The organism is Paenibacillus sp. 32352 (genome assembly GCF_002042965.1).
Classification (GTDB): domain Bacteria; phylum Bacillota; class Bacilli; order Paenibacillales; family NBRC-103111; genus Paenibacillus_S; species Paenibacillus_S vulneris.
On record NZ_MZNT01000017.1, the window covers coordinates 1 to 57,671 of the forward strand.

The 57,671-nt window shown below is 49.6% G+C and carries 62 protein-coding genes, 2 tRNA genes, 2 rRNA genes and 1 riboswitch (1 of these 67 running past the window's edge); of the genes, 63 read left to right on the forward strand and 3 right to left on the reverse strand.

Annotated elements, in window-relative coordinates:
• The 13 genes from B1728_RS30355 to B1728_RS30420 form a co-directional block, all read left to right on the forward strand.
• A 23S ribosomal RNA gene (locus tag B1728_RS30355) occupies nt 1–82 on the forward strand; the annotation flags it as partial.
• 199 nt (nt 83–281) lie between these two features.
• Nucleotides 282–398 (forward strand): 5S ribosomal RNA (gene rrf / locus B1728_RS30360).
• A 360-nt stretch (nt 399–758) separates the two neighbouring features.
• Nucleotides 759–2,216 (forward strand): IMP dehydrogenase, encoded by a 1,458-nt coding sequence (guaB, locus tag B1728_RS30365; RefSeq protein ID WP_079914183.1) that lies wholly within the window; start codon nt 759–761, stop codon nt 2,214–2,216.
• 103 nt (nt 2,217–2,319) lie between these two features.
• Complete coding sequence (locus tag B1728_RS30370) at nt 2,320–3,618, forward strand: D-alanyl-D-alanine carboxypeptidase family protein (protein WP_256865583.1); 1,299 nt, start codon at nt 2,320–2,322, stop codon at nt 3,616–3,618.
• A gap of 117 nt (nt 3,619–3,735) precedes the next feature.
• Nucleotides 3,736–4,617, forward strand: a complete 882-nt coding sequence (gene pdxS / locus B1728_RS30375) for a pyridoxal 5'-phosphate synthase lyase subunit PdxS (protein WP_079914184.1) — start codon at nt 3,736–3,738, stop codon at nt 4,615–4,617.
• A gap of 25 nt (nt 4,618–4,642) precedes the next feature.
• The gene (pdxT, locus tag B1728_RS30380; protein WP_079914185.1) at nt 4,643–5,215 is read left to right on the forward strand and encodes a pyridoxal 5'-phosphate synthase glutaminase subunit PdxT; all 573 of its coding nucleotides are present in this window, start codon (nt 4,643–4,645) and stop codon (nt 5,213–5,215) included.
• Between the two features lie 11 nt (nt 5,216–5,226).
• Entirely contained in the window at nt 5,227–6,513 is a 1,287-nt protein-coding gene (serS, locus tag B1728_RS30385; RefSeq protein ID WP_079914186.1) for a serine--tRNA ligase, read from the forward strand.
• A 47-nt stretch (nt 6,514–6,560) separates the two neighbouring features.
• Nucleotides 6,561–6,650: transfer RNA gene (locus B1728_RS30390), tRNA-Ser, on the forward strand.
• Nucleotides 6,651–6,814: 164 nt separating this feature from the next.
• Nucleotides 6,815–7,159, forward strand: a complete 345-nt coding sequence (locus B1728_RS30395; RefSeq protein ID WP_079914187.1) for a hypothetical protein — start codon at nt 6,815–6,817, stop codon at nt 7,157–7,159.
• 22 nt (nt 7,160–7,181) lie between these two features.
• The gene (locus B1728_RS30400) at nt 7,182–7,370 is read left to right on the forward strand and encodes a hypothetical protein (protein ID WP_079914188.1); all 189 of its coding nucleotides are present in this window, start codon (nt 7,182–7,184) and stop codon (nt 7,368–7,370) included.
• A 29-nt stretch (nt 7,371–7,399) separates the two neighbouring features.
• Nucleotides 7,400–7,543 carry a small acid-soluble spore protein P gene (locus tag B1728_RS30405; RefSeq protein WP_079914189.1) on the forward strand — a complete coding sequence of 48 codons (144 nt, stop codon included), beginning with the start codon at nt 7,400–7,402 and terminating at the stop codon, nt 7,541–7,543.
• A 446-nt stretch (nt 7,544–7,989) separates the two neighbouring features.
• The gene (gene map / locus B1728_RS30415) at nt 7,990–8,736 is read left to right on the forward strand and encodes a type I methionyl aminopeptidase (RefSeq protein ID WP_079914190.1); all 747 of its coding nucleotides are present in this window, start codon (nt 7,990–7,992) and stop codon (nt 8,734–8,736) included.
• Between the two features lie 66 nt (nt 8,737–8,802).
• A tRNA-Arg gene (locus tag B1728_RS30420) sits at nt 8,803–8,879 on the forward strand.
• 131 nt (nt 8,880–9,010) lie between these two features.
• Here B1728_RS30420 and B1728_RS30425 read toward each other — a convergent pair.
• Nucleotides 9,011–9,874, reverse strand: coding sequence for an aminotransferase class I/II-fold pyridoxal phosphate-dependent enzyme (locus tag B1728_RS30425; RefSeq protein ID WP_079914191.1), 864 nt, complete (start codon nt 9,872–9,874; stop codon nt 9,011–9,013).
• Nucleotides 9,875–10,164: 290 nt separating this feature from the next.
• On the opposite strand from B1728_RS30425, the gene B1728_RS30430 reads away from it, so the two are divergent.
• The 5 genes from B1728_RS30430 to B1728_RS30450 all read left to right on the forward strand — a co-directional run bounded on the left by B1728_RS30430 (nt 10,165) and on the right by B1728_RS30450 (nt 13,825).
• Entirely contained in the window at nt 10,165–10,767 is a 603-nt protein-coding gene (locus B1728_RS30430; protein WP_079914192.1) for a DJ-1/PfpI family protein, read from the forward strand.
• 171 nt (nt 10,768–10,938) lie between these two features.
• On the forward strand, nt 10,939–11,544 hold the full coding sequence (locus B1728_RS30435) for an RNA polymerase sigma factor (RefSeq protein WP_256865584.1): 606 nt from the start codon (nt 10,939–10,941) through the stop codon (nt 11,542–11,544).
• Nucleotides 11,541–12,068 (forward strand): anti-sigma factor family protein, encoded by a 528-nt coding sequence (locus B1728_RS30440; protein WP_079914193.1) that lies wholly within the window; start codon nt 11,541–11,543, stop codon nt 12,066–12,068. Before B1728_RS30435 ends, B1728_RS30440 begins: the two co-directional genes overlap by 4 nt.
• Nucleotides 12,068–13,159: a hypothetical protein gene (locus B1728_RS30445; RefSeq protein WP_079914194.1), complete on the forward strand. Its 1,092-nt coding sequence runs from the start codon at nt 12,068–12,070 to the stop codon at nt 13,157–13,159. Before B1728_RS30440 ends, B1728_RS30445 begins: the two co-directional genes overlap by 1 nt.
• A 3-nt stretch (nt 13,160–13,162) precedes the next feature.
• Nucleotides 13,163–13,825, forward strand: coding sequence for a LiaF transmembrane domain-containing protein (locus B1728_RS30450; protein ID WP_079914195.1), 663 nt, complete (start codon nt 13,163–13,165; stop codon nt 13,823–13,825).
• Between the two features lie 140 nt (nt 13,826–13,965).
• Here the strand turns inward: B1728_RS30450 and tadA are convergent, their stop codons facing one another.
• Together tadA and B1728_RS30460 are read right to left on the reverse strand one after the other, a co-directional pair.
• Nucleotides 13,966–14,424 carry a tRNA adenosine(34) deaminase TadA gene (gene tadA, locus B1728_RS30455; RefSeq protein ID WP_256865585.1) on the reverse strand — a complete coding sequence of 153 codons (459 nt, stop codon included), beginning with the start codon at nt 14,422–14,424 and terminating at the stop codon, nt 13,966–13,968.
• Nucleotides 14,425–14,638: 214 nt separating this feature from the next.
• A complete protein-coding gene (locus B1728_RS30460) occupies nt 14,639–15,076 on the reverse strand; it encodes a thiol-disulfide oxidoreductase DCC family protein (RefSeq protein ID WP_079914196.1) in 438 nt (145 codons plus the stop codon).
• A gap of 236 nt (nt 15,077–15,312) precedes the next feature.
• Here B1728_RS30460 and ychF point away from each other — a divergent pair, with 236 nt between their 5' ends.
• The 45 genes from ychF to B1728_RS30685 form a co-directional block, all read left to right on the forward strand.
• The gene (gene ychF, locus B1728_RS30465) at nt 15,313–16,413 is read left to right on the forward strand and encodes a redox-regulated ATPase YchF (RefSeq protein WP_079914197.1); all 1,101 of its coding nucleotides are present in this window, start codon (nt 15,313–15,315) and stop codon (nt 16,411–16,413) included.
• A gap of 39 nt (nt 16,414–16,452) precedes the next feature.
• Nucleotides 16,453–17,526 (forward strand): peptide chain release factor 1, encoded by a 1,074-nt coding sequence (gene prfA, locus B1728_RS30470; protein ID WP_079914319.1) that lies wholly within the window; start codon nt 16,453–16,455, stop codon nt 17,524–17,526.
• Nucleotides 17,527–17,530: 4 nt separating this feature from the next.
• The gene (prmC, locus tag B1728_RS30475) at nt 17,531–18,421 is read left to right on the forward strand and encodes a peptide chain release factor N(5)-glutamine methyltransferase (protein ID WP_079914198.1); all 891 of its coding nucleotides are present in this window, start codon (nt 17,531–17,533) and stop codon (nt 18,419–18,421) included.
• A gap of 157 nt (nt 18,422–18,578) precedes the next feature.
• The gene (gene spoIIR, locus B1728_RS30480) at nt 18,579–19,376 is read left to right on the forward strand and encodes a stage II sporulation protein R (protein ID WP_079914199.1); all 798 of its coding nucleotides are present in this window, start codon (nt 18,579–18,581) and stop codon (nt 19,374–19,376) included.
• Between the two features lie 109 nt (nt 19,377–19,485).
• Complete coding sequence (locus tag B1728_RS30485; protein WP_079914200.1) at nt 19,486–20,559, forward strand: L-threonylcarbamoyladenylate synthase; 1,074 nt, start codon at nt 19,486–19,488, stop codon at nt 20,557–20,559.
• A 259-nt stretch (nt 20,560–20,818) separates the two neighbouring features.
• On the forward strand, nt 20,819–21,382 hold the full coding sequence (locus tag B1728_RS30490; RefSeq protein ID WP_079914201.1) for a manganese efflux pump MntP: 564 nt from the start codon (nt 20,819–20,821) through the stop codon (nt 21,380–21,382).
• 118 nt (nt 21,383–21,500) lie between these two features.
• Nucleotides 21,501–22,085, forward strand: a complete 585-nt coding sequence (locus B1728_RS30495; RefSeq protein WP_079914202.1) for a low molecular weight protein arginine phosphatase — start codon at nt 21,501–21,503, stop codon at nt 22,083–22,085.
• A 101-nt stretch (nt 22,086–22,186) separates the two neighbouring features.
• Nucleotides 22,187–22,267: riboswitch (ZMP/ZTP riboswitch) on the forward strand.
• A 99-nt stretch (nt 22,268–22,366) separates the two neighbouring features.
• Entirely contained in the window at nt 22,367–22,825 is a 459-nt protein-coding gene (rpiB, locus tag B1728_RS30500) for a ribose 5-phosphate isomerase B (RefSeq protein WP_079914203.1), read from the forward strand.
• A 31-nt stretch (nt 22,826–22,856) separates the two neighbouring features.
• Complete coding sequence (locus B1728_RS30505; RefSeq protein ID WP_079914320.1) at nt 22,857–23,486, forward strand: TIGR01440 family protein; 630 nt, start codon at nt 22,857–22,859, stop codon at nt 23,484–23,486.
• An 84-nt stretch (nt 23,487–23,570) separates the two neighbouring features.
• Nucleotides 23,571–24,818 (forward strand): serine hydroxymethyltransferase, encoded by a 1,248-nt coding sequence (gene glyA / locus B1728_RS30510; protein WP_079914204.1) that lies wholly within the window; start codon nt 23,571–23,573, stop codon nt 24,816–24,818.
• 180 nt (nt 24,819–24,998) lie between these two features.
• Nucleotides 24,999–26,162, forward strand: coding sequence for a tryptophan synthase subunit beta (gene trpB, locus B1728_RS30515; RefSeq protein ID WP_079914205.1), 1,164 nt, complete (start codon nt 24,999–25,001; stop codon nt 26,160–26,162).
• Between the two features lie 331 nt (nt 26,163–26,493).
• Nucleotides 26,494–27,123 (forward strand): uracil phosphoribosyltransferase, encoded by a 630-nt coding sequence (gene upp, locus B1728_RS30520; RefSeq protein WP_079914206.1) that lies wholly within the window; start codon nt 26,494–26,496, stop codon nt 27,121–27,123.
• 48 nt (nt 27,124–27,171) lie between these two features.
• Nucleotides 27,172–28,314, forward strand: a complete 1,143-nt coding sequence (wecB, locus tag B1728_RS30525; RefSeq protein WP_079914207.1) for a non-hydrolyzing UDP-N-acetylglucosamine 2-epimerase — start codon at nt 27,172–27,174, stop codon at nt 28,312–28,314.
• Nucleotides 28,315–28,488: 174 nt separating this feature from the next.
• Complete coding sequence (locus B1728_RS30530) at nt 28,489–28,710, forward strand: AtpZ/AtpI family protein (protein WP_079914208.1); 222 nt, start codon at nt 28,489–28,491, stop codon at nt 28,708–28,710.
• Nucleotides 28,710–29,105: an ATP synthase subunit I gene (locus B1728_RS30535; RefSeq protein WP_079914209.1), complete on the forward strand. Its 396-nt coding sequence runs from the start codon at nt 28,710–28,712 to the stop codon at nt 29,103–29,105. Before B1728_RS30530 ends, B1728_RS30535 begins: the two co-directional genes overlap by 1 nt.
• 33 nt (nt 29,106–29,138) lie before the next feature.
• A complete protein-coding gene (gene atpB, locus B1728_RS30540) occupies nt 29,139–29,840 on the forward strand; it encodes a F0F1 ATP synthase subunit A (RefSeq protein WP_079914321.1) in 702 nt (233 codons plus the stop codon).
• 73 nt (nt 29,841–29,913) lie between these two features.
• The gene (atpE, locus tag B1728_RS30545) at nt 29,914–30,138 is read left to right on the forward strand and encodes a F0F1 ATP synthase subunit C (protein WP_079914210.1); all 225 of its coding nucleotides are present in this window, start codon (nt 29,914–29,916) and stop codon (nt 30,136–30,138) included.
• 77 nt (nt 30,139–30,215) lie between these two features.
• Nucleotides 30,216–30,701, forward strand: coding sequence for a F0F1 ATP synthase subunit B (atpF, locus tag B1728_RS30550; RefSeq protein WP_079914211.1), 486 nt, complete (start codon nt 30,216–30,218; stop codon nt 30,699–30,701).
• A complete protein-coding gene (locus B1728_RS30555; protein ID WP_079914212.1) occupies nt 30,698–31,231 on the forward strand; it encodes a F0F1 ATP synthase subunit delta in 534 nt (177 codons plus the stop codon). The genes atpF and B1728_RS30555 overlap by 4 nt, the downstream gene beginning before the upstream one ends.
• Before the next feature lie 33 nt (nt 31,232–31,264).
• A complete protein-coding gene (atpA, locus tag B1728_RS30560) occupies nt 31,265–32,782 on the forward strand; it encodes a F0F1 ATP synthase subunit alpha (protein WP_079914213.1) in 1,518 nt (505 codons plus the stop codon).
• 120 nt (nt 32,783–32,902) lie between these two features.
• Nucleotides 32,903–33,760: an ATP synthase F1 subunit gamma gene (atpG, locus tag B1728_RS30565; protein ID WP_079914214.1), complete on the forward strand. Its 858-nt coding sequence runs from the start codon at nt 32,903–32,905 to the stop codon at nt 33,758–33,760.
• 127 nt (nt 33,761–33,887) lie between these two features.
• On the forward strand, nt 33,888–35,294 hold the full coding sequence (atpD, locus tag B1728_RS30570) for a F0F1 ATP synthase subunit beta (RefSeq protein ID WP_079914215.1): 1,407 nt from the start codon (nt 33,888–33,890) through the stop codon (nt 35,292–35,294).
• A 146-nt stretch (nt 35,295–35,440) separates the two neighbouring features.
• Nucleotides 35,441–35,839: a F0F1 ATP synthase subunit epsilon gene (locus tag B1728_RS30575; protein WP_079914216.1), complete on the forward strand. Its 399-nt coding sequence runs from the start codon at nt 35,441–35,443 to the stop codon at nt 35,837–35,839.
• A gap of 442 nt (nt 35,840–36,281) precedes the next feature.
• Nucleotides 36,282–36,647, forward strand: coding sequence for an NADH-quinone oxidoreductase subunit A (locus B1728_RS30580; protein WP_079914217.1), 366 nt, complete (start codon nt 36,282–36,284; stop codon nt 36,645–36,647).
• Complete coding sequence (locus B1728_RS30585) at nt 36,632–37,150, forward strand: NuoB/complex I 20 kDa subunit family protein (protein ID WP_028550962.1); 519 nt, start codon at nt 36,632–36,634, stop codon at nt 37,148–37,150. The genes B1728_RS30580 and B1728_RS30585 overlap by 16 nt, the downstream gene beginning before the upstream one ends.
• Nucleotides 37,147–38,052, forward strand: a complete 906-nt coding sequence (locus B1728_RS30590) for an NADH-quinone oxidoreductase subunit C (RefSeq protein ID WP_079914218.1) — start codon at nt 37,147–37,149, stop codon at nt 38,050–38,052. Before B1728_RS30585 ends, B1728_RS30590 begins: the two co-directional genes overlap by 4 nt.
• A 6-nt stretch (nt 38,053–38,058) precedes the next feature.
• Entirely contained in the window at nt 38,059–39,159 is a 1,101-nt protein-coding gene (locus tag B1728_RS30595; RefSeq protein ID WP_079914219.1) for an NADH-quinone oxidoreductase subunit D, read from the forward strand.
• Nucleotides 39,159–40,166, forward strand: a complete 1,008-nt coding sequence (nuoH, locus tag B1728_RS30600) for an NADH-quinone oxidoreductase subunit NuoH (protein WP_079914220.1) — start codon at nt 39,159–39,161, stop codon at nt 40,164–40,166. Before B1728_RS30595 ends, nuoH begins: the two co-directional genes overlap by 1 nt.
• 48 nt (nt 40,167–40,214) lie before the next feature.
• Nucleotides 40,215–40,658, forward strand: coding sequence for an NADH-quinone oxidoreductase subunit NuoI (nuoI, locus tag B1728_RS30605; RefSeq protein ID WP_079914221.1), 444 nt, complete (start codon nt 40,215–40,217; stop codon nt 40,656–40,658).
• The gene (locus B1728_RS30610) at nt 40,659–41,183 is read left to right on the forward strand and encodes an NADH-quinone oxidoreductase subunit J (RefSeq protein ID WP_079914222.1); all 525 of its coding nucleotides are present in this window, start codon (nt 40,659–40,661) and stop codon (nt 41,181–41,183) included.
• A gap of 3 nt (nt 41,184–41,186) precedes the next feature.
• Entirely contained in the window at nt 41,187–41,498 is a 312-nt protein-coding gene (gene nuoK / locus B1728_RS30615) for an NADH-quinone oxidoreductase subunit NuoK (protein WP_079914223.1), read from the forward strand.
• A gap of 74 nt (nt 41,499–41,572) precedes the next feature.
• Nucleotides 41,573–43,456 (forward strand): NADH-quinone oxidoreductase subunit L, encoded by a 1,884-nt coding sequence (nuoL, locus tag B1728_RS30620; RefSeq protein ID WP_079914224.1) that lies wholly within the window; start codon nt 41,573–41,575, stop codon nt 43,454–43,456.
• A complete protein-coding gene (locus B1728_RS30625) occupies nt 43,446–45,065 on the forward strand; it encodes a complex I subunit 4 family protein (RefSeq protein ID WP_079914225.1) in 1,620 nt (539 codons plus the stop codon). Before nuoL ends, B1728_RS30625 begins: the two co-directional genes overlap by 11 nt.
• A gap of 4 nt (nt 45,066–45,069) precedes the next feature.
• Nucleotides 45,070–46,584 carry an NADH-quinone oxidoreductase subunit N gene (locus B1728_RS30630; protein WP_079914226.1) on the forward strand — a complete coding sequence of 505 codons (1,515 nt, stop codon included), beginning with the start codon at nt 45,070–45,072 and terminating at the stop codon, nt 46,582–46,584.
• A gap of 257 nt (nt 46,585–46,841) precedes the next feature.
• Nucleotides 46,842–49,376, forward strand: a complete 2,535-nt coding sequence (locus B1728_RS30635; protein ID WP_079914227.1) for a S8 family serine peptidase — start codon at nt 46,842–46,844, stop codon at nt 49,374–49,376.
• Between the two features lie 20 nt (nt 49,377–49,396).
• Complete coding sequence (locus tag B1728_RS30640; RefSeq protein WP_079914228.1) at nt 49,397–49,648, forward strand: DUF1146 family protein; 252 nt, start codon at nt 49,397–49,399, stop codon at nt 49,646–49,648.
• Nucleotides 49,649–49,975: 327 nt separating this feature from the next.
• Complete coding sequence (murA, locus tag B1728_RS30645) at nt 49,976–51,295, forward strand: UDP-N-acetylglucosamine 1-carboxyvinyltransferase (protein ID WP_079914229.1); 1,320 nt, start codon at nt 49,976–49,978, stop codon at nt 51,293–51,295.
• Nucleotides 51,296–51,449: 154 nt separating this feature from the next.
• Complete coding sequence (gene spoIID / locus B1728_RS30650; protein WP_079914230.1) at nt 51,450–52,508, forward strand: stage II sporulation protein D; 1,059 nt, start codon at nt 51,450–51,452, stop codon at nt 52,506–52,508.
• Between the two features lie 67 nt (nt 52,509–52,575).
• Complete coding sequence (locus B1728_RS30655) at nt 52,576–53,310, forward strand: M23 family metallopeptidase (protein ID WP_079914231.1); 735 nt, start codon at nt 52,576–52,578, stop codon at nt 53,308–53,310.
• Between the two features lie 189 nt (nt 53,311–53,499).
• Complete coding sequence (gene spoIIID, locus B1728_RS30660) at nt 53,500–53,787, forward strand: sporulation transcriptional regulator SpoIIID (protein WP_028550977.1); 288 nt, start codon at nt 53,500–53,502, stop codon at nt 53,785–53,787.
• A 188-nt stretch (nt 53,788–53,975) separates the two neighbouring features.
• On the forward strand, nt 53,976–54,974 hold the full coding sequence (gene mreB, locus B1728_RS30665) for a rod shape-determining protein (protein WP_079914232.1): 999 nt from the start codon (nt 53,976–53,978) through the stop codon (nt 54,972–54,974).
• A gap of 45 nt (nt 54,975–55,019) precedes the next feature.
• Entirely contained in the window at nt 55,020–55,934 is a 915-nt protein-coding gene (locus B1728_RS30670) for a flagellar hook-basal body protein (RefSeq protein WP_079914233.1), read from the forward strand.
• A gap of 362 nt (nt 55,935–56,296) precedes the next feature.
• Nucleotides 56,297–57,163 carry a flagellar hook-basal body protein gene (locus B1728_RS30675; RefSeq protein WP_079914234.1) on the forward strand — a complete coding sequence of 289 codons (867 nt, stop codon included), beginning with the start codon at nt 56,297–56,299 and terminating at the stop codon, nt 57,161–57,163.
• A gap of 26 nt (nt 57,164–57,189) precedes the next feature.
• The gene (locus tag B1728_RS30680; protein WP_079914235.1) at nt 57,190–57,435 is read left to right on the forward strand and encodes a DNA-directed RNA polymerase subunit beta; all 246 of its coding nucleotides are present in this window, start codon (nt 57,190–57,192) and stop codon (nt 57,433–57,435) included.
• A gap of 114 nt (nt 57,436–57,549) precedes the next feature.
• Nucleotides 57,550–57,671, forward strand: partial view of a CDP-alcohol phosphatidyltransferase family protein gene (locus tag B1728_RS30685; protein WP_079914322.1) — the 5' end (the start) only. The gene runs 427 nt beyond the window's last position; 122 of the gene's 549 nt are visible here — the first part of the coding sequence; the start codon lies at nt 57,550–57,552; its stop codon lies off the right edge, out of view.

Consider the following 57,671-nt stretch of genomic DNA (forward strand, 5'->3'; position numbering starts at 1 on the left):
GACGACGAGGTAGATAGGTTCGGGGTGGAAGCACGGCAACGTGTGGAGCTGACGAATACTAATCGGTCGAGGGCTTATCCATTACCCAAGAAAGTGAAGAGAAGCTTCGAAGCTTACTCCTAGTACTTTCTCGAGGCCCGGAAAAAACGGGAAACTAATTCACGAACTTTACGCATGCATTTCGTATCTAGTTTTCAGGGTGCAAGCCACCTTGAAATGAAGTAGGATGTTTCTTGGCAGAAACATGCTTACGAAGTAAGCTTTCTGACGAAAGCTCTTAGTTTGGTGATGATGGCGGAAGGGAACCACGCGTACCCATACCGAACACGAACGTTAAGCCTTCCAGCGTCGATGGTACTTGGACCGAAGGGTCCTGGGAGAGTAGAACGTCGCCAAGCAAATGCAAAAGTCTTTCCGGATAATCTGGAGAGGCTTTTTTTGTTATCCGTAACTTTACAGTACCTATAAAGGTTAAAGAATAATGCATGGTGGGTGTAATAGAGATATTGTTTTTTTTAAGGTAGCAGGCACAACTGCAGTATTTTTCGGCTTATTAATTGAATATTCATAATTTTCCCTGTTTATAGGGCATTCTAAAGGCAAGAAAGGGCATTCAATTCTTGTATTTCCAATAGTTTGTACCTAATTATGTACGTCTTCTGAAGCTTGTGAAGATAAGCTTGACACGAAAAATAGGCTTTTGATAATATTGCAATAATATCTACGGGCAAGTAAGAAACTGAAGGAGGACTACGTTCGTGTGGGAAACAAAATTTGCTAAAGAAGGCTTGACGTTTGATGATGTACTATTGGTGCCAAGAAAGTCTGAGGTCTTCGGGAAAGAAATCAACATCTCAACGCAGCTTACAGATAAAATCAAGTTAAACATCCCTTTCTTAAGCTCGGCGATGGATACTGTAACAGAAGCAGCTTTAGCGATAGCTATCGCTCGCGAAGGCGGTATCGGGATCATTCACAAAAACATGTCCATCGCGCAGCAAGCGGAGGAAGTGGATCGCGTTAAGCGTTCGGAAAGCGGAGTTATCACGAACCCTTTCTTCCTGACTCCGGAACATCACGTATATGACGCCGAGGAGTTGATGGCGAAATATAGAATCTCCGGTGTACCGATCTGCGATGAGGATAGAAAGCTGGTCGGTATTTTGACGAACCGCGACCTTCGTTTTGTTCATGACTACTCCATTAAGATCAAAGAGGTTATGACACACAGAGATCTGGTAACAGCTCCGGTCGGCACGACGCTGGCTGAGGCTGAAGTGATTTTGCAGCAGCACAAAATCGAGAAGCTGCCGCTAGTCGATGAGCATAACACGCTGAAAGGCCTCATTACGATCAAGGACATCGAAAAGGCTATACAGTTCCCTAACTCGGCCAAAGATGCTCAAGGACGCCTTCTGGTAGGCGCTGCAGTAGGTGTATCCAAGGACGTTATGGAGCGTACTGCTGCTTTGGTTGAAGCCGGTGCAGACATGATCGTTGTAGACTCTGCTCATGGCCACCATATCAACATTCTCAATACAGTGAAATTGATTCGTGCCCAATACCCTGATCTGACCATTTGCGCTGGGAACGTGGCTACTGGAGATGGCACGAGAGATCTTATCGAGGCGGGCGCTTCGGTGGTTAAAGTCGGTATTGGTCCTGGATCCATTTGTACGACACGGATTATTGCAGGTATCGGCGTTCCGCAGATTACTGCTATATACGATTGTGCTTCCGTAGCAAGAGAATACAATGTGCCTATCATTGCGGACGGAGGAATCAAGTATTCCGGGGATGTTACCAAAGCGATTGCGGCAGGCGCGAGCGCGGTTATGATCGGAAGCTTGTTCGCAGGTACGGACGAGAGCCCTGGTGAATCGGAAATTTATCAAGGCAGAAAGTTCAAAGTGTACCGCGGTATGGGCTCGCTTGGTGCTATGAAAGAGGGCAGTAAGGACCGTTATTTCCAAGAGAACGAAAGTAAGCTCGTTCCAGAAGGTATCGAAGGCCGTATCGCATACAAAGGTCCACTGGCTGATACGGTATACCAATTGATTGGCGGTTTGCGGTCCGGTATGGGCTACTGCGGTGCTCGAAACATTCAAGCGCTGATTAATGAAACCTCGTTTATTCGTATTACCGGCGCCGGACTTCGTGAGAGTCATCCTCATGATGTACAAATCACAAAAGAAGCGCCGAACTATTCGCTATAATACAGACCATATTTTGGAGACCGGGGCTCGGGCCCTGGTCTTCTTTTTTTGGCTATGCTGGTATGCTACAATAAAGGCACTAAATATATGGGAGAGTGAAGAAGTGAACAGGTTTTGGAAATGGGGAAAACTCATACTAGCAGTTTCGATCGCAGCACAAATCGCAATTTCCCCGCTAGCTGCTAATACGGCCCAAGCTGCGGAGGCAGATGCCCCGAATTTAGGTTTAACCGCGAAATCAGCAATATTGATGGAGGCTTCTACGGGACAAGTCCTGTACGCCCAAAATGAGAACGCTCCTATGCAGCCTGCAAGTATGACCAAAATGATGACGGAATACATAGTTCTTGATAGCATAGCCAATAAAAAGCTTGATTGGAATGAAACTCTGACTATCAGCGAGTATTCTGCTTTTTTATCAAACAATAAAGCTTTATCGGGTATTCCTAAAGCCCAGGGCGATCAATATAGCGTTCAAGATTTGTTTAATGCGGTAACGATTTATTCCGATAACGGCGCGGCCGTGGCATTGGCGGAGAAAATCTCAGGCTCTGAAGAAAAGTTTGCACAGCTGATGAACGAAACGGCAGCCAAATTAGGCTTGTCCAAGGATGCATACTTTATCAATACGTCCGGTTTGGACCGCGTGGATCTGGGCAAATATGCACCGGCCTCACTTCCGGGAGAAACAATTTTTACAGCTAAGGATGCAGCACTTATTGCTTATCATTTAATTAAGGACTATCCGGATATTTTGAAATTTTCTAGCATCCCTTCCAAAAAGTTTAGACAAACGGATGCCAATCCGATGATCAACTACAACTGGATGCTCGAAGGCAATAAGGACAATGTAAACTTTAAAAAATATGTTTATCAGGGTCTAGACGGATTGAAGACAGGACATACCGACAAAGCCGGCTACTGCTTTACGGGAACGGCACTTCGCAACGATACGAGACTGATTTCCGTCGTTATGAATTCCAGCAGCAGAGACAACAGCTTCTTTGATACCAAGAAGCTTATGGACTTCGGATACACGAATTTTGAAAAGAAAGAAGTCGTCAAAGCGGGAAGCCCTGTAGACTCCTTACCGACAGTGCCTATCAAGAAAGGCACGAATACGGAAGTTGGAGTAGTGACAGGTGAAGGATTGTCCCTGCTGGTGAAGAAGGGCACTCCGGATACAGCGTTTACCAAGACCGCCGAAGGCAAGACGGATCTGATCGCACCTATTACGAAAGGTCAGGAAGTTGGCACGATGACGGTTACTTTTGAAAATAAGCCGTATACTATAAAATTAGTGGCAGCTACTGATGAAGAAAAAGGAGGATGGTTCCGCTTATTTTTCCGGGCTATCAAAAACTTCTTCGTCGATATGGTCAGCGGCTCCAAGAAGGCTTAAAATCCGGGTAAACGGGTTGTATAATTAAGGCTGTTCATGTAAAATAATTGCTTAGTTAGTTTGTCGCATTTTGCGTATCGTGAATTGATTATAAGGGTCTTTAGGAGGAGTCGGGAAATGGAAACAGGTACATCACGGGTTAAAAAAGGAATGGCAGAAATGCAAAAAGGCGGCGTCATTATGGACGTCATGAATGCGGAGCAAGCAAAAATCGCTGAAGCCGCAGGTGCTTCCGCAGTAATGGCATTGGAACGCGTTCCTTCGGATATTCGTGCAGCTGGCGGCGTAGCTCGTATGGCTGACCCTACTGTTATGGAAGAAGTGATGAAAGCCGTATCGATTCCGGTAATGGCAAAGGCTCGTATCGGTCATTTCGTCGAAGCGAAGATTTTGGAAGCTATGGGTGTAGACTATATCGATGAGAGTGAAGTTCTTACTCCAGCCGATGAAGTTTTCCATATTAACAAAAGAGAGTTCACGGTTCCATTCGTATGTGGAGCGAGAGATCTTGGAGAGGCCTTGCGCAGAATCGGAGAAGGGGCTTCCATGATTCGTACGAAGGGTGAGCCTGGGACCGGTAACATTGTTGAAGCGGTTCGTCATATGCGTATGATGGTCGGTCAAATTAAAAAGGTACAAGCTATGTCCAAAGATGAGCTGATGGCTGAAGCCAAAAACCTTGGCGCTCCCTATGAGCTTCTGCTGCAAGTTCACGAAACAGGCAAGCTTCCTGTCGTTAACTTTGCTGCCGGCGGTGTAGCGACTCCTGCTGATGCTGCCCTTATGATGCATTTGGGTTCTGACGGCGTGTTCGTTGGATCGGGGATCTTCAAATCCGACAGCCCGGAGAAATTCGCGAAGGCTATTGTTGAAGCGACAACTCATTATACGGATTATGCATTGATTGCTGAAATCTCCAAAAACTTGGGAACTCCGATGAAGGGTATCGAAATCTCCAAGCTGGATGCTACGCAACGCATGCAAGAGCGCGGCTGGTAATTGCGCGGTAAAGGAAGGATAAGCCATGAAAATAGGAGTATTGGCACTCCAAGGCGCAGTAGCCGAGCATATTAAGCTGATCGAGAAGGCGGGCGCTGAAGGCGTTATTATCAAGAAGACGGAGCAATTAAGCGAGATCGATGGCATCATTATTCCTGGCGGGGAAAGTACGACGATCGGGAAGCTGATGCGGACCTATCACTTTATAGAGGCTCTGCAGTCTTTCTCCAGGCAAGGAAAGCCGATATTCGGCACCTGTGCAGGACTTATTGTGATAGCTAAAGAGATTGTCGGTCAGCCGGAAGCGCATCTTGGACTGATGGATATCAAGGTCGCCCGCAATGCTTTTGGACGGCAAAGGGAAAGCTTCGAGGCGGACCTGCCTATCAAAGGGATTGCAGAGGATGTCCGTGCGGTCTTTATCCGCGCTCCGCTTATTGAAAGCGTAGGAGAAGGCGTTGACGTATTGGCAACGTACCGGGATCAAATTGTTGCAGCTCGTCAGGGACATTTGTTAGCAGCCTCGTTCCACCCGGAATTAACCGATGATGAGCGGATGCACGCCTATTTTCTAGATATGGTACGTGAAGCGAGGTAGGAGGGGTCACCTTGTTAGATGTAAAATTATTGCGTAATGATTTGCAGCGCGTAGAGCAGGCGATGAATCATCGCGGCAAAACGCTTGAAGATATAAGCCGGTTTACGGACCTGGATACCAAACGCAGAGAGCTTCTTCAGGAAGTGGAGCAGTTGAAAAACCGCCGCAACGTTGTATCCCAGGAAGTAGCCGCGTTGAAAAAAGCTAAACAGAACGCCGACGCTTTGATTGAAGAAATGAAGGGTGTTGGGGACCGCATTAAAGTACTGGATGATGAAATCAGAGTGCTTGAGACGGATATCAACGGTATTGTGCTGTCCATCCCTAATGTACCTAATGATAGTGTACCGGTAGGCAAGTCGGAGGACGATAATGTCGAAATTCGACGCGTAGGCGAGCCGGCTGCATTTTCTTTCGAGCCAAAGGCTCACTGGGAAATCGGACAAGAGCTTGGCATTCTTGATTTTGAAGCTGCGGCTAAAGTGACAGGCTCCCGTTTTGTGTTCTATAAGGGATTGGGAGCACGCCTTGAGCGCGCACTGCTTAACTTTATGATGGATCTGCACAGCGATCAGCACGGCTATGAGGAAATGATTCCTCCGCAGATTGTCAATCGCGACAGCCTCACGGGTACGGGACAGCTTCCAAAATTCGAAGAGGACGTATTCAAGCTGCAGGGGGAAGGAATCGATTATTTCTTGATTCCAACCGCTGAGGTTCCGGTTACGAACTATTATCGCGACGATATCCTGGCACTTGAGGATCTGCCCAAATATTTCTCCGCCTTTAGCGCTTGCTTCCGTTCGGAGGCCGGTTCGGCAGGAAGAGATACCCGCGGCTTAATTCGCCAGCATCAATTTAACAAAATTGAGCTTGTGAAGCTGACGACACCGGAGAGCTCATATGATGAGCTGGAAAAGCTGACTGCTGATGCGGAAAAGGTTCTGCAGCTATTGAAGCTTCCGTACCGTGTTCTTGCTCTTTGTACCGGTGATTTAGGCTTCTCATCAGCCAAGACCTATGATCTGGAAGTGTGGCTGCCTAACAGCAACACTTATCGTGAAATTTCGTCTTGCAGTAACTTTGAGGATTTCCAGGCTCGTCGTGCGAACATTCGCTTCCGCCGCGATGCGAAGTCAAAACCGGAGTTCGTTCATACCTTGAATGGTTCAGGTCTCGCACTGGGACGTACGGTTGCCGCCATTCTGGAGAATTACCAGCAGGAAGATGGAAGCGTCGTGATTCCTGAGGTGCTTCGTCCTTACATGAACAACCTGACCAAGATATCTAAAAATTAGAACTTGATAAACAAGAGGCAAATGTGATACAATCCATTTTGTCACCCGGAGAGGTGGTCGAGTGGTTTAAGGCAGCGGTCTTGAAAACCGCCGTGTCTTTGCGGGCACCGTGGGTTCGAATCCCACCCTCTCCGCCATGATTTCAAAATGGCATTACATAAGCAAATCCAGGCTGTATTATCCTTCCAAGGATGATGCAGCCTTTTTTATGTTCGCTTTGCCAATTCCTTATTTTACTGTACTTTATGCGAATAAACCGGATAGCAGAGTCGCACCTTAAGCTTGTGGAGGTGTTGAAAAGATGGCTAAGACAGACACATTGACAATGGACCAGCAGGAGCTGGTGGAAGCATGGTCGAGAACATTGCCTACCGTATTAAGCGCATCGGACCGGGCGGAAGTCCTGGCGGACGAAGCAGAGTCCAACGCCCTGCGAGTGCATATTGCGACTGCAGGACATACTGACTACAGCTTCGACTTTAAGTGTACGTATGTGGACTCCAGAGAAGTTAAGGTGGAGCTTGTGGATGTAGAATGCGAAGGGCGTAATGTGGATGAACGTACCGTAATTATTCAAACTTTGGTGGATGATTACGTTCGTCATATTCACGAATGCGCACAACAGCTGCACGCAGTGACTAAATAGTCTAACGGTCGGAGGGAAAGCTGTGACAAAAAATAAAAGTCATGTAGATAAAAATATTCAAAACGTCGTCAAGGACCTCGAGCATACTGCTGTGAATAGCCATCATGCTCAGCAGATTCAACAGCAAACGAATGACCGGCGTCATCAGGACGCATTGAATCATGACAAGCCATCCCAATACGAATCAATAAGCTTGTCGGATAAAGATTGATTTTACCAATATAAAAAGGAGGGGTATTTATGCCGAAAGATATTCCGCAGCCTGTAAATCCCCCAAGCGGGCAAAAAAGCCGGGAAAAGGATCATCAGCCCACCGAACCCTTGTCCGGCTCCAAAAAGGTAAAGCAAGCGAATCATTCCAGACATAATAACGGTGAAGGGTAAGAGAAGCGCCCCTCATCTTATGAAGAACTAACGACAGTTCCTTCTGTAAAAAAAGAGGGAACTGTTGTCTTTATATTACGCGTTCTTGGCAGATAAATAATGAAAGCACTCAACCAGCATCATTTGGGCGATTTCTTCGTTGTCAGCGTAGCCGTATATAGTACCCCCAGCTGCTAATTCCTCACATACATCATCGAGAAAAGAACAGATTGTAATCGTTAGTTCATCATAAACAATGTAATATCGATTGTTCTGCAGCACGCTGTCCAACACCTCACTCTTAGATTGCCCTCATTTTAACATGTAGAAATCTAAAAGAGAATGGATTTTATCACTTACCGGGATGTTGATTATCGAATGGGATTTAAGGATTTGAAACGCGGGCGGTCCTTTTGACACCTAGCTACGTATTATGGATATAAAAAGGACTTCGAGGCGATGAGATGATGATCATATTAAAAACTCCGCAGCAAATTGCTAAAATGCGAAAGGCAGGTCAAGTACTGGCCCGCTGCCATGAGGAGATAGCTAAGATAATTAGGCCGGGAATGACTACGCTGTTTATTAATGATTTTGCCGAGCGGTTCTTAACCGAGCATGGCGCCAAACAAGTAACGAAAGGGTATAAAGGATATCCCTATGCGACCTGCGCCTCTGTTAATGATGTCATAGCTCACGGATTTCCTGATGATACCCCTTTACAAAATGGAGATATCGTCAAAATGGACATTGTTTGCAGCTATGATGGTTGGATGGCAGACTCCTGCCGAACTTATGCTGTAGGGGCAATCTCACCGGCCGCTGAGCGCTTAGTGAACGTTACAAAGGAATGCCTTGACCTCGCTATTCCGAAGGCCGTAGCAGGCAATAGCATCGGCGATGTGATGCATGTCATTCAAAGCCACGCCGAAGCGGCAGGGTACTCCGTCGTTCGTGATTTGCTGGGCCACGGCATTGGACAGTCGCTGCATGAGAAGCCTTCCTACGAGCATATCGGACGTCCAGGCAAAGGGTTCAAGCTGAAGGAAGGGATGGTCATTACAATTGAGCCTATGATCAATGCAGGCGGTTATGAGATGTATATTGATTCTGATGGTTGGACAGCCCGGACGTGGGACGGATCTTTATCTGCCCAGTTTGAGCATACGGTAGCTATTACCAAGGATGGACCTTATATTTTAACTCGGCTTTGATTAATCGCAGTGGAAGGATCAGGACTTTTTCTTGGACGCTATTTGTGGTAAAATAATTAATACCGCGCGCCCGTAGCTCAGCAGGATAGAGCGACAGTTTCCTAAACTGCAGGTCGTACGTTCGAATCGTATCGGGCGCGCCAGATAACTATGAAGATACCAAACCTTCTATGATGAATAGAAGGTTTTTTTATATATACCGTGCATAAACCAGGGAAAAAGCGATCATCCGATAAAGTGCGAAAGGTAATAAGCGGAGTGTTCCTTGCTTACATTACCTGGCTTCCTGTCGAAGAGCCTTTCCCAACCGTACCAACCCTTCCGTGATAAGGTCCTCGTCAACGGATGCATAAGTAAGCCTTATAAAGCCTCTGTCGGCCCCATAGATGGTGCCTGACGATACGATAACACCCTCTCGAATTCCAGCCGCCAAAAGCTCTTTATCGGTCCACCCCCGTCGTTTCACCTTAAGCCCTACATAGAACCCTCCAGCTAAATAACTGGGGCCTTCTACGGCTACGGCATCACCAGGCTGAAGCAGCGTATGGGAGATAAGATGCAATGCATGCTTGACTCCCGCCGTAATAAGAATTTGGCTTGGATCAGCAGTCAGGTTCAGATGACTTTGAAGCAATTCAGATAACGCTTGCCGTAATTCGAAATCCCCTTTGAAATTCGCATAATAGCTAAACGGAAGGCTGAAGTCGATTTCAGAGGCGAGCTGGTGCAGCAGGTCCAGCGGCATCAGGTCGGGGGAAAGCTCTCCCTTAGTCAGATTAATGATGCCGGGATGGGCAAATGCCGATATCGTTCTTTTAACAATGGGGGAGGTGGGGTCAAATGGTCGACGGTAGGAGTACCGTTCCCAGTTCGGTGTACGGGAAGGCGTCTCATCCCACATGGACTCACATACCCGGGTACCGCTTCCTTGGACGGATTGGACGAGCCCCATAGCTTTAAGCTCCTCATAAGCCGCTGATACGGTACTGCGATTAATGCCAAGCTTGAAGGCCAATTCGCGCTCTGTAGGCAATGGGTCGCCAGGCAGCAAAGTGCCGCGAATGATCTCCTGCTCATAATGCATATAAATTTGGCGGAATAGGGGGACATCACTTAATGTGTCGGGCTTCCAAGCCATACCAATCACCTCTTTCTCCAGTATACTTCATCTTCATATTGGCTGGGCTGAAAAGTTGCCAATTGGCTGAAGCGGATAGGGCATATCCAGGGCTATACTGAAGCTGCAGACGATATGAGGACATGAAAAGAATAGGAGCTCAAGGAACTTCTATGGATAACATTAGAATCAGTGGCGCCGTTTCTTTTCCTTTTGCCGGGCCGTTCTGTGTTGCAGGGAAGTACCGCTACGCGGGGTCAACAGCTGCAATAATGCCTCCCATCCTATGAAAGCCAGAAAGGTGATGTCAGATGAAAATCGCTTTTATTGTATTTGAGAAAATGACGACGCTTGATTTTGTTGGATTTTTCGAGCCCATGACCAGACTTTCCTTGTATAAGAACCGTCTGAGGGAGGAGCTTCAATGGGATCTGTGCGGTATCCAGGAAGAAGTGAAGGATGATCGTGGAATGACGATAAAAGTAAATAAGATTCGTCCGGATCTGTCAGAGTATGATATGATCTTTGTGCCGGGAGGTTACGCGACAAGGACTTTGAGGAACGATGTGAATTTCATAAGCTGGCTTCAAACGGCAAAGGATTCAGCCATGAAGGTTTCAGTATGTACAGGAGCACTCCTGCTAGGAGCGGCAGGCTGGCTGCAAGGGAAAAGAGCGACAAGCAATCCTTCTGCTTATGACCTGTTGACCCCATACTGCAAGGAAGTCGCAGCATCCCGCATCGTGAAGGACGGGAATGTGATTACCGGAGGAGGTGTCGCGGCCTCCCTCGACGTCGGATTGTTCCTCGTGGAACTTTTTTCCTGCAAGGACACGGCAATGGAGATGCAAAGAGAGATGGATTATCCCTACTATAAGGCAGGGAATACAAACGCCGATTATGTTATTGGATAAAAAGCAACCCGGTATCAGTCACATGACAAAGCAGCTGTTAAAAGCAGTTATGAACTTCGGGACTCCCCGTAAAAATATCTGAATCGCCTTCAAAGCTAATGCCCCACTTTTGGTGGGGTTTTCTTGCTGGTATATAATACCAGAGCTTTCACCAAAAAATAATTGGGCCATGTGCAGTGGTTTACTCTTGAGGTATCGTCTATTCTTTCGGAGAGGAGGGGGAGAACCATTTCAGAAGAAACAGAGTGGATCGAGCGCATTGTAGCCGGCGACGTGCAATCATTTCGCTTACTGATGGAGAAATATAATCAATATTTATACCAGGTTGCGTTCTCAGTACTGCATTCAAGCAAGGATGCGGAGGATGTGACGCAGGAAGCACTGTGGAAAATCTATGCTTCTCTCCCCTCCTATCAGCACCAGGGCTTCAAAACATGGATTACCCGAATTACCGTAAACAAAGCGATAGATTATAAACGTTCCCTTGAACGAAAAAGAGAGCAGCTAACCGACGAGCCTGAGCAGCTGATTCCGGTAAATCCCGTACACACGGTGGAGGAGGAAGTGCTGCATAGGCATCGGCGGCAAAGAATTCGGGAGTGTTTGGACGACTTGCCAGACAACTACCGGGATGTGGTCGTAGCCTTTTATATCGAGGATAAAAGCTATCAGCAAATTGCCTTGGAGCAGGGAGTTACCCTAAAAACGGTGGAATCGAAGCTGTACCGGGCCAAGCAGTGGATTCGCAAGCATTGGAAGGAGGAAGAGTGGGGATGAAGCATCACACAACGGAAGAATGGTCCAGGTATGCGAGACAGGAGCTATCGATCGAAGAACAACTAGAGTATGAGACCCATCTCAGTACATGTGACGAGTGTCTTGAAAAGTACATGCAGGGATTAGAGCTCACGACGGATACCTTCCCAAGGCTTGCAGAGGAAGCGGAGACGGCCATTGTAGAGTCGGTTATGCAGCGAATCGAGTCTCAGACTCCAAGTCTGTCAGGGGTACCAGAGATCGCGCCGAAATCGGTTCAAAGGCGGCAAGCAAGTCAGACCCCGTCCTTCCTGAGGCATCCTGTGTTCCATTATGCCGTTGCCGCAGTTATTACGCTGCTGCTGATGGGAACAAGCACCTTCCAGACCTTGATGGATAAGGTGGGCTCTGCAGAAACTAACATAGAGGCCGGACCGTGGGTGCAAGAGGAGAGCCGTTCATCCGTATCCCAAAAAATAATGGAAAAAACGATCGGGGTATTGGACTCGATTCAGCCCAAACATGAAAGAGGGGGAACGCGATAATGAAACCTAAAAGTGCGATGACAGCGCTGCTGTTATCTTTTATCCCCGGCATGGGGCACTTATATTTGAATCGTTTGGTAAGGGCTGTTATTTACGGCATTGGTTTTTTTGGGCCGGTTTCCTTGATGTTTCTGCTGGTTCTGACCGGGGAATACCATCGTAGAGGCGAATTTCTCGCCTTTCTGATGGTGGTCGCCATGTTCTTCGGCATCGTCAACATGATCGATATGGTTATAGCAATAGCCCGAGGCCGAGTGCCTGCTTTGGCTGCTGCCCCATCGAGCACGGAAGACGGAATGCTCATGGTACCACAGCACAGCGGGAATGACCGTTTTGCCGCCATTGTTCTGTCGTTCATCCCAGGTCTCGGACATTTTCAGCTTGGCCTGATGCAGCGGGGATTAGCTTTCTTAATCGCATTCTTCGGAAGCTTGGCGATGGTTATCTTCGTCGCGGTGCTAACGCATAGAGACGGGTTTCTGGCTTTTCTGTGCATCCTGCCTATCGTGTGGCTATACTCCATGTTCGATTGTGTACAGCAGTTGAACAAGAAACAGCGGGGGGAGCCGCTTGTAGACCAGACCTTCTTCGAGGATTTCCAGGAAAGCCGCGAGGATGGCAGAAAGAGCAAGATGATCGCCACCTTCCTGTCTATCGTTCCGGGAGCGGGACATATGTATCTTGGCCTGCAAAAAAGAGGGCTTCAGCTCATGGCCGCGTTCCTGCTGCTCATTTACATTATGGATGTGCTTCGTTTATCGATTTTCTTGTTCTTGATTCCGATTCTATGGTTCTATAGCTTCTTTGACGCGCTGCAGCAGATTTCCAAGCAGGGACGGGAGGAACTGAAGGACCTTCCCTTCGTCGATTGGTTGATGAACCATCAAAAATGGGTCGGCATAGGCTTGCTGGTTTTGGGAGGATATTATTTGGCCGATGAAGTGATCCTGAACGCCTTGGACCGGATGTTCCCCAAAGAACGGATCTCCATACTGTTCCACCAATATTTTCAGACCTTTGTTGTATCCGTAATCTTGATCGGCGGCGGTCTTCGACTGCTCATCGGAAGCAAAAATCGAAAGGACGGATAGCCTATGAAAAAATGGCGTGTAGGGACTCTATCGATGGGCTTGACCTTGATCCTGCTGGGGGTCATCCTGTTCATGTCCCAATGGAGAGGAATCCAGGCCTTCGATGCGTTTATCGCTTGGTGGCCCATCATCTTTGTTTTGCTTGGGCTTGAGATTATTATCTATTTACTATTCTCGAATAAAGAAAACAGCATGCTTCATTACGACTTTATGAGCCTGTTCTTTGTTGGAGTGATCTGCATCGGCTGCCTTGGGTTTACGCTGCTGGCGTCTGTCGGCATTTTGGGCGAAATTCGATCCATGCTGGGAGCGACGGAGGAAACCAGGGATTTGCCGACAGTGAAGGAAGCACTGGGAGACGGCGTGAAAAAAATCGTTGTCCAATCAGGAGATCAGAGTGTGAAAATTGATAAATCGACGGAACGCTCCATTCAGGTATTCGGGACCTTTCGTGAACGGATCAAAGGGGGAGAGCAATCACGTCCATTGGACAAGGACCAGGTGGTCTCCGTACATACGGCCGGCGAGATCATGTATGTGCAGATCAAACGGCTTCCTTCGGAGCGGGGGCTGCAATCCTATTATCCTTGGATGACCGTTACCGTAGTGCTGCCGGAGGGAGTGCAGGTGGAGATGAGAGGATTGGACAACAGTAACATATCTTGATAGAAAGAGCAGGAGTCGGAAGCATCCGAATCTCCTGCTTGTTTTCTTGTACAGCTTTTTTAGGCTGTGTAATGTGGTGACTCATAGCGTAACAGGCAGTCTATTATGGGAATAGTAACCTGATGGACGTCTTGTCCTGATTATGCCTTCCCTCTTAAACGGCGGAAAAACTGGGTCAGCATGCTGCTGCATTCCTCCTGAAGGACACCGGAAATCACCTCGACGCGATGATTGAACCGTTCTTCCTGCAGCAGGTTCATCAAGGTCCCTGCGCAGCCGGCCTTGGGATCGGTCGTTCCGTAAATCACCTGTGGAATTCTGGCTTGAACGATGGCACCCGCGCACATGGGGCAGGGCTCCAAAGTCACATATAATCGGCAATCGAGAAGCCGCCATGCCTCCAAATACTCGCTGGCTTGCTTGATGGCTATGAGCTCAGCATGTGCCAGTGGATCCTTGGTTGTCTCGCGGAGATTGTGGCCGCGGCCGATAATGGTGTCATTCCACACGACCACGGCACCGATCGGGACTTCGAGCAGTGCCTCGGCTTTGCGAGCTTCATCAATTGCAGCGTTCATAAAAGGGATATGTTGTTGCACACAGGCACCTCGTTTCTATGATCAACTTATTCACAGGCCAATGCTGACGAACAAGTATTCGATTTGTTAACATGCTGTGGATAACCTTGTGGATAACCGGGTTGTTATGCACATTTTATTGTAGAAAATTGGGGATAGTTCCGCAAGTTCCCTCGATTTATTCAAGTCACTATCCCCAGATGGGGATAAGGAGCCTGTAGCCGGGAAGGCGGTCTCATATAAATTTACGGCGGATTTCAGCCGTCGGAATCATGCAGTGCTCCTGCTTGCCGAACAGCTTATACCGTTTTTTGGCCACCCAACGGTACAGAAAGTCCCGCAAGGAAACCGGAACATACTTTAATACAGAAAGTAGCGCCCAACCTCGCCCTAATCGTCTGCAAATTTGCAGTATAGCGTCGGAATGCGTATAGACGAAGCCTTGGTCGAGCAAAATGACGGAATCCATCGACGGATCGTTCTTGATCTCCGGTGGAAGCAGGGACTGGGCCGTGTCGGATTGCAGCTGCGCAAAACGAAAAACGTCCTTTTGATCCAGCCGGATAAGGAGTTGAACCGAGCCGCTGCAAAAACTGCATTCCCCATCGAATAGCATAATAGGGTGCTCGAATGTATCGGAATTATGACTTAAATCCTGGCATCGGGTTTTCATTGCGCTCACCTGGTTTCCATAGAGGATACTCCTATTATACTGTGATCTGCTCGCCTCGTTAATGCCATAGCGACAACGAAATAAAGATTGGACGATATAGGTTCCTGTGGGAGGCGTCTGCACATTCCATGATTTTTGCTGGAAATAGAAGAGGCAAGGTGACAGGGACCCTATATGTGCGATATAATAACTATTTAGGGATATTGAATAACGATGATTAAGGAGTTGTCCTATACATGGCTTTGAAAGCTGGGATCGTGGGCCTGCCGAACGTTGGCAAATCCACTTTATTTAATGCGATTACGCAAGCGGGCGCTGAGTCGGCGAACTATCCTTTCTGTACGATTGATCCGAACGTAGGGGTAGTAGAGGTTCCCGATGAGCGGCTGGTCAAGTTGACGGAGATGGTTGTTCCTAAAAATGTCGTTCCTACGGCATTTGAATTTGTAGATATTGCAGGACTTGTTAAGGGCGCTAGCCGCGGCGAAGGACTGGGCAACAAGTTCCTTGCCCACATCCGGGAAGTGGACGCTATCGTTCACGTTGTCCGCTGCTTCCAGGATGAGAACATTACACACGTGTCCGGTACGGTCAATCCTATCAGCGATATCGAAACGATCAACCTGGAGCTGATCCTGGCTGACGTAGAATCAGTTGAGAAGCGGATTGAACGTTCCCGTAAAAATATGAAAAGCGGCGACAAAAAATACGCGGCTGAAGTGGAGTGTCTGGAGCGGGTGAAAGAGGCGCTGTATAACGATAAGCCGGCCCGCAGCGTAGATTTGAGCGATGACGAGAAGCTGCTGATCCGCGATCTTCACCTACTGACGATGAAGCCGATGCTCTATGCGGCTAATGTGAGCGAAGAAGAAGTAGCCAATGCGGATGATAATCCTTTGGTACAAAAGGTGCGTGAATACGCTGCTCTGGAAGGAGCAGAGGTTGTTCCCATCAGCGCCAAGGTAGAATCCGAAATTGCCGAGCTTGAAGGCGAAGACAAAGAGATGTTCCTGGAGGAGCTCGGGCTGCAGGAATCCGGTTTGAATCGTCTGATCAAGGCTGCCTACAAGCTGCTTGGCTTGTATACTTATTTCACCGCTGGAGTTCAGGAGGTTCGTGCATGGACCATCCGCAAGGGCATGAAGGCTCCGCAAGCGGCTGGAGTCATCCATACCGATTTCGAACGCGGGTTTATCCGTGCAGAGGTTGTCAGCTATGATGATTTGGTCAATGCGGGCTCGATGAACGCAGCGAAAGAAAAAGGACAGCTTCGCCTGGAAGGGAAAGATTACGTGGTGCAGGACGGCGATGTTATGCACTTCCGTTTCAACGTCTAAACTATATACTATCTGAAGAGACATAAGGGGTGAATGATGATGCTAGACAGACTGCAATCACTTGCGGACCGTTATGAAAAACTAAGCGAGCTGCTGTGTGATCCGGATGTAACGAGCGATACGAAAAAGCTGCGGGAGTACTCCAAGGAGCAATCCGACCTTCAAGAGTCTTACGAGGCTTATACGGAATATAAAGGTGTTGTAGAGCAGTACGAGGCGGCACGGGCCATGCAGAATGAGAAGCTGGACGATGAAATGCGCGAGCTCGTCAAAATGGAGCTGGAGGAGCTGTCCCAGCGCAAGGAGGAGCTCGAGGAGCGCATCAAAATTTTGATGCTTCCGAAGGACCCTAACGACGACAAAAACGTTATCGTCGAAATCCGCGGCGCCGCAGGCGGCGATGAAGCGGCGTTATTTGCAGCCGATCTATACCGGATGTACACGAAGTACGCCGATACACAAGGCTGGAGAACGGAAATTATGGATGTCAGCATGAATGATCTCGGCGGCTTCAAAGAGATTATTTTCATGGTAAACGGCAAGGGAGCCTACAGCAAGCTGAAATTCGAGAGCGGCGCCCACCGGGTTCAACGTATTCCGACGACAGAGTCGGGCGGACGGATTCATACATCGACTTCTACCGTTGCGGTGCTGCCGGAAATGGAAGATATCGATATCGAAATTAACGATAACGATATCCGCGTCGACACGTTCTGTTCCAGCGGTGCCGGCGGACAGTCCGTTAACACGACGAAATCGGCGGTTCGGGTAACCCACGTACCGACGGGCATTGTTGCGACATGTCAGGACGGAAAGTCGCAGAACTCCAATAAAGAAAAAGCACTTCAGGTGCTTCGTGCCCGGATTTTCGATAAGCTGCAGCAGGAAGAAATGTCCAAGTATGCTGGTGAGCGGAAAAGCAAAGTGGGTACAGGAGATCGAAGCGAACGCATTAGAACCTATAACTTCCCACAAAGCCGTGTGACCGACCATCGTATCGGTTTGACGCTCCATCGTTTGGATGCTGTATTGAACGGCGATATGGATGAGATCATCTCTTCCTTGACGATTGCTGCCCAATCGGAGCTTATGGATAAAGGGGAACAAGTGTAAACCAATGACCGTCGAACGGAAGTTGACGATTCGTGAAGCCTATGTTGAGGCTTCTTCTTTTTTACAGGGGCATGAAGTGAGTGAAGCATCCAATTGCGCCGAGCTGCTGCTGCAGCATCTGCTGGGCTGGAGCCGCAGTGAAATGCTGCTTCGCTGGCAGGAAATGTTCCCCGTGGAACTTGAAGGGCAATGGTGCGAGCTGTTGAAGCGTAAAGCGGCAGGAGAGCCGGTCCAATACATTATCGGAGAACAGGATTTCTACGGGCGTACCTTCAAGGTGACGCCGGCCGTGCTTATCCCGCGTCCGGAAACCGAGCTGCTGGTGGAACAAGTGGTTATGCTCGGAACTGAGCTGTGGCCTTCACAAGAGGCATCTCCACTTGTTGCTGACATAGGAGCGGGAAGCGGAGCGATAGCCGTAAGTCTTGCCGCGGAGCGCCCATCCTGGCGTCTGATGAGCTCGGATATATCGTCTGCTGCGCTTGCGGTTGCAAAGGCAAATGCAGAACGCCTGGGAGTGGCGGGAAGGATCTCGTTCCTGGAGGGGGATCTGCTGGCACCCTATATCCAACAAGGGCTGCGCCTTGATGCGGTTGTATCCAATCCTCCCTATATACCCGAGGAGGATGAGGGGGGATTGATGCCCGAGGTGCGCTTGTTCGAGCCGGCTTCCGCATTGTATGGCGGGAAGGACGGTCTCGTGCTGTATCGGCGTCTCATTGCTCAGCTGAAGGAGCTGACCTCGATGCCCTCCCTTGTCGGACTGGAAGTCGGCATGGGGCAAGCCAAGGTGGTGTCGGACATGCTTGCCGCATTAGAGGCTTGGGACGGGATTCGGCTGGTTCCCGACTTGGCGGGAATTGACCGGCATGTTATAGCTTGGAAGCGGAGATAAGGGACGTAGTGCCCGGATCAGCATAAAAGCCAGGTGGTTGGGCAAGGAGAGGCACAAACTATTCTCTCTAGTAAAAATTGATAGATTACTAGGTTTAAAACCTCTCGGATCGGTTCATACTAATGCTATGAAGCGGATACGAGAGGGGCGACAAGCCATGGTGAGAAGAACTTCCCGGGTTCGATATTTTTATATAGCTTTTGCACTTATTCTATTAATGTTTTGTTGGGAAGCCCAAAAGGAAAATACGGTTGTGTTTGCCTCCAAGGCGGAGAGTGCTTCCGCCAGTATAGAGGGGGTAATCCCTCAAGAATCGATACGACTTCGAATATTGGCTAATTCGGATTCACCATCCGATCAATGGATAAAAAGAGAAGTTCGTGATGCTATCGTGGAACAAATGCAGCAGTGGGTTACCGGTCCGCAAACGATTGAGGAAGCGAGACAAACGGTCCGCAGCCATTTGCCTGAGCTGAGTGAATTGGTGGGGCAGACGCTCCGCAAAAACGGATTTGACTACGTTTATCAGGTTGAGCTTGGCGTTGTTCCGTTCCCAACCAAAATGTACGGAAATCAAGTATACCCTGCGGGCAATTATGAGGCGCTTCGCGTCTCCATCGGTAATGCAGAAGGACAAAACTGGTGGTGCGTCCTGTTTCCTCCGCTGTGCTTCGTAGATTCGGAGGTCATTGCCAAAAATCCGAATGAGGTCCGCGCAGAAGCGGTGCCTGAAGCGGAGAAGGAATCTGCGAATAAAGCGAAGGATCACCAAGAGGAGAAAACAGGTAAAGACGCGAAAACGGCCAAAACGGCTAATAAGGCAGCCGAGACAAAAGGCGCAGCGCCAGCCGCAGGCAAGACTGCAGTGGCTAAGGCTGATGTACAACCGGAGCAGCCGGAAGTTCGTTTCTTCCTTTGGGATTTGATGAAGAAGCTAGGCTCGCTGTTTGCGTAGTCCTAGGTAGTGAGTATAGACTTGCAGGAATAATGGGTACTCCTCGCAAGAAATCGAGGACTGAACGGATTAAGAGACGCATGGAAAATGGATTAAGGGTGGAGTAAGGATGACAGCATACTGGAAGGTCTCGCCCGAGCAGCCGCAGCCGGAATCGTTGGCGGAAGCTGCACAGACCCTGAAGCAGGGAGGGCTTGTAGCGTTTCCTACGGAAACGGTATACGGCTTGGGGGCTGACGCCCGCCAAACGAGAGCCGTTGAACAAATTTTCAAGGCCAAAGGAAGGCCTTCGGATAATCCGCTTATCGTCCATATCGCAGACCGGTCTCAAGTAGAGGAGCTCGCCGCTTCTCCGGATGAGGCCGTTTCGCGTTTGCTGGACGCCTTCTGGCCGGGGCCGCTCACGGTCGTGCTGCCCGTCCGGCCAGGCGTTCTGTCCCCGCTTGTCACCGCGGGGCTGGATTCGGTCGGGCTGCGGATGCCCGACCATCCGGTGGCGCTGCAGCTGATTGCCGCTGCAGGCTGCCCTGTGGCCGCGCCGAGCGCTAACCGCTCGGGCAGGCCCAGTCCAACACAAGCGCAGCATGTGTTGGAGGATCTCGCTGGCCGCATCGACGGCATCGTGGACGGGGGGCCGACCGGAGTCGGCGTCGAGTCCACGGTGGTGGAGTACACCCCGGCCGCAGGCGAAGCCGGCGGCGGTGTGCTCCACATTCTGCGGCCCGGCGGCATTACGGCAGCGCAGCTTCGCGAGGCGCTGCCCGGCATCACGGTGCGCGAAGCCTCAGCGCACCAAGAGCCCTCCGCGGCACCCCGCGCGCCGGGGATGAAGTACACGCATTACGCCCCGCGCGGCGTAATGACCCTCGTTCAGGGCGATGCTCCTGAACGGGTGCTCGCTCGCATCCAGCGCGAGCTCGACGAAGCGCACGCGCGCGGGGAACGCACAGGCGTTCTCACGTACCGTGAGCACGCCCCGCTGCTGCGCGCGGACCATATCGTCGCCTGCGGAAGCGTCGGCGACCTGGAATCGCTGGCGCACGGGCTGTACGCCGCGCTGCGGGAATTCGATGAAGCGGGGATCCACTTCATCATGGGGGAAACATGCCCCGAGGAGGGCATCGGGGCCGCGATTATGAACCGGCTGCGCAAGGCGGCCGGAGACCGTATCATTCATGTCTGATGATTACACCGGCATTTCGCCTGAAGGGCGTTGCCGGTGTATTTTTTAACATACATATAATGCAGAACCGCTTCACATCTATCCAGCCCTCGCTAGGATATACATGAATAAATCCGGCCGTTATTGCGAAAAATGGCAGTGAATTGCGAGTTTGTCCGTATACTCCGAAGTGGAACCGATCCGTTAGCTCTCTCCCAGTCATGATTCTGGACTCGTCCGCATATGTTGATTAGGGACGGGGACAAGGGGTGAGTATAGAATGGATTGGACATCTCCGCTAATGGTGGGGCAGTTTATCGCTATATTGATCATGGCTATCGCTTTGGGACTGGATGCTCTATCGCTCGGCATTGGCATAGGGATGAAGGGCATACGCAAGCTGGACATTGCTAAGCTCAGCTTTGTCATTGCTGTATTTCATATGGTTATGCCGCTGATGGGCATGTTTACGGGCAGCTACGTCAGCTCTTTGATGGGCGGCATTGCCACCAAGGTCGGAGGGGCGCTGCTGCTGCTTCTCGGCATTCATATGGTGTACAGCTCCTTGAAAGGGGAAGAAGTAAAATCCATCGATCACCGTACGCTGGGAGGCTTGCTTCTTTTTGCGCTCAGCGTCAGCATCGATTCCTTTTCTGTCGGCGTCTCTCTTGGCATGTTTGCCGGAGATATGGCGTTAACCGTGATCATGTTCGGAACCGTTGGAGGGATCATGTCCATTATCGGCCTTTTGCTGGGCAGCAAGATGGGACGATGGATCGGTGAGTATGGAGAAGCGATGGGCGGAGTGATTTTATTGGCCTTCGGCGTGCATTTTTTATTATAAAACCGGCCTAATTGATGAAAACCATGGCTCGACCGTTCCCTATTTTCAAACATTTGAGGTACAATAAAAGGGAAGGCTGATTACAGCCTATATTGAATAGTAAAGGCAGGGATCCCAGATGAATCGAATCTTATTCGTTTGTACCGGCAACACCTGCCGCAGTCCGATGGCTGAAGGCTTGCTCCGGAAGCTGCTGGCGGAACATGATTTGCACCATCTTGAAGTCCGCTCGGCGGGGGTTGCAGCTTATGACGGCACACCGGTATCCCATCATGCGGCAGCCGTATTAAAGGAGCATGGATCGGATTGCAGCATGACCTCCAGCGCATTATCGAGCGATTTGATTGCGTGGGCTGATGTGGTGCTGACGATGACGTCGGGACATAAGCAGCACGCGATAGGCAAATATCCGGAGTTCGTCGATAAAATATATACGCTGAAAGAGTACGTGGAGGACGATCCGGAAGCCGCCGGTCGCATCGCGGAGATGGAACGGCTGATTGCCGATTTGCAGGTGAAGCGGGCATTGTCCCAGCAGGTAACCGATGAGGAGAGGGCACGAATCCTGACGCTGGAGCGCACGCTTCCGGATTACGATATTGCCGATCCGTTCGGGGGCTCCTTAGCTCAATATCGGGCGTGCGCAGCGGAGATTGAGGCCGCGCTGCTGAAGCTGATCCATAAGCTGAAAGCGGCAAGGTAACGGATTTTCCTGATTCATTGCTATCCGTGTGTTCGGGAATTGGACTCACTTTTTAGGCTTTACACATGACGCTATTTCCGCTATGATAAAGGTACAATGTAGGGCCTTGATGTAACTGGCGACGAGTGGGTTTAACCACAGTGGAGCATCGAGGTACACGGCCGGTCGCCTGGGCAAAGAGCATCGTTGTGCTGGATACAGCACGCTGCATGCTCTTTTTTCGTGTTTCGGCTATCTATCGGTTATAATGGAGCTAACTATGTTAGGAGGCGAAGGACAATATGAAAATTGCTATTGGTGCAGATCATGCAGGATTTCGTTTGAAGGATGAATTGGTGGGCTATATTGAATCATTGGGTCATCAGGTGGCGGATATGGGCTACAACAGCACAGATTCCGTCGACTACCCGGATTATGCCATTGCCGTCTGTGATCAAGTGGTTTCGGGTCAAGCCGACAAAGGGATTCTGGTTTGCGGCACAGGGATCGGCATGACGATTGCCGCCAACAAAGTGCCTGGCATCCGCTGTGCATTGGTGCATGACTTGTTCTCGGCTAAGGCGACTCGCGAGCATAACGATACGAATGTGCTTGCCATGGGAGAGAGAGTTATTGGCCCGGGCGTTGCGCAGGAGATCGTGAAAGTCTGGCTGGAAACCGAGTTCTCGCAAGGGGAACGCCACCAAAATCGCATTAACAAAGTCAAGGCGTTGGAAGACAAGTACTCGCTTCATCCGTAAGCGGAAAGCCTGACGAAAGAGGCGATTCATGATGGACAACGCAGAACAATTCCGGCAGGCTGCAGCGGAACCAGCATCATTGGACATAAGCGCCATTCGCGGCCATTTGGAACAGGCGCTTCGCGAGCTGATACAGGCGGGACATATTGAAGCAGGGCAGATTATCGTCTTCGGAACCAGCACAAGCGAGGTGCTCGGCAAGCATATCGGAACGTCCGGTACGGAGGAAGTGGCGGAACAGCTGTTTGCAGCCATGGAGGCCGTGAGGAAGGAAGTCCGCTTTTATCCGGCTTATCAATGCTGCGAGCATTTGAACCGGGCTCTGGTAGTTGAACGAGAAGCGATGAAGGAGTACCGACTCGATCCGGTTTCCGTTATTCCGGTGCCCAGAGCAGGCGGCTCCATGGCTTCCTATGCGTTTAAAAACTTGCCGCAGGCTTGTGTCGTTGAGACCATCGAGGCTCACGCCGGCATCGATATCGGAGGCACGCTCATCGGGATGCATCTGAAGAGAGTGGCGGTTCCGTTCAAACCGTCGATCCGAATGATTGGACATGCGTCCATTCTTGCTGCCTATACCCGTCCGAAGCTTATCGGAGGTGCACGCGCGGTTTATGATATGGACAGCGCTGAACCGCAAGGGGCTGGCTCGTGTACTTGACGAACGAGTAACTCATGATTTTGTTTAAGCAGGGAATTTTTCTCTTTATTAAAAATATAAGCTCATCCCGAGGAGGAACTTACTGTGGAACAATTACGCAAGCAAGACCCGAAAATCGTTGAGGCTATGAATCTGGAGATCGGCCGTCAGCGCGACAAAATCGAATTGATCGCATCCGAGAATTTTGTCAGTGAAGCGGTTATGCAGGCTATGGGTACGGTCCTTACGAACAAATATGCGGAAGGCTATCCAGGACGCCGCTATTATGGCGGCTGCGAGTACGTTGATATCGTGGAGGACATCGCCCGCGACCGTGCCAAAGAATTGTTCGGCGCAGAGCACGCGAACGTTCAGCCTCACTCCGGAGCTCAAGCGAATATGGCGGTTTATCTGGCAGCTCTGCAGCCTGGCGATACCGTATTGGGTATGAACCTGGCTCACGGCGGTCACTTGACTCACGGCAGCCCGGTTAACGCATCCGGTCTGTTGTACAACTTCGTCGCTTACGGTGTAAGAGAATCCGATTCCCGCATCGACTATGATGAAGTGCGCAAAGCCGCTTTCAAACATAAGCCTCGTATGATCGTTGCCGGTGCCAGCGCGTATCCGCGTATCATCGACTTCGAAGCTTTGAGCCAAATCGCTAACGATGTCGGCGCCCTGCTCATGGTAGACATGGCTCATATCGCAGGCTTGGTTGCAGCGGGACTGCATCCAAACCCAGTACCATACGCTCATTTTGTTACAACAACTACACATAAAACGCTTCGCGGTCCTCGCGGCGGTATGATCCTGTGCCGCAAGTCTTGGGCAGCAGCTATCGATAAAGCCGTGTTCCCTGGAACTCAAGGCGGTCCTTTGATGCATACGATTGCCGCTAAAGCCGTATCCTTCGGAGAAGCTTTGCAGCCTGAATTCAAAACGTATGCGCAAAACGTAGTCAACAATGCCAAAGCATTGGCTGAAGCTTTAGTCGCAGAGGGCGTTGATCTGGTATCCGGCGGTACGGATAACCACTTGATGCTGATCGACCTGCGCAGCTTGAACATCTCCGGTAAAGATGCGGAGCATCTGCTGGACGAAGTTGGCGTTACGGTTAACAAAAATGCCATTCCATTCGACCCTGCGAAGCCTATGATTACAAGCGGTATTCGCGTCGGTACACCTGCAGCAACTTCCCGCGGCATGAACGAAGAAGCGATGAAGACGATCGCCAAAATCATTGCTTTGACTTTGAAAAACCCTACGGATACAGCTGTACACGAGAAAGTGCGCGGTATGGTAAAAGATTTGACTGCTCAATTCCCTCTTTATCCTGGATTGTCTTACTAATCAGATTGAACCCAAGTCGGCGCTGCCCAGCAGTGGCCGGCTTTTTTTATGAAATAAGATCGATTAACCAATGATTATGCCGCTGTAAAGAAATAGCAGGTACACTACTTGTATAATCCAAGGGGTTTAGTACAATAAAAACAGTGCTTAGTTATGATTATTGGAGGAGGACTGGAATTTATGAGTACGGAGCAAGCCGCAGGCTATTTTGGTTCCTTCGGGGGCAGCTACATTCCGCCGGAGCTTCAAGAGGTAATGGATTATTTGGCACAGCAGTTCGAAACGTATAAGAATGATCCCGAATTTGTTGAGGAATTTCAATATTACCTGAGAGAGTATGTCGGACGTGAAAATCCGTTAACGTACGCCAAGCATTTGACCGATAAGCTGGGCGGAGCCAAAATCTATTTAAAACGCGAGGACCTCAACCATACCGGGTCCCATAAGATCAATAACGTATTGGGTCAAATCCTGCTGGCCAAACGGATGGGAGCCAAGCGCATTATCGCGGAAACGGGAGCGGGACAGCATGGTGTGGCCACTGCAACGGTCTGCGCGATGTTCGATATGGACTGCACCATCTATATGGGAGCGGAAGATACCCGCCGTCAAGCATTGAACGTATTCCGCATGGAGCTTCTCGGCGCTAAAGTCGTAGCGGTTGAAAAAGGCCAAGGAAGGCTGAAGGACGCGGTGGATGAAGCGCTCGGCGATCTGGTGCAAAACTATCGCAACACCTTTTACCTGCTGGGCTCGGCTGTAGGACCGCATCCGTTCCCTACGATGGTCAAGCACTTCCAATCCATTATCAGCGAAGAATCCAAGCGCCAAATCTTGGAGAAGGAAGGGCGTCTGCCTACGGCCGTTCTGGCATGTGTAGGAGGGGGAAGCAATGCGATCGGAGCCTTCGCTCATTATATTGACGAGCCGTCCGTTCGTCTGATCGGCGTGGAGCCGGACCAAGCGCCATCCCTGACGCAAGGGGTGCCGGCCGTACTGCACGGCTTTAAATGCCTGGTGCTGCTCGACGAAAACGGAGAACCGCGCAAAACGTATTCCATTGCGGCAGGACTCGACTATCCGGGCATCGGGCCGGAGCACAGCCATTTAAAAGAAAGCGGACGGGCCGAGTACTATACTGTAACGAACGAGGAAGTGCTTAATGCGTTCCAGGTGCTGTCCAAAACCGAAGGCATTATTCCGGCACTGGAGAGCGCTCACGCTGTTGCTCATGCTTTGAAGCTCGCGCCGACCTTGACCAAGGACGACATTCTGATCGTCAATCTGTCCGGCCGCGGGGATAAGGATGTGGAACAAGTGTTCCATATGCTGCAAAATCAATAGGACAGGCCTTGAGAGTCCCTTGCCTCGGACGATGAAGCTTTTATTCATCCCGGGGCAAGGTTTTTCCATTGTTGGGGAAATATTAAATTCGGGGCTAATGGCCTTGCGTAGCAAAGCCTGTTTCAGAAGCCTGGCAGGAGGGATACCCCACCGGAGCAGTTCAAGCTCTGCACGTTTTTCAACAAATCTGCCCCGTCTCGAGGGGTTTCTCATGCCATCAGGACACTTCTTTTTTCCAGCAAAAGGATTTCAGTGAAAATGTCAATCATGTTAGGATAACGTTCGGCAATTGTGGTATAATAGACAAGATTTGGCGTAAAGGGGACATAGTATGGGAAAAGTATTTGTGTGCGATCATCCGTTGATACAGCACAAGCTCACTTACATAAGAGACAAGGCGACAACGACGAAAGATTTTCGGGAGCTTGTCGATGAGGTGGCCACGCTGATGGCTTACGAGATTACAAGGGATATTCCTTTGCAAAAGGTAGAGGTGCAGACACCTGTAGCTACCGCCGAATGCCGTGTTATTTCCGGCCGGATGCTAGGATTGATCCCCATTTTGCGTGCCGGTTTAGGCATGGTGGATGGAATATTGAAGCTTGTCCCGGCAGCCAAGGTCGGCCATATTGGGCTGTACCGCGACCCGCAAACGCTCGAGCCGGTAGAATACTACGCCAAACTGCCTACCGATGTAACGGAGCGGGAGCTGATCGTTATCGATCCGATGCTGGCCACTGGAGGCTCGGCGAATGCTGCCATTACCGCACTGAAGAATAGAAACTGCTCGCAAATTAAGCTGATGTGTCTGATTGCTGCGCCTGAAGGTGTACAAGCGGTCCAACAAGCGCATCCGGATGTCGATATTTATGTTGCTGCCATTGACGATTATTTGGATGATCACGGTTATATCATCCCGGGCCTCGGCGATGCCGGCGACCGTTTATTTGGGACGAAATAAGGCAATAGAAGTAGTAGGGATGAACGGCATAGTGGAGGGGGAACGAACATGAGCAAAATTAAGGTAATTACGATTTTCGGCACAAGACCGGAAGCTATCAAGATGGCTCCATTGGTGCTGGAGCTTCAGAAATATCCCGAGCAGATCGAATCTTTGGTGTGCGTGACCGCGCAGCATCGTCAGATGCTCGATCAGGTGCTGGATACGTTCAAAATTAAGCCGAATTACGACCTGGACGTAATGAAGGAGCGCCAAACGCTGAATGAGATTACGATTCGCGTGCTGCAGGGCCTCGATCCGGTGTTCCGTGAAGAGAAGCCGGATTTGGTTCTTGTGCACGGCGATACGTTGACTACCTTCCTCGCGAGCTATGCGGCTTTCATGCAGCAGGTAAAAGTAGGGCACGTGGAAGCGGGACTAAGAACTTGGAACAAGATGTCCCCGTATCCGGAAGAAATGAACCGTCAGTTAACCGGTGTGCTGTCGGACCTCCACTTCGCTCCAACGGACTTGTCCGCGAACAATCTCCGTAAGGAGAACAAGTCGGAAGATACGATCTTTGTTACGGGCAATACGGTAACGGACGTGTTCCAGTATACGGTACAAAAAGACTTCACCCATCCTGTACTGGAGTGGGCCGAAGGCAAACGCCTCATCCTGATGACGGCACACCGCCGTGAAGCGCAGGGAGAGCCGCATCGCCAAATTTTCCGCGCCGTTCGACGTATTGCGGATGAATTCGAGGATATCGCGATTGTCTATCCGGTGCATCCAAGCCCTGCGGTGAAGGAACCGGCCTACGAAATGCTGGGCGGACATCCGCGAATCAAATTGATCGAACCTCTGGATGTATTCGAGTTCCATAACATTTACCCGCATGCGCATATGATTTTGACCGATTCCGGAGGTCTTCAGGAGGAAGCGCCATCGTTCGGGGTACCGGTCCTGGTTCTTCGCGAGACGACGGAACGTCCGGAAGGGATCGACGCAGGCACGCTGGAGCTGGTAGGAACCAACGAGGAGAAGGTCTACGAACGGGCTAAAGCGCTGCTTACCGATGCTGATTTATACCAAAAAATGAGCCAAGCGGCCAACCCTTACGGGGACGGAAAAGCGTCGGAACGTATCGTGCAAGCCATCCTTTACCATTTCGGACAAGCTTCTGCAAGACCCGAGCCGTTCCAACCGTGACAATCTCATGACAAACGCTACAGCGTACAGTTGCACTGTTTGGTTTGTAAGCCAAAAAAACCTTGATATGACGGGCTTTTTGTGACTTTGATCACGGCTTGTTAACAAAGATCGGCAATTGACAAACCTCGCATAGCTTCGTTACAATAAGTGAGGATTCTCAGGAGGATGCCTATGAAACAGCCAAACCGCAACGATAATCCGTGGCGAGCCGCTGCATTGTCGAGCGCCATTGGAATCGACCTTGCAGTATGCTTGTGGGCCGGATATTGGTTCGGCGACTGGTTAAGTCATACGTTAGGCGGGCAGTTATGGCTGCTGGGAGGTTTTCTGCTGGGTCTTGTCTCTGCAATTATCAGCATTTACTTTATGATCAAGCAGTACGGAGGGCTATAATGGATGATTTTTCGGCCCATCTGAAAACGGTTCAAAATGTGTTTCTCTTTTTTCTTTCCTTTTGTTTGGTCGTATGGGCGATTTTCGTCGAATTCCGACCGTATTCGGCAGGATTGATGCTTGGTTCAGTCGTCAGCATGATCAACGCTAGGTATCTTGCTTGGAAAATTCGCAAGCTATCCGAGAAAGTGATCGCAGCTCCACCTGAGCAAAAAGTACCTACCAAAGTCAGCATAGGTTTTTTAACAAGGGCAGCCATTGCCGGATTGGCCGGGCTTCTGGCCATTCGCTTTCCCGAGCATGTCGCGCTTGTTACGACAATTATCGGATACTTTTTTGCTCAATTGGCAACACTCGTATTGGGTATTCTTTCTATTAAAAGATCCAAGAAGTAAAACCAATCGTGGAAAGGGGTGAAAATGGAAAACATGGAACACCAAGTGCCAGGTATAGAACTATTTGGTCTTCACTTCGATCTGTCTGCACTGCTTATGATCGTCGTGACCAGTATCATTGTTTTAATTCTCGCCATTTCCGGCGCTAGCAAAGGATCCGTTACGAATCCTTCGAAAATTCAAAACTTTATGGAATGGGTCGTAGAGTTTGTTGAGGGCATTATCGGCAGCACCATTGGGTCGAAGCACGGCAAACCGTTTATCGCGCTCGGAATGACACTCATCATGTATATTTTTATCGGTAACATGCTGGGACTTCCGTTCTCGATCGTTACTGAAGATCATGTTGCTTGGTGGAAATCGCCGACAGCAGACATCGCTGTAACGGCTGCCTTAACGGTTATTGTTATCGTACTTAGCCACTACTTGGGTATTACTCGTAATACCAAACATTATTTTGCGCATTACTTTGAATACAAAGGCGCTATGCTTCCACTGCATTTGATTGAAGTGGTATCTAAGCCGATGACGCTTGCTTTCCGTCTCTACGGTAACATTTATGCAGGGGAACTAATGATTTCTGTCATCATCGGGGCAGGCTGGTTTGGAGTTTTGCCTTTATTAGTATGGCAGGGCTTCAGTGTGTTCGTAGGTGCGATTCAAGCATTCGTATTTACGACGCTGACGATGGTTTACATTGCGCAAACTTTGGTCCACGAAGAAGAGGGCCACTAAGCAGCAAGACTCACCTCGGGTATTCTCGAGTCATATAATAAAAACTTTTTCAATCTAAGGGAGGATTTTCTCAATGGGAGCTTTAGCATTAGTAGCAGCAGCAATTGTATTCGGTTTGGGTGCACTTGGTGCAGGTATCGGTAACGGTTTGATCGTAGGTCGTGCTTTGGAAGGTATTTCCCGTCAGCCTGAGCTTCGCGGTACTCTTCAAACAACTATGTTTATCGGTGTAGGTCTAGTAGAGGCAATGCCAATCATAGCTTTGGTTCTTGCGTTCATCTTGATGGGCCAAGCTTAAGAAATCGTTTGGCGGGGATGGCGACATAGCCTCCACGCCTTCGTTTTGCCCACGTTATCAGAAGGGAGTGACCTTACTTGCATATCGAATGGACCACGTTTTTTATTCAAATCGTAGCCTTCTTGATTTTGTACTTCCTGCTGCAAAAGTTTGCGTTCGGCCCTTTGTTCGGCATGATGGAAAAACGCAGACAGCTCGTGAAGGATCAAATTCAAACAGCTGAAAATAGTCGCAAGCAAGCTGAGCAATTGTTAGAGGAGCAAAAACAGGCCCTTCAACAAACTCGTAAAGAAGCACATGATATTATTGAACAAGCTAGACAAACGAGCTCCAAACAAGCGGATGAGATTGTTGCAGCAGCACGTAAAGAAGCTGACCGTTTGAAGGATGAAGCGCTTAAAGATATCGAGAACGAGAAAAACAAAGCGGTTGCAGCTCTTCGCAGCCAAGTGAGTGCGATGTCCGTATTGATCGCCTCCAAAATTATTGAGAAGCAAATCGACGAGAAAACCCAGAATGATTTGGTTGAGCATTACCTCAAAGAGGTAGGAGGCAACGTATGAGTGACATCGTAGTAGCGAAGCGATATGCCAAAGCTTTATTCGAGGTAGCTCAGGAGAAGGGCATTATTTCCGGAGTGGAAGAAGAGCTGAAATCTGTAGTTGGTGCGATTAGGGATAATGCGGATCTGCAGAAGTTCCTGAACCATCCGAATATCGGGGCTTCCGTCAAAAAGGACCTGCTGAAGCAGATTTTTGAAGGCAATGTTTCCGAACCGGTGTGGAATACGCTGCAGATTTTGATCGATAAGGGTAGAGAGGGCGTTTTGGCCCAGTTGGTTACTGATTATGTGAAAATCGCCAATGAAGCTCTGGGTCAGGCTAGCGCTACGGTGTACGCGCCGTTTGCGATTTCCGAAGCCCAACAGGCTGAAATTGCGGCACAATTCGGCAAACTGACGAATAAAACCATCCGTGTTCAAACCGTTATTGAGCCTAAGCTTCTTGGCGGCATTCAAGTACGGATCGGAGACCGTTTATATGATGGAAGCTTGGCGGGGCGTCTGAATCGTCTGGCAAGTTCGTTAAAATAAGCACTAGCACTGTAAGAATAGGGGTGAAGTTCGTTGAGTATCAAACCTGAAGAAATCAGCACATTGATTAAACAACAGATTGAAAACTATAAATCCGATATGCAAGTGGTTGACGTAGGTACAGTTATTCAGGTTGGTGACGGTATCGCTCGTGCTCACGGCTTGGAAAACGCTATGGCGGGAGAGCTGCTTGAGTTCGCTAACGGCGTTTTGGGCTACGTTTTTAACCTTGAAGAAAGCAACGTAGGTATCGTTATTTTGGGACCTTACACAGACATTCGTGAAGGTGACCAAGTAAAACGTACCGGCCGTATCATGGAGGTTCCTGTTGGTGAAGAACTGATCGGTCGTGTCGTTAACCCATTGGGTCAACCAGTGGATGGTAAAGGTCCTATCAACACAGCGACTTTCCGTCCGGTTGAATCTCCGGCTCCAGGCGTTATGGCCCGTAAATCGGTCCATGAGCCAATGCAAACCGGTATTAAAGCAATCGACGCGATGATTCCTATCGGTCGCGGTCAGCGTGAGTTGATCATCGGTGACCGTCAAACAGGTAAAACTGCGATTGCCATCGATACGATCATCAACCAAAAAGGTAACAACGTAAAATGTATTTACGTTGCTATCGGTCAAAAACAATCCACCGTCGTTAACGTGGTTGAAACTCTGCGTAAAGCCGGCGCTATGGATTACACGATTGTCGTAACAGCGAGTGCTTCCGAGCCTGCTCCGTTGTTGTGGCTTGCACCTTTCGCAGGCTGCGCGATGGGCGAGTACTTCATGTACAAAGGCGAGCACGTGCTTATCGTTTATGATGACTTGACGAAGCAAGCAGCGGCATACCGCGAGTTGTCCTTGCTGCTCCGCCGTCCTCCGGGTCGGGAAGCTTATCCGGGTGACGTTTTCTACCTGCATTCCCGTTTGCTTGAGCGTGCAGCTAAGTTGAACGACTCTTTGGGTGGAGGCTCCATTACAGCCCTTCCGTTCATTGAAACTCAAGCGGGTGACGTATCCGCCTACATTCCGACGAACGTTATCTCGATCACAGACGGACAGATCTTCCTTGAGTCCGACCTGTTCTACTCCGGTCAACGTCCAGCGGTTAACGTTGGTATCTCCGTATCCCGGGTAGGTAGCTCCGCGCAAATCAAAGCGATGAAAAAGGTTGCCGGTACGCTGAAAACCGACTTGGCCCAATATCGTGAATTGGCTGCGTTCGCAGCGTTCGGTTCCGATTTGGATAAAGCGACTCAAACTCGTTTGAACCGTGGTTTGCGTACATTGGAAATCTTGAAACAAGGCGTTCACCAGCCGCTGCCGGTTGAGAAGCAAGTTGCTTCCATCTACACGGTGGTAAGAGGACATCTTGATGAGCTTCCAGTACAGGATATCACTCGCTTCGAAGCTGAATTCCTGGCTTACCTGGATTCCAACCGTCCTGAAATTTTGCAAAACATCCGCGATACGAAAGATTTGACGTCGGATAATGAGAACGCACTGGTTGATGCAATCCAGCAGTTCAAAAAAGGATTTGCAACTTCCGCGCAATAGATGAACGAATCTGAGCTTCTCGTACGGGAAGCTCGGTGTTCCATTTTAAGTCTTTTAACAGGCTTTTCGAGTGAAGGCTTTTCTGTCAAAGGAGAAGCTTCGAGAGAGAGGTGAGCAGGCATGGCAAAAGGAATGCGCGAGATTAAGCGCCAGATCAAGTCCAAACAAAACACGAAGCAAATCACGAAAGCGATGGAGATGGTTGCTGCCTCCAAGCTGAGAAGAGCCCAAGAGGCTGCTGAAGCGGCACGTCCTTACGCTGACAAGCTGAAGGAAGTAGTCGGCAGTATTGCGGCAGGCAGTAAAGGCATCAAGCATCCGATGCTGCAAAATCGCGAAGTGAAGAAAACGGGTTATCTCGTTGTGACTTCAGACCGCGGCTTGGCGGGTGGTTACAATGCGAACGTGTTGCGCCGGGTTATGACGGAGATCCAGGAAAGACACAAATCTCCTAGCGAGTATTCCATCTTCGTTATCGGGCGTAAAGGTAGAGATTTCTTCAGCAAGCGCAACATGAACATCGTCGAAGAGGTGGTTGGGCTATCTGATTCACCGACCTTCGGAGATATCAAGACAGTTGCTAGTGCTGCAGTGAAAAACTTTGAGAACGGATCTTACGATCGTTTGTTCCTCGTATATAACAGATTTGTCAATGCGATCTCCCAAATTCCTACGGTAAAGCAGCTTTTACCTATGGAAGATATGAGCGGAACGGCAGTATCGAACTACGAATACGAGCCTTCTCCGGAAGGTGTATTGGAAGTGTTGCTGCCTAAATATGCGGAGACGCTGATTTACAGTGCCGTATTGGACGGTAAAGCAAGTGAATTCGGCGCGAGAATGACGGCCATGAGCAATGCAACGAAGAACGCGACAAAGATGATCAATACTTTGACATTGTCGTACAACCGTGCTCGTCAGGCTGCGATTACCCAAGAGATCTCCGAGATCGTCGCTGGCGCGAACGCACAAAGCTAATACGATTCAATCTTCAACCTAAACACAATTTAGGAACGGATAAGGCAAAGCTGGCACGATAAGCCGAAGCAGAGTCAATGCTATCAAGCAGCTTTGTCCAATGACAGAGCTTTTAGGAGGGAAAACAGTGAGCAAAGGGCGCGTTGTGAACATTACGGGACCGGTCGTCGACATTGAGTTTGATCGTGGACACCTCCCTGAGATCTTAAATGCGATTAAAATTGAAAAAAAGGCAGAACAAGCAGGCGAACAAACTATTAGCCTGACGGTTGAAGCAGCTGTTCATCTGGGCGACAACATGGTGCGCTGCGTTGCGATGTCTTCTACTGACGGTTTGGTTCGCGGTATGGAAGCTGTTGATACTGGTGCACCTATCAGCGTTCCAGTTGGTGCAGCTACTTTGGGCCGCGTATTTAACGTGTTGGGTGATCCAATCGATGGGATCGAGGAAATCGATCGCTCCGTGACGAACCCAATCCATAGAAGCGCTCCTTCGTTTGAAGAGCTGTCTACGCAAGTAGAAATTCTGGAAACAGGGATCAAAGTTATCGACTTGATCGCGCCTTACGCAAAAGGCGGTAAAATCGGTCTGTTCGGTGGTGCGGGTGTAGGTAAAACCGTTACACTGCAAGAGTTGATTCACAACATCGCATCCGAGATGGGCGGTTTCTCCGTATTCGCGGGTGTTGGTGAGAGAACGCGTGAAGGTAACGACTTGTACCATGAAATGAAGGAGTCCGGCGTTATCGACAAAACGGCGATGGTGTTCGGTCAGATGAACGAGCCGCCAGGTGCGCGTCTTCGCGTTGCTTTGACAGGCTTGACAATGGCTGAATATTTCCGTGATGTAGAAGGCCGCGACGTTCTTCTATTGATCGACAACATTTTCCGTTTCACGCAAGCAGGTTCCGAGGTATCCGCCCTTCTGGGACGTATGCCATCTGCGGTAGGTTACCAGCCTACATTGGCTACAGAGATGGGCCAATTGCAAGAGCGTATCACATCCACCAAAAAAGGTTCCGTTACTTCGATCCAAGCGATCTACGTTCCTGCGGATGACTATACGGACCCGGCTCCGGCTACAGCGTTCGCTCACTTGGACGCTACAACAAACCTGGAGCGTAACATTGCAGCAATGGGTATCTTCCCTGCGGTTGACCCATTGGCATCCTCTTCCCGTATTCTGACTCCAGAAATTCTTGGTGAAGAACACTACAATGTTGCTCAAGGAGTTAAGAAAATCTTGCAACGTTACAAAGAGTTGCTGGATATCATCGCGATTCTCGGTATGGACGAGTTGTCCGACGAAGACAAACTGGTCGTAAAACGCGCAAGACGGATTCAATTGTTCTTGTCCCAGCCGCTTCACGTGGCCGAGGCGTTCAACGGTATCCCTGGTCTGTTCGTACCGGTTAAAGAAACAGTTCGCAGCTTTAGAGAGATTCTGGATGGTAAGCATGACGATCTTCCAGAACCGGCGTTCCACAACGTGGGTACGATCGAAGATGCGATCGCAAAAGCGAAAACTTTGTAATCTAACAAGCATCGCTGGGCAATCTTAACGGCTTGTCCAGCGGTATTTATAAAGAGCACGGCAGCAAAAATGGCAAACTAGCGAACTCAAGTTCGATAGTTGCTGACCAAGTGGTTTGCTGAAGCAAACTCTTAGGAGGAATCCAAGTGAGTACTTTCCTACTGGAAATCGTAACTCCTGAACGTAAAGTGTTTGCTGAAGATGCAAACATGATTATCGTGAAGGGTGTAGCTGGGGAGCTTGGTATTCTGCCAAATCACATTCCTTTGGTTACTCCATTGAAAGTGGCACCGGTTACCGTGAAGCAGAACGGTAAGCAATTGTATATTGCGGTAAACGGCGGCTTTATGGAAGTCCGCAAGGACAAAGTGGTTATTCTGGCGGAAAGCGCTGAGCTGCCGGAACAAATCGATCTTGAGCGTGCTAAAGCAGCCAAAGAACGTGCTGAGAAGCGACTGGCGTCCAAGGACAACTACGACTTCAAACGCGCGGAAGTGGCTTTGCAGAAAGCATTAAATCGGATTGAAGTGTATGGTAAAAGATAAGAAGTTAACATAATCAAGCGAGAGGAACCTAGTTTCTCTCGCTTTTTTACCATATACAATTTACATTTTGACTTCATAATGTGCTCGAATCAGCATTTAGGCACTGGAGGGTGCTCGTTTTTTTCTCGCCATATAGGAATATGAAACTCACCCTCCCGGCCGTCTGTGGAATATTTTTAAAAAGGAACTTTTTGCTTTAAAGGAAATTCAGGAAATATTAGACACCCCAACAGGCATTTGTTATAATTATTTAGGCATAAATTAACAGTAGCAGCGTGCTTGGTCAGATTTGCTTTTAGAAAAAATGGCTAAGGAAATTCATCTTGTTTACGCTTACATTGTAAATGAGAAGAAACGACGATGTCCTTCTGCCAAATCGGCCCTGCACAAGCTCCAGAAAAACATACTTTCCAATACTTTAGTGGGAGGCGGATCGTTCACGATGTACATGAACAATTACGTGGTCGTTGCCATTTTTCTCATGCTTGGAGTGTTACTTCCAGTTGTAGCGCTTACAGTTGGACGATTGCTACGCCCAAACAAGCCGGTGGAGGAGAAGTATACCACTTATGAAAGCGGAAATGAGCCCGTCGGCGAGAGCCATGTGCGCTTCAATATCCGTTATTACTTGTTTGCCTTGATGTTTGTTATTTTTGATGTAGAAACTGTATTTTTGTACCCATGGGCCGTTGCGTATAAGCAATTAGGCTTGTTTGCGCTTGTAGAGATGTGCATCTTTGTCGGGCTTCTCGTTGTAGGGTTAATTTACGCTTGGAAGAAGAAGGTGCTGCAATGGACTTCAATTTAGAGTCAATTTCCCCGGAAGAAAGACAAGAGCTGGAACGTAATGTATTTATGACGACGTTAGAGCAAGTGAAAGCCTGGGCTCGAAGCAATTCCTTGTGGCCATTGACCTTCGGTCTTGCCTGCTGCGCCATTGAAATGATGGGAACCGGAGCATCGCACTACGATTTGGACCGGTTCGGGGTTATCTTCCGCACATCTCCAAGGCAATCCGACGTGATGATCGTGGCCGGCACCGTAACGAAGAAAATGGCTCCGCTGCTTCGCCGTCTATACGAGCAGATGCCGGAACCGAAATGGGTGATCGCCATGGGCTCCTGTGCGACGGCGGGCGGTCCTTACGTGAAGTCCTATGCAGTCGTGAAAGGCGTTGACCAGGTCGTTCCCGTGGATGTATATATTCCCGGGTGTCCTCCGAACCCTGCCGCTTTAATCTATGGTATCAATAAGCTTCAGGAGAAGATACGGTATGAAGCAAAAACGGGTAAGCAGGTGACCAATCGATGAGCGATGAGCAAAAGAAGGATGGGCTGCAGCCTGATGAAGGAGTACAGCCATCTGCCAATGCAGACACATCGGCACCAGAACCGCAGCAAAAGCCTGCAGACAATGCACCGGAATCGAAGGATAAGCCGAGCGGAGCGGCCGCAGCTCCTAAGGAAGCTGCGGTGAGCGAAACGGCTTCTAACGAGAAGCCGAGCGATGGGGAGCCGGAGTCGGCTCCGGCAAGGCCCCCAAGGCCGGAGAGAAAGGCCGCTGCTGCTACAGGCGATGCTGCGGTTGAGAATGCTACACCGGCGAAGGCGGCTTCAGCGGACGAGGACAAGGAAGCTAAAGCGAAGGCGGCTGCTGAAGCTCGCGCGGCGCGTGCTAACGCCCGGGCAAAGAAGCCGGACGGTGAAGCGGAAGCCGCTGCGCCTAAAGAGCCTTCCCCGAATCAGCCTAGGCTGGACCTGTGGGTGAAGCTTCTCAAAGAGAAGCTCGGCGACGATATTGTAGAGGAAGCTTTTATCAACGAACGGGATGCACATCTTCCGTATATAGTTATCCAGAATGAACGATGGGTGGATGCGGCGAAGCAGCTTCGGGATCATCAGGATTTTAAAATGAACTACTTGCGGAATGTATCCGGAATTGACCAGGAGACGCATATGGAGGTTGCTTACCATATGCTCTCGCTGGAGACGAAGCAAGAGATTTGCATTAAAATTAAAACGAACCGTGAAGCTCCGTCCATCCCTTCGGTTACCCCTGTTTGGCCAACAGCCAACTGGAACGAACGGGAAATTTACGATTTATTAGGAATTGATTTTCCGGGGCATCCGGACTTGAGAAGGATCATGATGTCTGACGATTGGGTCGGCCATCCGCTGCGAAAAGACTATGAACCGCTTGACCCGGAGGTGTAGAGTCTCTTGATCAGAACAGAAGAGCTGTTATTAAATGTAGGGCCTCAGCATCCGAGTACTCACGGAGTGTTTCGGATCGTGGTTAAGCTTGACGGGGAAATCATTACTCATGCCGATCCGGTAATGGGTTATTTACACAGAGGAACCGAGAAGCTCGCAGAGAATCTGAACTATACGCAGATTATTCCTTACACCGACCGCATGGACTATGTCTCGGCTATGACGAACAACTATGTCCTTGTTCATGCCGTAGAGAAGCTGATGCAGCTGGAAATACCGGAACGGGCCGAATTTTTACGGTTAATTGTCATGGAATTGCAGCGGATAGCCAGCCATCTGGTGTGGTGGGGAACCTACTTATTGGATATAGGGGCGATGAGTCCCTTCCTTTATGCCTTCCGGGATCGGGAAATCATTATCAATTTATTTAACGAGCTGTGCGGGGCAAGACTGACTTACAACTACATGCGTGTTGGCGGTGTAAAATGGGATGCTCCGGAAGGCTGGATCGAGAAGGTACGCAAGTTTATTCCGTACATGCGTGATAAGCTTGATGAATACACCAACCTCGTTAGCGGCAATGAGATCTTCCTGGCCCGTATTAAAGGGATCGGTCAATATGATGCGGAAACCGCTATTGCTTACGGCTTAAGCGGGGCCAATCTGCGATGTACCGGGGTGAAGTGGGATCTTCGAAAGGACCAGCCGTACAGCCTGTATCATCGATTTGAATTCGATGTACCCGTTGGGCAGAGAGGCGACTGCTACGACCGTTACTTAATCCGGTTTGAGGAGATAAGACAGTCGTTGCGTATCCTTGAGCAAGCCGTAGAGCAATTTCCCGCCGAGGGCGAGATTATGGGAAAGGTTCCCCGGGTGCTTCGCGTTCCCGAAGGGGAGGTATACGCTCGGATTGAGGCGCCGCGCGGCGAAATCGGCTGCTACATCGTATCCAAAGGGAAGGATAAGCCTTATCGCTTGAAATTCCGCAGACCCTCCTTTGTGAATCTGCAAATATTACCTAAGCTGCTGGTCGGGGAAACCATGACGAATCTCATCACGATACTCGGAGGCATTGATATTGTCGTCGGGGAGGTGGACTGTTAATGGGAGGTTTATTGCAGGAGCAGCTGAACTGGACGAATTTTGCGATCTTCTTCGCGTGGGGAGTCCTTTTGCTGTTATTAGTCCTTGGGTTCGTAACCTATGCCATATACTTTGAACGTAAGGTTATCGGATGGATGCAACTGCGGATCGGACCGAACCGAGTAGGCCCTCTGGGGCTTCTGCAGAGCGTTGCAGACGTGTTCAAGCTTCTGATTAAAGAGGACACCATCCCGCGTAAAGCGGAACGGGAACTGTTTATTTTGGCCCCGGTCATTGCATTTATTCCTGCGTTTGTCGTTGTTGCGGTTATTCCCTACTCGGAAAAACTGATCAGCACCGATCTCAATGTAGGATTGCTGTTCTACGTTGCTTTGTCCGGTATCTCCACCATCGGAATCGTGCTGGGAGGCTGGGCTTCCAACAACAAATACGCATTGCTCGGCGGGATGCGGTCGGCTGCTCAAATGATCAGCTATGAAATACCTCTGGTTATCTCCGTAATTGGGGTCATTATGATGACAGGCAGTCTGAATCTGAACACGATTGCCGAGCATCAGTCCGGAGGGTTCTGGCACTGGAACTTTCTGCCCCAAATCATCGGCTTTGTCGTATTCGTTATTGCAGGCGTATCCGAATTAAACCGTACGCCGTTTGACTTGCCGGAGGCGGAATCGGAGCTTGTCGCAGGCTATCATGTGGAATATAGCGGCTTTCGGTTCGCATTCTTCATGCTGGCGGAGTATGTTTACGTATTTGCTATTGCCGGATTGACAACGACCTTGTTCCTGGGAGGCTGGCATGCGCCATTCCCGTTCCTTGATTTCATTCCGGGCATTATCTGGTTCCTGCTGAAATTCTCTTTCATCGTGTTCTTCCTGTTCTGGATACGGGCGACGCTGCCCCGGATTCGGGTGGATCAACTGATGGGGCTCGGCTGGAAAGTGTTGCTGCCGCTTGCTTTGATCAATATTTTTGTGACAGCCATTTATATGAGCATCATCGGATGATGGGTAAGCTTCTATAAAGAAATGATGCTTGGGAAAGGGTGAGAAATCATGAAAGGCATAGTCAAAGGTCTCGGCGTTACCCTCAAAAGCATGACCCAGAAAAAAGTAACCTACGCGTACCCGGATGTTCCTTTGGAAATGCCTGACCGGTTCAGGGGAATTCAGCATTTTGACCCCGATAAATGCATTGTCTGCAATATGTGCGCGCGTATTTGTCCGACGGAATGCATTACTCTAACAGGTAAGCCCAATCCGGATCCGGAGAAAAAGGGAAAGGTCATCGATACGTACGATATCAATTTTGAAATATGCATCTTGTGTGATTTGTGTACGGAAGTATGCCCAACGGAAGCTATCGTGATGACCAATAACTTCGAGCTCAGCACGTACAGCCGCGATGATTTGTTTAAAAACTTGCAGTGGCTGAATGAAAACAACGTGAATGTACGGAAAGAAAATAATTCGGCGCTTCCGAAAGGTGGGGCGAAGTAAATGTTCGGTAATATCGCGGCTTTTTTATCCAGCGGTGAGAATATTGCGTTCTTCGTATTCGCATTACTGGCCATCGGCGGCGCCATCTTTATGATCAGCTTCAACAAGGTAGTCCATATGGTGGTGGCTCTGGCGCTGACGTTTATCAGCTTGGCAGGGCTTTACGTCGTCCTGGATGCCGAATTCGTCGCCTTTGTGCAAATTCTTATCTATGCCGGTGCAATCTCCATTCTTATGATCTTCGGAATTATGATGACCAAGCACCAAGGAGAAGAAGAGGAGCCCAAGCGGCCTGTTCATAACACGCTGTTATTTATCGGGGCGCTGGCCTTGTTCGGCGTGCTGTTCTACGCGATCCAAAATGTGAATCTTCCGGCAGGCGAATTCAAGGCGGCGGAGGACAACACATTGGAGATAGGGAAGCTGATCTTCAATCAGCATGTAATTCCTTTTGAGATCATGTCGGTTCTCTTGACCGTAGCATTTATCGGAGCCATCGTAGTGGCGAAGAGAGAGGAGGACTAGACCATGACGGGATTGGCTACCCCTTACTTGACCCTGGCGGCGATTTTATTTTGTATCGGCCTGTATGGAGCATTGTCCAAAAAGAATGCCGTCATTGTACTGCTGTCCATTGAGCTGATGCTCAATGCAGTCAACATTAACCTGGTCGCTTTTTCGAAACTGGGCGTTCATCCGAGCTTGACGGGGCAAATTTTTTCCTTGTTTAACATCACGGTAGCCGCAGCGGAGGCTGCGGTAGGCATAGCCATCCTAATAGCGTTGTACCGCAACAAAGGAACGACGGACGTCAATGAGATGGATTCGTTGAAACGATAGCTTGCTAACAACGTATAGCAGCGCTTTCGAAGTAAGTTTGCGGATGCAAACTTGTAGGAGGAGGACATAAATTCATGATATCGGCCTACTCGCAGTATGCCTGGCTTATCCCGTTGTTCCCGCTGCTAGCGTTCCTTATTTTAACGGCAGTAGGGCGTCAATTAAAAGACGCGGGCGCATATATCAGCATTGTTGCCGTCTTCGCCTCGTTCGTGGTGTCTCTGCTCATTTTCATTGAACGGCTGGGAGGCACGATTGAGGACTACACATGGAACAAACTGCAGTGGATCAAGTTCGGAACGTTTTCCCTGAACATGGGGTTTGAGGTTACGAATTTGAATGCCTTGATGCTTGTGATTGTTACCTTGGTCAGTCTATTGGTCAACTTATATTCGAAGGGATATATGGAAGGCGATGAACGCATCAATGTATTTTTTGCCTACATCGCTCTCTTTACCTTCTCCATGCTAGGACTCGTCATTTCCGAGAACTTGCTGGAACTGTATATATTCTGGGAGCTCGTAGGCGTCTGTTCCTTTCTCCTGGTGGGCTTCTGGTATTTCAAGCCGGAAGCGCGGGCTGCAGCGAAGAAGGCATTCATCGTTACGAGAATCGGCGATGTGGGCTTACTGATCGCTATTCTGCTCTTGTTCTGGGCCATGCCGAACCATTCGCTGGACTTTACATCCATTCATAATGCAGTGACGGGCGGCAAAATATCCGGCGGGATGGCAACCTTGATCGCTATCCTGATCTTCGTTGGGGCCATAGGGAAATCGGGTCAATTTCCGCTGCACACCTGGCTACCGGATGCGATGGAGGGTCCGACGCCGATCAGTGCTCTCATTCATGCGGCTACGATGGTGGCGGCAGGGGTGTATTTGGTGGCTCGCACGTTTGACATTTTCCAAGCATCTCCGGCTGCTCTTACTGTGGTGGCGTGTATCGGAGGCTTTACCGCCATATTTGCAGCTACCATCGGAACGGCGCAAAACGATATCAAGCGGGTGCTTGCCTATTCCACGGTCAGCCAGCTCGGTTATATGATGATGGCCCTCGGAATAGGAACATCGGTAGCCTATACGGCTGGGATTTTTCACTTATTTACGCATGCATTCTTCAAAGCTCTGCTCTTCCTGGGAGCGGGCAGTGTCATTCATTCCGTACATACTCAAGACATCCATGAAATGGGTGGTCTGGGCAGCAAGATGAAGATAACGGCTTGGACGTTCGGGATCGGAGCGTTGGCTTTGTCAGGAATTCCGCCGTTGTCCGGGTTCTGGTCCAAGGATGCTATCTTAGCGGAAGCCTACACGCATAATCAGCTCCTGTTTTGGGTGGGATTGATCGCAGCGTTTTTCACCGCATTTTACATGTCGAGATTGTTCTTCCTGGTCTTTATGGGCAAACCGCGCCATCAGGAGCATGTGCATGAATCTCCGGCAACCATGACCTTGCCTTTGATTGTTCTGGCTGTGTTGGCGGTCGTGGCCGGCTTTGTCTTTACCCCATTCAGTCCATGGCTTGGCACTTGGCTCACGGGGCATGCGGAGGAAGAGAGCGCCAATGCTGTGGTGATGATCCTTTCTACCGTTGTGGGACTGTTGGGGATCGGGCTGGGCTATCTGGTCTATGTCAAAAAAACGATCTCAAGCGATGCCGTATCGAGCCGCGCTCCATGGCTGTACCGCTTGCTGAACCGCAAATATTATATCGATGAAATCTATGAACAGGTTATCGTAAGGCCATTGAAGGGTCTTGGTCTGGTGCTTCATCTGTTCGATGAATATGTTGTCGACGGCATCGTTAAGCTGGCCAGCTATTCTGTGGTCGGCATCGGACGGATCGGATCCCGTCTGCAAAATGGTCAGGTACAGACCTATGGGCTCGCCACCTTGCTGGGGCTGCTCATTCTGATCCTTGCCATCGCAGGAAGGAGGTTCATCCATGTCGGATAGTATGCATATCTTGTCCCTGATAGCTTTTTCCCCGCTGCTCGGGGTGCTGGTGTTACTATTCATGCCGGCTCATAAAGGGCAGTGGATCAAAACGGTCGCCATTGTGACTACCCTGATTCCGCTTGTATTATCCGCATGGCTCTACTCCGCCTTCAATCATCAGCTCGAAGGGATGCAGTTCAAGGAGGAGCTAGGCTGGATTCAAGTGCCTCTCAATCACGAGGCCCAGGGCCTGAATCAAATGACGTCCTTCTTCTTCCAGTTTAAATACATCATGGCTGTGGACGGATTATCGCTGCCTCTTGTATTCCTGACAGCTTTGATCGGTACGATGGCGGCACTTGCTTCCGTCTATATCAAGAAAAGATGGAAATCTTATTTTATCTTCTACCTGCTGCTGGAAACAGGAATGTTCGGTGTGTTTATGGCGCAGGATTTGTTCTTGTTCTTCGTCTTCTTCGAGGTAACCCTGATCCCGATGTTCTTCCTGATTGGAATATGGGGATATATGGAGCGCGAAAGGGCAGCGAACAAGTTTTTGATCTACAACGGGATTGGCTCGGCCATCATGCTTATCGCCTTCATCATTCTCATTTGTACCGCAGGGTTCGGACAGGTGTCCAATGACAGCGGCAATTCGATCTTTTACAGCGGGGACCTCAGCGTCATAACAAGCCATTTGTTCCAAAGCGAAGCTTCCTATGTCAATCAGAGCGATTACCCGTTCTACTTGAGCGATACGATGAAATGGGTGCTGTTCATCATGCTCTTGGTTGCATTCGGAATCAAGCTTCCGATCTTTCCATTCCATACGTGGATGCTTAGGGTACATACGGAAGCCCCGCCTTCCATCGTCATGATCCACTCCGGCATCCTGCTGAAAATGGGGGCCTATGGCTTGATCCGCTTCGGCGTTCTGCTCTTTCCGCAGCAAGCTGTGCAGTGGGCGACCGTACTTGCTATTCTGGGTGTGATCAATATTTTATACGGGGCTATTCTAGCTTTCGTACAAAAGGATTTCAAGCTGGTTCTGGCTTACTCCAGCATCAGTCATATGGGGATCGTGCTGCTCGGGATCGCCGCATTCAACACCATCGGACTCGAAGGAGCGGTGTTCCAGCTGGTGTCTCACGGTCTTATCTCAGCGCTGCTTTTCCTGCTGGTAGGGGCAATTTATGAACGAACCCAGACCACTATGCTGGATCAATTGGGCGGACTCGCCAAAAATGTTCCGTTCATTTCCGGTATCCTGCTGGTAGCCGGCATGGCTTCACTCGGTCTCCCGGGATTGTCCGGGTTTATCAGCGAATTTCTGGCCTTTGCAGGGTTATTCCAGACGGCCAAAGTTATCACGGTCATCGGAACCATCGGGGTCATACTCACCGCCGTGTACGTGCTGCGCGGGGTTCTGGCCATTACTTACGGTCCTCCGAGAATTCAGGGAGACGGCATGAAGGATGCCCGCTTGATGGAAGCCATTCCTATGGTGGCCTTAGTAGCCTTCGTCGTTGTCCTGGGGATCTATCCTGCGGTGCTTAGCGGACCTTTGCATCAAACCGTCAGCGGCTTCGATCAATTCATTCAAACTGTAGTGAAGATAGGGGGTTAGGCCGGTGGAACAACTACGTCTCCAATGGAGCGATCTCGGATACTTGGCACCGGAGCTGACTCTGGTTATTGCGGCAGTGGTATTATCGCTGCTCGATCTTCTGCTGCCGAAACAAACGAATCGTAAAGCCCTCGGTTGGCTGTCGCTGCTTAGCATCATCATCGCAGGCTTGTTCGTTGTCGGTGACCTGAACCCGACAGAGCCGAAACAGCTGTTGAATTACAGCTATCGCATTGATGACTTCGCCAGCATTATCAAGCTGATCTTGTTAACCGGTGCGGGTCTGGTGACCTTCATGAGCATAGGCTCCTTAAAGGAAGAGGAAGTTCCGCATATCGGGGAGTTTTACTATCTGCTCTTACCTGCAACCCTGGGCGGAATGATTATGTCGTCTTCGGGTGACTTAATTACTCTGTATGTAGGTCTGGAGCTGCTTAGCATCACCTCCTACATTCTGGTAGCCATGCGCAAAAAAGATCTGCGCTCCAATGAAGGAGCCTTCAAGTATGTTGTGCTGGGGGGGATTTCCTCCGCCATTATCTTGTACGGAATGTCCTTCTTATACGGGATGTCAGGCTCGACCAGCATTCCGGAGATCAACGCAGCGTTAGGACAAAACGCCGAATCGATGCTGCCGTTCCTGTATGTGTCCTTCTTTATGCTGTTGGCCGGCTTCGGTTTCAAGGTTGCGGCGGCTCCATTCCATATGTGGGCTCCAGATGTGTATCAAGGAGCTCAGACGCCAGTCACCGCTTTCTTGGCTGTAGTGTCCAAGGCAGCCGCGTTTGCTGTCTTGTTCCGCGTGTTGTACGGCGTGTATGCCATCGGAGCCTTAATGGAGCTTCCGTTCCATGGCGACGTTTTAGTATCTCTAATGGTCGTATCCGCGGCCGCTATGATTCTCGGGAACTTTATCGCGCTGCGGCAGAGCAATCTAAAACGGCTATTGGCCTACTCCGGTATTGCGAATTCAGGATATTTGCTTATTCCGATCGCAACGCATTTTTCCATGGTCCATTATTCGAACTTTTCGGAATTTGCGTTTTACTTGATCGCTTACCTGTTTATGAATATCGGTATTTTCGCTGTCGTGATGATCATGGAGCGATCTACCGGCGATGAAACCGTAAGCGGACTGGCCGGCTTGTATTACCGGGCTCCAGGTACAGCTGTGGCGACCGTGCTGTTGGTTCTTTCGCTTGCGGGCCTGCCGATTTCGGGCGGCTTCTTCGGAAAAGTGTTCATTATGATGGGAGCGATGCAAACCCAGCATTACTGGTTAGCTGCAGTGATGATTGTGACAAGCGTGATCTCCTTCTACTATTACTTCGGACTGATCCGCCAAATGTTCATGCGAACCGATTTTGAATCGAGGAGCGTCACGGTACCGTGGCCGCTCGGCATTACCTTATGGCTATGCGCCGGAATTAGTGTACTCCTCGGTATTGTGCCGCAGTGGGTGCTGGGATGGATCGATCGGATTTTCTCGCTTACACAGGATTTGTTTTTTTTCAGCTAGCAGGTTAGATGTCATAGCCCGATTGACGCTTAAGATGGTGCGTCAGCCGGGCTTTTTTAAGGTTAAACCCTATTATAAGGCATGCCCAACGCTGCATTTTGACCCTTTCTCTTACCAAAAACCGTTTCCCCTATAGATGTTCATAAAACCTCCATCATTTGCTAAGCGGTTTTCCGAAACTACGGCAGGAAACCGAATACTTTTATCGAAATAGTAAAGCTACTCCAATAAGCAAAAGAAAAGAAGGAACCATGAACATGCAACGTAAACTAGTGACTCGCCAACTCGTTCATTGGATCATGGGGATCGTGATGCTGCTGGTATGCGCCGGACAGGCTTTCGGTAAAGAGCCGCTGGTTACCATCGCAGCCTCAGCGAATGACCCCTTAACAGAAAAACAATCCTACTTGCAGCAGATCCATATTAACGAAGCCTGGGATAGCGCCAAGGGCAACCCGAATCTAACGATTGCCATTGTCGATACCGGTGTTGATTTGAACCATCCGGATTTGAAAAAGAATCTGGTGCCTGGAGTCAACCTGATGAATCCCAAGCTGCCGCCTCAAGACGATAATGGTCATGGGACGAATGTTGCCGGGATCGTTGCAGCAACAACCAATAATGATAAAGGGGTCTCCGGCATATTATGGGATGCCAAGGTGATGCCTATTAAAGCGTTGGAGTCGGACGGCTCCGGGGGGGAAGCCAAGCTTGGGGAAGGCATCCGTTATGCGGTTGATCATGGGGCCAAAATTGTTGTTCTGTCTCTTGGTTTAAATAAATATTCAACGTATCTGAGCGATATTGTACGCTATGCGGAGGAGAAGGATGTCCTTCTTGTCGCGGCGACAGGAAATGAGGGAAATCGTGTTAAATATCCAGCCGCATACCCAACGGTATTGGCGGTCGGAGGTGTAACCGCAGATGGCGCGGCGCATGAGCTGTCCAATACGGGGCCGGAGATTGACCTTGTTGCGCCTTGGGATGTATTTACGACCGCGTTGGGCGGTTCTTACGAGTATAAGGACGGGACCTCCATGGCGGCTCCGCAAGTCGCTGCGGTTGCAGCTTTGGTATGGAGCAAATACCCGAATATGAAGCCATATGAAATCCGTCAGCTGCTACGCCAAACGGCAGACGATTCGATGTCTCCCGGCTGGGATCAGCAGACAGGGTACGGATTGCTAAGAGCCGACCGGGCATTGACGGAGATGCCACTGCTCGATATCTATGAGCCGAACAACCGGAAGGACCAGGCCAAGGCGCTGTCCATCAGTAAGATGATCTCGGCATCCTTCACCGGCGGATCGGATCAGGACTGGTTTTACCTGGATGCTCCTTATGATGGGACCGTCAATCTGACCTTTGACCTTCAAGAAGGGCAGTCGGTTGCCGTTCAGCACACGGATGCCAAAGGGACTTTTACGAGTGTGACGGCGGCTCCGGGACAGCCTGTTGCCTTGAACGTCAGCAAAGGTCGCAGCTATTTACAGTTTCGCTTGGCTGACAGGAACCAGAAGGCTGAAATTCCTTATAAGCTGACGACGTCGTTTGACATCTACCGTGATGTTTTCGAAGATAATGACCGGCAGTACAAGGCCTATGTGCTTCCCTCACGGAGCCAAACGATCAAAGGGACCTTCCATCAGATGAACGATCAGGATTGGTTTGAGTTCCCCGTGGAACAATCCGGCATGCTCACTTTCCATCTCAGTACGGATACGGCAAGGATTGATCCGGTTCTGTTCGTGCAGAAGCAGGGGGAAAAGGGCACTACCGTTGATGAGGGAGGAGACGGGGTTACAGAGGTGCTGGTAGTGCCGGAGGTGTTTCCGGGCAAATATTATATTCGCGTCAGCAATGTCAAAGAGTATGCATTTCCGGTCACCGGGGAATATACGTTACAAATAGAGTATGATGCGAAACAGATCGATCCTAATGAACCTAACAATCGTTCGTATCAGGCGACGACTATATCTCTGGATACGGAGTATACCGGGCTAATCGACAAAGTGGACGATATTGACTGGTTCCAGTTCCAGCTGAATGAAGAAAGCTATGTTCATTTGAGCTTGACGGGGATTCCCCGCAGCGTGAATATGTATGCCTTCCTATACGATCGAAGCATGAAGCCTATGGCCAGCACCAATTCATCGAGAGAGATTGAGATGAAGGAACGGCTTCCGGCAGGGACCTACTACCTGAAGCTTACGGCGAGCGCTCCGTTCGACCGCGACGTGTACCAGCTGATGGTCAGAGCCAAGCCATTGATCGGCGGGTATGCCGATATTCAGGGGCATTGGGCGATGGACAGCATTTTGGAGATGGGCAGCAAGCAGATCGTAAACGGGTACGACGACTATACGTTCCGGCCGGATTCTCCGATTACTAGAGCGGAGGCGACTACGATCATCAGCCGGGCCTTCAAGCTGTCCAAGCAGAAGAGCATCAGCTATACGGATGTGAGTATGAATCACTGGGCCTATGCGGACATAGCCAAGGCGGCGCAGAGCGGAATTATTGACGGATACCCGGACAATTCTTTTGCTCCAGATCAGCCGGTAAGCCGCATGGAAATGACTGCAATGATTGCAAGAAGCATGAATATTTCGGGCAAAAAACGCGGTGCTGTTCCGTTCACGGATGTAGACGATGATTATTGGGGCGTAGGCATTCTGAAGCAGATGAAAGCGGAAGGCTGGATTAACGGCTACGAGGACGGAAGCTACAAGCCGGATCAGCAAGCATCGCGGGCTGAATTCGTGACAATGCTGGCCAAAATTATGCCTTAAGATGAAAAGTGGGGTCAAATATGGATTATGTACAGCAAATGAACACCTCCATGGGAATGAACGGTATAATCAATATTTTCATTACTTTGATTTGTATCGCTTGTTCCTGGTGGGCGCTCCAAGAGCTGAACCTGGACAAAATGATGAAAAGGCCGAAAAGCATGCAGAGCAAGATGCTTCAGATTTTTTTATCCGTCGGTTTAGGCTACCAATTGGCGCGGTTTTTCATTGACTATTTTAACTGGTCAACTTGGCTGTCGGGGATGTTTTAACCGGCAGCCCGGTTTGTTCCATAACATCGTTAAGAAGCACTGTACCGAGGAAAGCGTTAGGGATAACGAGGCGTGCCTCGTATGGATGTCGGGCTTTATCGAATGATTAGACATTTTTGTGAAAAAGATGGCTAAAACAGGCAGGAAGATGCGGTTTGCGAATAACTAAGGTGAATCTTGTCAACAATGGATAGTACAACCGTTGTAAATCCCTTGTTTGCTCCGAATAGTATCTTGATTGGTTTTTCAAAATGAAAATTTACATGCTGAAGGTTCAATGCTAAACTAGTACAGTGTGCAATGAAAACAGCGCGGAGGGGGACCATGATGAGCAAAATTATCGTCCGCGGCGGCCAGAGATTGTCAGGCAAAGTTAGAATACACGGTGCAAAAAACGCCGTTTTGCCGATTATCGCAGCCTCTATTTTGGGTACAGAAGGAGACAGCGTAATCCACGACGCACCTCCCCTGGACGACGTCATCGTTATTAATAAGGTTTTGGAAAGTCTCGGGGTACAAATCGAATATAAAGATGAAACGATACGGGTCAATGCCCGGAACATTGTAACGTGCGAGGCTTCCTACGAGCTGGTCCGCAAAATGAGGGCTTCTTTTCTTGTTATGGGACCTTTATTGGCCCGTATGGGTCAGGCAAGAATATCATTGCCGGGCGGCTGCGCGATCGGCACGCGTCCTATTGATCAGCACTTAAAGGGTTTTGAGGCGATGGGAGCGGAGATCGAGCTGGGTCAGGGCTACATCGAGGCGAGAGTAACGGGCCGGTTGAAGGGTGCGAAGGTGTACCTGGACGTGGCTAGCGTTGGGGCTACCGAAAATATTATGATGGCCGCCACGTTGGCTGAAGGGACGACCACGATCGAGAATGCGGCTAAGGAGCCGGAGATTGTGGACTTGGCAAACTATTTGAATGCCATGGGAGCCAAAATTCGCGGTGCCGGAACAGGGCTCATTCGTATCGACGGTGTCGAGAAGCTGAGCGGTGCAGTACATACGGTCATACCGGACCGGATCGAAGCGGGTACATACATGATTGCTGCAGCAATTACAGGAAGCGACTTGTACATTGAAGGCGCCATTGGCGATCACTTAAGGCCGGTTATTTCCAAGATGCAGGAGATGGGTGTAACCATCGAGGAAGACGAGAACGGTCTTCGTGTATATACCGATAGAGCTCTTCGCTGCGTTGATGTGAAGACGCTGCCTTATCCCGGATTTCCTACCGATATGCAATCGCAAATGATGGCGCTCTTGTTAACGGCTGAAGGGACCGGTATCGTTACGGAAACCGTATTCGAGAACCGCTTTATGCATGTAGAACAGCTGGTTAATATGAATGCGTCCATTAAGGTTGACGGGCGTTCGGCTGTCATTAGCGGCGGCGCCAGACTGCGTGGAGCCAAAGTATGCGCTACCGACCTTCGCGCCGGAGCGGCACTTATCCTGGCTGCGCTTGCTGCGGATGGAGAAACGGAGATTACCGGCATCCACCATATTGACCGGGGCTACGTTGATATTGCCAATAAGCTGCGTATGCTGGGTGCAGACATTCAGCGGGTATCGCTGGAAGTCGTTGAGCCGGAGGAAGAATCCATTTCGATCTTCGCTGTAAGCCCTAGCTTGGCATAATTGAATAGAAGGTGTACGGCAGGAGGAGAATCTCTCATACGAGGGAGAGCTCCTCTTTTTTGTTTTCTATTTCCGTGTTCTATTCTATTTTTTGGGCTCATAAGATGGAGTTACCTGGCATCACAACAATAAGCTGTCTAAGAGCCGACAGAAGATGGAGGAAGTAGAAACGATGGACAAGAGAGTGATGATCCAATGGGCTACGCTATCTTTAACTAGTTTCTTAGCCGTCATAATCATAGTACCTGCCATACTCGTCAAAAACGTTACCCCTGCGCCTCCGGTGGAAAGACAGCAGGACGCGGCAGCCTCACAGGCAGTTCAACAGGAAGGGATCGCCTCCCTCGTCATCCCGGTCTATTTGAGCAAAAACAAGCAAGTGGAATCTATTCCACTCGAAGCCTACGTAAGAGGCGTCTTGGCTGCCGAGATGCCGATAGAGTTTGAATTGGAAGCAATGAAGGCTCAGGCTATGGCAGCGCGAACGTACATCCTTAGAAGAATAGTGGAGCAGGATTTCAGCAACATGCCGGTAAGCAATGCCTGGGTAACGGATACGACCGCTCACCAAGCCTATGTGTCCGACGACGAATTGAAAGCGCGATGGGGAGCAGCCTATGCGGCTAATTCGGACAAGCTGGATCAGGCGGTGAACGAAACGAAGGATTTGATCTTAACCTATCAACAAAAGCCGATCCAGGCTACCTTCTTCTCTACCAGCAACGGATATACGGAAAATTCGGAGGATTACTGGAACGAATACATCCCGTATTTACGCAGCGTACCCAGCCCTTGGGACACCAAGCTATCGCCCCGTTACAAGGAGACGACCACCGTTTCTCTCAAAGAGCTGCAAAGCAAGCTGGGTATTCGCACGTCCATTCCGGTCTCCGCCAACGGCAGCGGGGCGTTAAAGGTTCTCCAGATGACCGAAGGGCACAGGATCAAGTCAATGGCCATAGGAGGAAAGACATTTACGGGTCGTGAAGTCCGTGAGAAGCTGGGCTTGGCTTCCTCTCAATTTCAATGGAGTTGGAAGGGGACGAATCTGCAGGTCACTACGTTCGGCTACGGCCATGGAGTCGGAATGAGTCAATGGGGAGCCAACGGAATGGCGATGGAGGGACGTAAAGCGGAGGAGATCGTCAAGTATTTTTATACCGGAATCGAAATTAGTAGAGCATCGAACCTAGTAAAAGGGAAAAGTTTCTAAAAAAATAGATCATCTCGCGTATAAAACTTGTATCCGTGGCAACAATGGTTAGCGAGGTGATAAATCTATGAATGATCAAAAGAGAGATTTGCAAAACAATGAAGAAGCTCCTAAAACTATCGAAGGAGCGCAAACCAAACCAGCTTTTTCCTGGAGAAGATTGCTAGCGAAAAAGTGGGTGTTTCCTGCAACTTACATGGCAGCGGCGGCAATTATCTTAACGTTAATGTGGGTGTACCAGGATGCCGGAAAGTCGACCCTAACGAATGAATTGGGAATCGACAGCAGCAAATCGGCATCGGTAACCGATAGCGTGATGAACCCGAATGCCGTAGCTGTCAACGCCAACACCGAAACGATGCAATGGCCGTTCAAGGATCGCAGTGAGCTTGATGTAGTGCTTCCGTTTTTCGATAGCAAAGCTTCTAACGAAGTAAGACAGACAGCCATGGTAGAATACGGCGACACGTTCACTCCGCACATGGGCATGGATTTCTCCAGACCGGACAATCAGTCGTTTGACGTTATGGCTGCTATGAGCGGTAAGGTGACGGCAGTGGAGAAAAATCCGGTCGTCGGCAACCTGGTAGAAATTACGCATTCCAACGGTTTGGTTACCGTATACCAAAGCTTGGCGGATATTAAAGTAGCCAAAGATGCCGAAGTGAAAAAAGGCGATATTATCGCCAAAGCCGGCCGCAACGAGCTGGAGAAGGAACAAGGCAACCACCTTCACTTCGAGGTTCGCCAAGGTGAGAGCGGTCAAGCCGTCAATCCGGAAACCTTTTTGACAAGTCATTAATCTGAACCAGGAATAAAGATGGCGGGGGGCGCATAGACGCTCCCTTTTTTTCGCATCGAAGCTTGTCATGGCTGCTTGTCCTTGAAAATAATTGTGTCTTAATGGGCTTGTCACGCTTGGAAACAAAGAATATAAGTAAACGCCCCTCATATAATGTACCAAACTAACTCGAGTAGGGAGGCGAGGGGAGTGCACGATTACATTAAGGAGCGAACCATCAAAATCGGACGTTGCCTAGTGGAAACTAAGCATACGGTTCGCACAATCGCTAAAGAATTCGGTGTTTCCAAGAGTACGGTGCACAAGGATTTAACCGAAAGACTGCCCGAAATAAACCCGGATCTGGCTAACCAAGTCAAACATATTTTGGAGTATCACAAGTCGATTCGTCACCTGCGCGGGGGGGAAGCTACGAAGATCAAATACCGGAAAACACGCAGCCCAAAAGCTCAGGATAAACTGGTCACCGCGAAGTAAAAGGTTATGATTTCGCTTACACTCCCTCAAACCGATCCGAACCGACAACAGAAAGCGATTCATGTCGAAAAAGCCGATTAAAAAAGAGGATTTTGCAAACGAATAGCGAATGGTATACAGTAACGATTATAATAGAGGTACCGCTTCTGTTTAAGGAATGGACGGTTTGTTTAGGGAGGAACATTTCAATGTTAAGCAAGGATATTGGCATAGATCTTGGGACAGCGAACGTCCTGATACATGTGAAAGGGCGCGGCGTTGTACTGGATGAGCCGTCGGTTGTCGCCATTGAGAGCGACACGAAGCGGGTGCTGGCCGTAGGGGAGGAAGCGTTCCGTATGGTTGGACGTACTCCCGGCAATATTGTGGCTATTCGCCCGCTTAAGGACGGCGTCATAGCCGACTTCGAGATCACGGAATTAATGCTCAAGCACTTCATCAATAAGGTCGGAGGCAAGCAGTGGTACAGCCATCCTAGAATTCTCATCTGCGCTCCGACCAACATTACGTCCGTGGAGCAAAAGGCTATTCGTGAAGCTGCAGAGCGCAGCGGAGCCCGAGAGGTATTCTTGGAAGAGGAGCCTAAAGCCGCTGCGATCGGCGCGGGCATGGATATTTACCAGCCTAGCGGGAACATGGTTGTAGACATCGGCGGGGGGACGACAGATGTTGCCGTGCTGTCCATGGGCGATATTGTCACCTCCTCTTCTATTAAAATTGCGGGGGACAAGTTCGATAATAGTATTATGAAGTATATCAAGAGCAAATATAAGCTTTTGATCGGGGAACGCACCTCGGAAGATATCAAGGTCAAAATTGGAACAGTGTATCCGGACGGACGCAAGGAAACGATGGATATCCGTGGCAGGGATATGGTGAGCGGACTGCCGTTGACGATTACCATCAACTCGAATGAGATTCAGGAAGCGTTGTGGGATCCGGTTTCTTCTATCGTTGCTGCGGCAAAATCCGTATTGGAGCGCACTCCTCCGGAGCTATCCGCAGATATTATTGACAGAGGCGTTATTCTGACGGGCGGCGGCGCTTTATTGCACGGAATTGATCAATTGCTGGCGGACGAGCTTAAGGTGCCTGTCCTTATTGCAGAAGACCCTATGCATTGCGTCGTTAAAGGAACCGGAATTATGCTGGACAACCTTGACAAGGTCTCCAAACGGAAGTTTTAACCCGGCTTCAACTATTAACTGGTACGTCTGGGAGGATACATAACCATGCTAAGAGGTCTTTATACCGCGGCTTCGGGTATGATTTCACAACAGCGCAGACACGACATCGTGACGAACAACATCGCTAACATCAATACACCGGGCTTCAAACAAGGCAATGCGATAAACCGCTCCTTTCCGGAAATGCTGATTTCGCGTATCGGGAACGGGAAGGGAGAGCCTCAAGCCATTCCTGTGGGCCGCCTCAATACAGGCGTTATGGCAGAGGAAAATGTGTCCGTCCATAAGCAGGGGGACATTCAGGAGACGAGCAGTCCGTTTGATTTTGCGATTGTATCCAACATGCAGGTGCCTGGTGCCCGATTTGACGCTTCAGGTAAATATGTGGATGCCAATGGACAGCGAATTAACCAGCCGCAAGCTCTATTTACGGTTCAGGATCCTAATGGCGAGCAGCGGTATACATTGGACGGCAAGTTCTCCGTCGACGTCAACGGACGGTTAATTTCAACTAACGGCCTTCCGGTACTGGGTACGGATGGACAACCTATTGTGTTGATGGACACCACAACCCAAACGCCAATCAATGATTTTCGTGTAACGAAGTCGGGTCGGTTTCTGAACCCTGACGGAAGTGAAATCCTTAATGCTAACAATCAGCCTGTCAGCCTGTTGATTAGCCGCATGGAAGATCCGAACCAATTGGTACGTGAAGGAAATGGGTTATATCGGTTGAATCCCGGCTTTGAAGGCATGGCAAGACCTGTTAATCCGAACGATCCTAATGAGATGGAGCAGCTGGAGGTACGCCAAGGGTTTATTGAGCGCTCCAATGTCGATGGGAGCCAATCTGTGGTTGATATGATGGCCGCTCTAAGAGCTTATGAGGCGAACCAGAAAGTGGTCCAGTTTTATGATAAAAGCATGGACAAGGCCGTTAACGAGGTCGGCCGGGTGTAGAGTGAATGCTCCGCCGCGGCGGTTTGTTTGCTAGGGCAGGACTCGGCGATGCTTACGCAGCAAGCTTGCAGCAGCAAAACTCAGCAGCGCTTACGTAGTAAGTTTTGCTTCGCAAAACTCGGTAGTGCTTACGAAGTAAGTTTTGCTTCGCAAAACTCGGTAGTGCTTACGAAGTAAGTTTTGCTTCGCAAAACTCGGTAGTGCTTACGAAGTAAGTTTTGCTTCGCAAAACTCGGTAGTGCTTACGAAGTAAGTTTTGCTTCGCAAAACTCGGTAGTGCTTACGAAGTAAGTTTTGCTTCGCAAAACTCGGTAGTGCTTACGAAGTAAGTTTTGCTTCGCAAAACTCTTAGGAGGAAACGCATGAACAACTCAATGATCAACGCGTCGGTATCAATGCAGGCTCTGCAGCAAAAGCTCGATATTTTATCCAATAACATGGCCAATATTGATACGAACGGATATAAACGCAAAGAGGCATCCTTCCAGGATGTCCTTACCAGCGTAAAGCAACAGCCTAACGGGTTTCAAAAGCAAGGCCGTTTATCTCCTCTTGGGTATAATCAGGGATGGGGTACCATGCTCGTACAGGCTCAGCTCAATATGGGACAAGGCTCCCTGCAGCCTACAGGCAACGATCTGGATTTAGCCGTCGAGGGTAACGGTTTATTCGAAATCAATAGCATCACCCGGGATGCCAATGGGGCTTTAACAGCCCAAACCGTATGGACGAGAGATGGTTCCTTTCAGCTGAGTCCTTCGGAAAACCCGGCGGATGCCGACTTCTTTCTGACCACGAAAGACGGACGTTACGTAATGGGAACCGACGGGAATCCGATCCGAGTTCCGGCCAACCATAAGGTGAAGATTGAAGAGGACGGTACGATCATGGCAATGGACGATGCTGACAAGTCGGCTCCTCCGGTAGAAGTCGGCCAGATCAAGATGGTACGCGTTCTTCGCCCGCAGCTTCTGAAGCAGCTGGGTGATAATTTATACGGGTTACCGGCCAATGCTGCAAACCCCAATGATATTTTGGAGCCCGTAGCAACAACGGACAATACAGTGAATAGAGTGGCCGTGCGTCAAGGATTCCTAGAGAAGTCGAACGTGAAATTAGCCGATGAAATGACGGACCTGCTTCAAGTGCAAAGGTCATTCCAATTAAACTCGAGAGCGATCACTTCCGCAGATACGATGATGGGTCTTGCCAACAGCTTGCGCGGATAGGCCTCTTTTAAAGTGAGGTTGAGGTAATGACAGAAGCAGTTCCCAAAAAAGCAAGTAAGGATAAAGGACAGAAACGTCCCAAGTCACCCAAAAAATGGAAGCGGGTCACCTTTTTAATAGCCAAGTGGTTGTCCATTCCGTTCTTATGTATGGTTGCTTTAGCTATTGGGCTTGTCTTGGGATACGTCTATATAGGAAAGCGTCCCATGAGCGAAGTCTATGAAATAGACACATGGCGTCATTTGTATGATCTGGTCTTTTCCGAAACTTAATACCGTCGTAGAAGCTCCCTTCGTGGGAGTTTTATTTTTGGTCTAAGAACGGTATAATATATGGATGATGGGAACGAATGCCCAAATCACGCGGAAGGGGAGAAAGGTTTTTACGTGTGGAACTTACCTAATCTGTTAACAGTATGCCGGTTTTTTCTTATCCCCGTGTATTTGTTGGTGTTCGAGGCAGGTTATGTCAGATCCGCTTTTTTTGTGCTGCTGCTGGCGGGGATGAC

Coding starts and splice junctions, on each gene's coding strand:
- pdxS (WP_079914184.1), top strand. CDS start 3,736: ATGGAAACAGGTACATCACGGGTTAAAAAAGGAATGGCAGAAATGCAA.
- pdxT (WP_079914185.1), top strand. CDS start 4,643: ATGAAAATAGGAGTATTGGCACTCCAAGGCGCAGTAGCCGAGCATATT.
- B1728_RS30395 (WP_079914187.1), top strand. CDS start 6,815: ATGGCTAAGACAGACACATTGACAATGGACCAGCAGGAGCTGGTGGAA.
- B1728_RS30405 (WP_079914189.1), top strand. CDS start 7,400: ATGCCGAAAGATATTCCGCAGCCTGTAAATCCCCCAAGCGGGCAAAAA.
- map (WP_079914190.1), top strand. CDS start 7,990: ATGATCATATTAAAAACTCCGCAGCAAATTGCTAAAATGCGAAAGGCA.
- B1728_RS30425 (WP_079914191.1), bottom strand. CDS start 9,874: ATGGCTTGGAAGCCCGACACATTAAGTGATGTCCCCCTATTCCGCCAA.
- B1728_RS30430 (WP_079914192.1), top strand. CDS start 10,165: ATGAAAATCGCTTTTATTGTATTTGAGAAAATGACGACGCTTGATTTT.
- B1728_RS30440 (WP_079914193.1), top strand. CDS start 11,541: ATGAAGCATCACACAACGGAAGAATGGTCCAGGTATGCGAGACAGGAG.
- B1728_RS30445 (WP_079914194.1), top strand. CDS start 12,068: ATGAAACCTAAAAGTGCGATGACAGCGCTGCTGTTATCTTTTATCCCC.
- B1728_RS30450 (WP_079914195.1), top strand. CDS start 13,163: ATGAAAAAATGGCGTGTAGGGACTCTATCGATGGGCTTGACCTTGATC.
- B1728_RS30460 (WP_079914196.1), bottom strand. CDS start 15,076: ATGAAAACCCGATGCCAGGATTTAAGTCATAATTCCGATACATTCGAG.
- ychF (WP_079914197.1), top strand. CDS start 15,313: ATGGCTTTGAAAGCTGGGATCGTGGGCCTGCCGAACGTTGGCAAATCC.
- prfA (WP_079914319.1), top strand. CDS start 16,453: ATGCTAGACAGACTGCAATCACTTGCGGACCGTTATGAAAAACTAAGC.
- prmC (WP_079914198.1), top strand. CDS start 17,531: ATGACCGTCGAACGGAAGTTGACGATTCGTGAAGCCTATGTTGAGGCT.
- spoIIR (WP_079914199.1), top strand. CDS start 18,579: ATGGTGAGAAGAACTTCCCGGGTTCGATATTTTTATATAGCTTTTGCA.
- B1728_RS30485 (WP_079914200.1), top strand. CDS start 19,486: ATGACAGCATACTGGAAGGTCTCGCCCGAGCAGCCGCAGCCGGAATCG.
- B1728_RS30490 (WP_079914201.1), top strand. CDS start 20,819: ATGGATTGGACATCTCCGCTAATGGTGGGGCAGTTTATCGCTATATTG.
- B1728_RS30495 (WP_079914202.1), top strand. CDS start 21,501: ATGAATCGAATCTTATTCGTTTGTACCGGCAACACCTGCCGCAGTCCG.
- rpiB (WP_079914203.1), top strand. CDS start 22,367: ATGAAAATTGCTATTGGTGCAGATCATGCAGGATTTCGTTTGAAGGAT.
- B1728_RS30505 (WP_079914320.1), top strand. CDS start 22,857: ATGGACAACGCAGAACAATTCCGGCAGGCTGCAGCGGAACCAGCATCA.
- trpB (WP_079914205.1), top strand. CDS start 24,999: ATGAGTACGGAGCAAGCCGCAGGCTATTTTGGTTCCTTCGGGGGCAGC.
- upp (WP_079914206.1), top strand. CDS start 26,494: ATGGGAAAAGTATTTGTGTGCGATCATCCGTTGATACAGCACAAGCTC.
- wecB (WP_079914207.1), top strand. CDS start 27,172: ATGAGCAAAATTAAGGTAATTACGATTTTCGGCACAAGACCGGAAGCT.
- B1728_RS30530 (WP_079914208.1), top strand. CDS start 28,489: ATGAAACAGCCAAACCGCAACGATAATCCGTGGCGAGCCGCTGCATTG.
- B1728_RS30535 (WP_079914209.1), top strand. CDS start 28,710: ATGGATGATTTTTCGGCCCATCTGAAAACGGTTCAAAATGTGTTTCTC.
- atpB (WP_079914321.1), top strand. CDS start 29,139: ATGGAACACCAAGTGCCAGGTATAGAACTATTTGGTCTTCACTTCGAT.
- atpE (WP_079914210.1), top strand. CDS start 29,914: ATGGGAGCTTTAGCATTAGTAGCAGCAGCAATTGTATTCGGTTTGGGT.
- B1728_RS30555 (WP_079914212.1), top strand. CDS start 30,698: ATGAGTGACATCGTAGTAGCGAAGCGATATGCCAAAGCTTTATTCGAG.
- atpG (WP_079914214.1), top strand. CDS start 32,903: ATGGCAAAAGGAATGCGCGAGATTAAGCGCCAGATCAAGTCCAAACAA.
- B1728_RS30580 (WP_079914217.1), top strand. CDS start 36,282: ATGTACATGAACAATTACGTGGTCGTTGCCATTTTTCTCATGCTTGGA.
- B1728_RS30585 (WP_028550962.1), top strand. CDS start 36,632: ATGGACTTCAATTTAGAGTCAATTTCCCCGGAAGAAAGACAAGAGCTG.
- B1728_RS30590 (WP_079914218.1), top strand. CDS start 37,147: ATGAGCGATGAGCAAAAGAAGGATGGGCTGCAGCCTGATGAAGGAGTA.
- nuoH (WP_079914220.1), top strand. CDS start 39,159: ATGGGAGGTTTATTGCAGGAGCAGCTGAACTGGACGAATTTTGCGATC.
- nuoI (WP_079914221.1), top strand. CDS start 40,215: ATGAAAGGCATAGTCAAAGGTCTCGGCGTTACCCTCAAAAGCATGACC.
- B1728_RS30610 (WP_079914222.1), top strand. CDS start 40,659: ATGTTCGGTAATATCGCGGCTTTTTTATCCAGCGGTGAGAATATTGCG.
- nuoK (WP_079914223.1), top strand. CDS start 41,187: ATGACGGGATTGGCTACCCCTTACTTGACCCTGGCGGCGATTTTATTT.
- nuoL (WP_079914224.1), top strand. CDS start 41,573: ATGATATCGGCCTACTCGCAGTATGCCTGGCTTATCCCGTTGTTCCCG.
- B1728_RS30625 (WP_079914225.1), top strand. CDS start 43,446: ATGTCGGATAGTATGCATATCTTGTCCCTGATAGCTTTTTCCCCGCTG.
- B1728_RS30635 (WP_079914227.1), top strand. CDS start 46,842: ATGCAACGTAAACTAGTGACTCGCCAACTCGTTCATTGGATCATGGGG.
- B1728_RS30640 (WP_079914228.1), top strand. CDS start 49,397: ATGGATTATGTACAGCAAATGAACACCTCCATGGGAATGAACGGTATA.
- murA (WP_079914229.1), top strand. CDS start 49,976: ATGAGCAAAATTATCGTCCGCGGCGGCCAGAGATTGTCAGGCAAAGTT.
- spoIID (WP_079914230.1), top strand. CDS start 51,450: ATGGAGGAAGTAGAAACGATGGACAAGAGAGTGATGATCCAATGGGCT.
- B1728_RS30655 (WP_079914231.1), top strand. CDS start 52,576: ATGAATGATCAAAAGAGAGATTTGCAAAACAATGAAGAAGCTCCTAAA.
- mreB (WP_079914232.1), top strand. CDS start 53,976: ATGTTAAGCAAGGATATTGGCATAGATCTTGGGACAGCGAACGTCCTG.
- B1728_RS30670 (WP_079914233.1), top strand. CDS start 55,020: ATGCTAAGAGGTCTTTATACCGCGGCTTCGGGTATGATTTCACAACAG.
- B1728_RS30675 (WP_079914234.1), top strand. CDS start 56,297: ATGAACAACTCAATGATCAACGCGTCGGTATCAATGCAGGCTCTGCAG.
- B1728_RS30680 (WP_079914235.1), top strand. CDS start 57,190: ATGACAGAAGCAGTTCCCAAAAAAGCAAGTAAGGATAAAGGACAGAAA.